Below are 56,172 nucleotides of genomic sequence, written 5' to 3' on the forward strand. Positions count from 1 at the left end.
TCGTGGAGTGGATCGCCATCGGAGCGGCCGTCGTCATCGGCGCCGCAGTCTGGTTGGTCCTGCGCGGCCGGCGACGGCGCGCAGATCGCCGCGCCGATCGCTCACCGGACGCCGTCCCGCGTGCTCGAGACCGCGCGCTCGCCGAGGCGAACGGAGGACGTCGGTTCTTCGTCGCCCAGAACCCGGTCGTCGTCATCGTGATGGGTGTGATCTTCATCGGTGTCGCGGTCGCCCCGCTGCTGCTGGGTGGGGTCTCCGCCGCTCGGATCCTGATCGCGGTCATCGTCGTCGCGAGCGGCGTCCTCTGCATCGTTCAGGGGATCGGAACGCTGCGCGTGCGCCGTCGGGAGCACGGCGGCGGCTGAGCCGCGGTCGGCGGCCCGCCCGAAGTGGGCGCATCGGCGTCGCCCGAGGGCCAATAGGCTCACGACCGTGACTGCACCGCACGCTGGGCGACGCTTCGGCGCGACCCGAGGCGAATTCGCGCTCCTGATGACGGTGACCGTCGTCCTCGGACTCGTGGTCCCGGCAGGCGGGCTGCTCGCCGCCTTCGGCTCGCTGCTGACCGGTGTCCGTGACGATCGTCGACGCGTCCGTGCCCTGTTCATCGTCGGCTTGAGCATGTTGGTGCTGCAGGTCGCGTGGGTCGTCCTCAGCATCTGGGGGCCGGTGGAGGTCTGCGGCTCGACGAACGGCGGCCCCGAGACCTGCCAGACCTACTGGCCCTGGGAAGCCTGACGCGTCGTCGACGCGACCACAGGGCGGACGGGAGGCGCGGTGTCAGCTGGCACCGTGCCTCCAGGCACGGCCGCCTCGGGTGGTCTTCCGGGCGTCAGGGAGAGGGCTCGCGGGACCAGTAGTCCGCCTGGATCACGAGGAGGTCTCCCTGGACTTCTGACGTCAGGTTGACGACACGGGGATCCCACAGGGTCCCGGGCAGCCTCGCGAACGGCTCGGTGCCCAACGTCGTCGACAGTTCGGACGGGCTCACCCCCGTCGGCGGCTGCACGGACACGACCGACCAGCATCCACCGGATGCGCACTCCTCGTCCTCGTGAACTACCCTGCTCCCGGCCGGCAGGGGGATCGACGACGACGTCGGCACGTCGCCTTCCGTCGCCCCCGCGAACAGCAGTGCGGCGCGCAGACCGATGAACAGGACGGCCGCGGCGCCCACGATCAGAACGGTCACGACGATCGCTCGTCGGGTGTTCGTCCGCTGCCTGGTCACGTTCGCAGCCTAGGCGGCGGCCCGGGCGGACCACCGGACGTCAAGCCGCCGACACCGTGACCGAGCGGCGTTCCATCAGCCGCCACGATCCTCCGAGCAGCGGCGTGAGCGTCACGACCGTGTACACGACCGCGACGACGGCGAAGGTGGCCTCGACCCCCACGCCGTCGGCAGCGAGCCCGGCGAGCAGGCCGCCGACGGGGATGCCCGCCCATGCGCCGGCACCGAGCAGACCGAACACCCGCGCGCGCATGTGCTCCGGGATCCGCTCGAGCTCGACGGCTCCGAGGATCGGGTTGATCGAACCGGCCGCGAGCCCGGAGAGCGCGGCGGACGCGAGCATCCACGGCAGGCCAAGCCCGAGGGCCGGAACGACCAGTGACGGCCCGCCGGCGAGCACGAAGCACAGGGCGAAGACCAACCGTCGCGGCACGCGGTGCGCCACGTACCCGAAGGCGACGGAGCCGAGGAACGCCGCACCCCCGAAGACGCCGGTGACGAGCCCGAGCGCCTGCGCGCCGCCGAGCTGCTGGTCGGCGTAGAGCGGCAGGAGCGTGGTCGAGCGTGCGGCGTCGAGCAGGTTCGTCACGAGCACCAGCGCGACCACGAGCCGGAACAGGGGATCGCGGACGCAGAACCGGAACCCGTCGGCGATGTCGCGCCAGTACCCCCGCGACTCCACGGGCTCGCCGGACGCGACCACCGGCGCCACCGCACCGCGGACCGTCAGCGCCATGAGCAGTGCGGCTGCCCCGAAGGCGATCGCCACGCAGGCGAGACCCGGCATCGGACCGAGGACGGCGACCAGGGTCCCGCCGAGGGGCGCACCGAGCAGCACCGACAGCCGTGACGACGCCTCGAAGTGGCCGACGGCACGTTCGAGCGGCACGCCTGCCGCGGTCGCGAGCCCCGGCAGGAGCACCCGTCGGGCGGACTCACCCGGGGTGTCGAACAGCCCGCTGACGAACACGAGTGCGAGGAGCGCCCAGAACGGCAGACCGACGGTCCAGGTGAGCACCGGCATCGCGAGCAGGGTGAGCCCGCTGACGACGTCGGACGCGACACTCGAGCGGACGAACCCGACCCGCTCCACGATGGCACCACCGAACGGGCCGCCGAGCACGATCGGCACCGTTGCCATGAACGCGGCGATGCCGACGTCGGTGGCGGAGCCGCCACGCGCGAGGACGGCGAACGGCACGGTGATGGTGGTGACGACGTTCCCGATGCGCGACACCACCTGCACCGCGAGCAGTGCGCGCAGTTGCGCGCGGGGGCTCAGGCGCGCGGCCATCGGTATGCCTGGTTCAGCACGAAGACCTGCTCAGAGCCGTCCCCGGCGTGGTGCTCGGCAGCGACACCGGCCCAGCGGTCCACGACGCCGCGGAGTTCCTCGCCCATGTCCTGGAGTTCGGCTGCCGTCAGGCGGAGCACGCGGTCCGAGCTCGAGGACGCCGACACCCACTCGCGTCCGAGCGTCGGCGCGAGGTCGACGAAGGCCTCGTAGTTCGCGGCGTACACGCGGGCGACCGCGTGGTCGAGGGCGTTCGTGGCGAGCAACCGCTCCGGGTCGTCGAGCGCGTCGGCGAGCTCCCACACGGAGGCGTCGTGTGCGGCTCGCCACCAGCGCTCACGGCGGTCCGTGCCCGCGTCGGGAGCGGGTTCGATGAAGCCCGCGGCGGCCAGTCGGGTGCAGTGGTAGCTGATCGTGCCGGGCGCCTCGTCGATCACCCCGCCGATCGTCGCGGCGGTCTGCGGGCCGTTCGCCCGCAACAGGCCGAGGATGCGCAGGCGCGTCGGGTGAGCGAGGGCGCGCATCTGGGCGGGGTCGTCGATCCGTCCTTGGGTCATGGTGCGACCCTACATGCACAAGAAGTCTTGTGGAGTTCGCCCAGTGTTCGGCGTCGTCGTGCGACCTCCGCACCTTGTGGCCCTCTCATGGCGCGAGGCGTCCCACCGACCTACCGTCTACTTGTCAGACGATCGTCTGTCGAATAGGCCCTCTGGAAGGAACCTGCTCCATGCGTCACGCTCCTCGCCTCCGCCGCACCCACGCGCTGCTGATCACCAGTGGCGTCCTGACGGCGGCAGCGCTCGCTGTCGGGGCGGCCGGGCCCGTCTCCGCGGCCAACGCCGACGGCGCGGCGCCCACCCAGTCCGTGGCCGCCGCCAGCGGTGACAACTACGTGGCCTTGGGCGACTCGTACGCCGGCGGCTTCGGCATCGCCCCCTACGGCTCGGGCCCGGCGGCCGGCTGCTTCCAGTCCACCACCGACTACCCGCACCAGGTCGCGGCTTCCCTGGGACTCCGGCTCGACGACCGAGCCTGCGCCGGTGCCACCACCGGCAACATCACCCGGGTCCCGCAGGCGACCGGCGTCGGACGCACCACCGCGCCCGTCCAGGCCGACGCACTCTCCAAGGACACGGACGTCGTCACGGTGTCGATCGGCGGAAACGACCTGGGGTTCACCGGCGTCATCAAGAACTGCATCGCGCTGGCCAAGAACGGCCCCTTGTTCGCCGACATCCGCGGGCACAGCTACGACCACTGCAAGGACTACTACGCACCGGTCGTCCGTGGCGTTGAACACGATCGTCTCGCAGCGCGCATCCGCACCACGGTTGCGCCGCGGCTCGCACAGACCTTCCGCGTGATCGCGCAGCGTGCCCCGCGGGCGAAGGTGTTCGTCGTCGGCTACCCGATGATCGCGCCGGGCTCGTCGCAGTTCCCGAAGGGGTGCTTCTCGAGCCTCCTCGGCGACTCCGGGTTCGAGCCGCCGTTCCCCCAGAACGCGTTCCCCTTCACCGGCGTCGACACCGCCTACTTCCACCGCACCCAGAACGCGCTCGACGGAGCGGTCAAGGCTGCGGCGAAGGCTCGTGGCTTCACCTACGTCTCGACGCTCCAGGCCTCCGCCGCGCACACCCCCTGTGCTGCGTCGGGCTCCGCATGGATGGCAGGACTCACCCTGACGGATCACGGCACCGCTGCGGACAGCACGCCGGTTGCCGGGACGAAGTACAGCATCCTCTTCGGCGCACTCCACCCGAACGCCGCCGGCGTCGCGTACCTGCGTGACCAGACCAAGGCTGCGATCGTCGGATCGCGCTGAGCCTGCGCCTGCTGGTCGCGTCATGGACGCGACCACGAAACGGACGGGAGGCCCGTTGCCAGCTGGCACCGGGCCTCCCGTCCGTCTCGGGTGGGCTACCGGGCGTCGGGTCGCCAGCGCTCGCATGCTGTCGGACCGTGACCCGGCGGGGCGTCTCGTTGCGCCGTGCTCGTCCTGTGCAGAAGCCCCGCGCGCGAAGCGGGCGACGTCGCTTCGCTCCGATGACCGGCTTGACATTGACACTAATGTCAATGTTGACGATGGTCAGATGACGACTTCTGCCCGCACCCACAGCAAGCCTCCGAGCACTGATCGGTTGAAGCCGGGGGACGGACTGGTCCTCGGCCTCCTGATGGCGTCCACGTTCCTCGTCCTGCTGAACGAGATGCTGCTCGGCGTGGCACTCCCGACCCTCATCCGCGACCTCGGCGTCACCCCGTCCGCCGGTCAGTGGCTGACGACCGGCTACCTCCTCACGCTCGCCGTGCTCATCCCCGCGACCGGGTTCATCATGCGTCGCTTCCACCTGCGGACGATCTTTCTCACGGCCTTGTCGACCTTCATCGTGGGGACCGCGATCTCAGCGGTCGCACCCGGGTTCGCGGTGCTCCTCGTCGGACGCGTCGTCCAGGCGGTGGGGACCGCGGTGTTCGTGCCGCTGCTCATGACGACGGCCATCCGCTTGGTGCCCGAGTCCCGCCGTGGTCGGATCATGGCGCTCGTCACCGCCGTCCCGGCGATCGCTCCGGCAGTCGGCCCTGCCATCTCCGGGCTCGTGCTGACGTTCCTGCCGTGGCGGTGGCTGTTCATCCTCGTCCTGCCCCTCGCCGTGATCGCCCTCGTCGCGGGAGCGATGAAGCTGAAGAACATCACCGCGCCGGAACGCGCAACCCTCGACCTGTTCTCGGTGGCGCTGTCCGCCGTCGGGTTCGGCGCGCTGGTGTTCGGCCTGTCCTTGATCGGCGAGTCCGCTGAGGGTCACGCCCCCGTCCCGCCCGTCATCCCGATCATCGTCGGTGTCCTCGGCGTGGCCGGGTTCGTGTTCCGTCAACTCGCGCTCCGTCGTCACGGGGACGCGTTCCTCGACATGCGCATCTTCCGGTCCAAAGCCTTCGTCGTCCCGATCCTCGTCATGCTCTTCGTGGCGCTCAACGGCTTCGGGATCCTGCTCGTCCTGCCCCTGGTGCTCACCGGATCGCTGGGGCTCAGCACCCTCTCCATCGGACTGTTCCTCGTCCCCGGTGGCATCGTCATCTCCGTCGTCTCCGCCCTCGGGGGCCGTGTCTACGACCGGTACGGCCCCCTGCCACTGGCGATCCCCGGCGCGATCATCTGGGCGGCCAGCATCTGGTTCCTCAGCGCCCTCGACAACCGCAGCAGCGTCTGGGTCTACCTGGCCGGGTACCTCGTGATGACCGCAGCGCAGGCGATGATGTGGGCCCCGATGACGACCCTCGCGCTGTCGTCCCTCCGCGCCGAGCTGTACCCGCACGGCAGTGCCGCGTTCAGCGCGGTGCAGCAGCTCGCCGGCGCTGCCGGCGGTGCAGTCCTCGTGTCTGCCTACACGATCGGCTCGAACGCCGTGAACGCAGGCGAACTCAACGTCGTGCAGACCGTCGCTGCGGGTCAGACTGCGTTCATGACCGCCGGCATCATCGCGGTGGCCGCTGTCATCGGCACCCTCGCGATCGGCCGCCGTCGAGCGACCCCTCCCGCTGCTGTCGACGTGGCCTGAACCGCTGATCAACTCCGGAGGGGGCCTCGCTTCCGCTGAGGCCCCGTCGTGATGCTCGGCACGAGTCAGATGGTTTCACGGGCGCGGGATGTCGGCGGAGAAGTTGAGTCCATCTTCCGTCTCCTTGGTCTTCCCCATGCTCAACGTTGTCACTAATGTCAATGTCAAGCCGACGACGGAGGGTAGATGAGAATCGGAGAACTGGCAGAGAAGACGGGCGTCGCACCCCGGATGCTCCGTTACTACGAGAAGCAGGGACTGATCCAGCCGACGAGGCTCCCGAACGGGTACCGCGACTACGACGACTACCTGATCGAACGCGTCGGGAAGATCCGCGGGTTGGTCGACTCCGGCATCCCGACCCGCATCATCATCGATGTCCTCCCGTGCCTGGACAAGCAGCAAGCGATCGTCGTCAGCAACGTCGAGCCAGGACTCCGCGACATGCTCGTCGAGGAACGCGACCGCATGGCGCAGAAGATCGACTTCCTGATCCAGAACCGCGACGCCCTGACCGCGTACATCGAAGCGCTCGACGCTGCCACATCGGACCGGCTCGCTACCCAACCGAGCTAGGCACTCGCGCACCGGTTGGACTTGACATTGACACTGATGTCAGTGTTGAGACTGGTGATATGACCACCGAGACCTCCCAACTGACGTCCGCCCCTCAGATGCTCCTGGCAATGCAGCTCGTCGGCGGGTTCGGCGGGGCTCCCGGTGCCTGGCGCATGCCCGGCGTCCCCCTGGACAGCTACACCGACATGGACGCACACGTCCGCCATGCCCAGGCTGCCGAGCGCGGCAAGGTCCAACTGCTCTTCTTCGCCGACACTCCCGCACTCGAGACGGATCTGAACGTGCAACCGCAGCGGCACGTCATCGACCCGGTCGTGGTCATGACGTCCATCGCCCGCGAGACGAAGCGCATCGGGCTGGTTGCCACCGCTTCGACGACGTTCAACGAGCCGTACAACATCGCCCGGCAGTTCAAGGCGATGGACGTCATCAGTCACGGACGCATCGGCTGGAACGCGGTCACGACCTCCAACCCAGAAGCGGCTGCGAACTTCGGGGTGGCGGTGCCGCCGAGACCGGAGAAGTACGGACGAGCGCACGAGGTGATCCAGGTCGTTGAGGCGCTTTGGGGCAGCTGGGGCACGGACGCGCTCATCGGCGATGTCGCAGCGGGCATCTATGCCGACGCGTCGAAGATCCAGCCGATCAATCTCGGTGGTCAGTACGTCGCTTCCCGTGGGCCGCTGCCCATCCCGCCGTCGGAGCAGGGTCAGCCCGTCATCTTCCAGGCCGGCGGGGGTCAGAACGGCCTCGAACTCGCCGGGCGTTACGCGGACGGGGTCTACGCCACTCCCTACGACATCGCCAGCGCGAAAGCGCAGCGCGATGCTCTCCGCGCAGCTGCCGTCGCCGCGGGCCGAAATGCTGACGACATCAAGATGTTCGCCGGCTTCATGCCCACCGTTGGCGCTACCAAGCGGGACGCCCTCGACCGTCGCCGCGCGCTTGACGAGTCCATCGACCTTCGCCAGCGCGTTGCCTACCTCGGGCACATGATCGGGTTGCCCCTCCGCTACGAGGACATCGACCAGTCCGTGCCCGAACAGGTCCTCGAGCGGGCGGTGGCGAACCCGTCCGACCCACGCTCGGACCATGCGCTCGCTGTTGTCCGCGAGGGATGGTCTCTCCGCGATGTCATCGCGCACGGCGTCATCGACTACCACCCCGTCGTCGCCGACACCCCCGAAAGGATTGCCGACTTCATGCAGGAGTGGTTCGAGGCCGGCGCATGCGACGGCTTCTCCCTCTCCATCGACAGTCTCCACGACGGAGTCGACGCCTTCGTCGACGAAGTCGTGCCGATCCTCCAGGAACGCGGCATCTTCCACCGCGACTACGAGGGCGCCACCCTTCGCGACAACATCCACGCAGCCCCTCGCTACGGACGAGACCCACGAGTCATCGGCGAGAGCTGATGCCACCGGGACCATCGACACCGCGACGAAGAGGATGAATGCCGCGTCGGCATCAACGGGTAACTTCGATCCACGTCAAGTTTGATGTGTATCGAAAAAGGCCGTACTGTGAGCCCATGGGCTCCGGAACACCCCGGTGCATCACCGCGACGATTGGACCGCCATGCGCGCCTGGACCCTCGCCGACTTCGGCTTCGACAATCTCCACCTCCGCGAGGTCGAGGTCCCGACCCCCGGCCCCAACGAGCTTCTCGTGGAGGTCTCGGCCGTTTCCCTGAACTACCGTGACAAGGCACTCGTCGAAGGGAACTACTCGCCCGAGAAGATGCCGAAGGGCCTCATCGTCGGCGCGGACTCCGCCGGCGTCGTCACCGCGGTCGGCTCCGACGTGACGAAGTGGGAGGTCGGCGACCGTGTCACCTCGCACTTCTACTCCACGTGGGCCGACGGTCCGTGGGACCAGGTGCACACCGACGCGATGATCGGCGGCCCGATCGATGGCGGTCTCGCCGAGTACATGCTGCTGCACGAGGACCGCGTCGTGAAGAGCCCCGACAACCTCACCGACGCGGAAGCGGCCACGCTGCCGATCGCAGCGCTGACTGCGTGGTTCTCCCTCTTCCACCACGGCAAGCTGGAGACGGGTGGCAGCGTGCTCGTGCAGGGCACCGGCGGGGTGTCCGTGTTCGCGATCCAGATCGCATCCGCATTCGGCGCACGCGTGATCGCCACGTCCTCCAGCGACGACAAACTCGCCATCGCGAAGGAACTCGGCGCGACCGACCTCATCAACTACCGCACCACCCCCGACTGGGCCGGCAAGGCGCTCGAGCTCACCGATGGGAAGGGCGTCGACGTCGTCATCGACGTCGCCGGCGGTGACGGCATCAACGACTCCGTCCGCGCAGCGAAGGCCGGTGGCGTCGTCGCAGTCATCGGCTTCCTCGCAGGGCAGACCACGAACCTCGACCTCATGACGGTGCTGTTCCGCCAGACCACCATCCAGGGCATCGCCGTCGGTACTCGGGTGGCTTTCGAGGAGCTCGTCGAGTTCCTCGATGACCACGAGATCAGCCCCGTCATCGACTCCACCTTCCGATTCGAGGACGCGAAGGCCGCCTACGACCGTCTCGCCGAAGGTCCCCTCGGCAAGGTCGTCATCGAGGTCCGCTGACCTCGACTGCTCCTCGCGTTCCGAGTCGTTCTCGTCGTCGCCGCTGGTCGTTGTGACAGATGCACGGCGGAGAAGCTCGCAGCGGCTGGCCACACCCTCTCGGTACGATCATTCCCCCGTAAGGAGGCTGCGAATGGCTCGAGCACCGATCGACGACGAACCATCCACCGAGGACCTGCACTTCCCGCGAGTCCTGGAAGTCATCGCCGACCCGATCCGGCTGAGCATCGTGACGCAGCTCGCGTCGGCCGAAGCGGACATCAGCTGCGGCAACTTCGACCTGCCCATCAAGGCTTCGACCGCGACGCACCACTTCACCGCGCTGCGGCAGGCCGGTGTGATCCACCAGTACTACGTCGGCACGTCTCGGATGAACGTACTCCGCGAAGCCGACCTGGAAGAAGCGTTCCCCGGGTTCCTCCCTTCCGTGATCGCTGGCGTCCGCAGGGGCAGGTAGCGGCTCCACAGCAATCCCATCCGCGATGACCCGCCCTCCGGCCATGAGTCCGACGCGATCGACGACGGCGCCGATGAGCGCCATCACAACCCCCGCATCCAGCGCCCCGACGCCGAAGGCGCGGCAGAACACCCGTGGCGCAAGGTGGGTCAGCATGCCTGCATCCACGTCCTCAGGACCTACCCTGGACGGATGCTCTCCCGCCGCGAAGCCGCAGTCCGGCTCGACATCCCCCTCGAGATGGCGACCCGCCACGGCATCCCGTCGCGCCTGAGTGAAGCGGAGCTCGACGCGATCGAGCAGGACCCGCCCGCCTGGCTCGTGCAGTCCCGCGCAAACCGGACCGGCACCAAGAAGGTCTGGACGCGCCTGGAGTGCGTGGTCTGCGGCTTCGACGAAGAGGCGCGTCCGAAGAAGTGGTGGCCCGAGTGGGACTACCTGATGTGCGACTACCACGCCCCGTACCAGGCGCCCGAGCCCACCGCCGGCCTGACCCGGCGTGAGGTCGAGGGCATCGGCAGCCGCTTCATCGCCCTCGTCGACGAGAAGCGCTAGCCCACAGGGTCCGCCGGGGCGCCGCGGCAGCAGACGCGACCATGGACGGACGGGAGGCCCGGTGCCAGCTGGCACCGGGCCTCCCGTCCGTCCTGGGTGGACCTGCGGACGCTACTCGGTCGTCGAGACCCAGTCGATGAGGAGGTTGCCCTCGTCGCCCCAGTTGCCGACCTGGAACATGAAGCGGTGCGGCGTCGTCGGCACGTCCTCGGTGATGGTCTGCAGGACCCTGCCGTCGACGCTGTACGTGACGGACTCGCCGGGCACCCAGTCCACCTTGTACGTGTGCCAGTCGCGCCACGAGACACCGGTGTCGACCTGGATGCGCTCGGCCTCCCGTCCCGGGGTCATCGAGTGGTGGAACACCATCGGGTTCGACTCGAAGTTGCCCTCGGGGAAGTCGATCTCGCCGTCGGACCACACGTTCGACGTCGGCCACAGCATGAACGCCGCACCGTTGCCGTCGCCGCCGGTCGCCTTCGCGCGGACGGAGAACGAGCCGCCGACGTGGTCCCAGGCGCCGTCGGAGGAGCCGAAGGTGCCGGCCGCTCCGGCACCGGTGCCGAGGGCGACGTCCATCACGCCGTCGTGCACCGAGACCGTCTTGCTCGGCGCGTAGATGCCGGAGGTGCCGTCGGGGTAGGGCTGCCACGACTGCGGGTAGAGCGACGAGACGAGGCCGGTGACAGCGTTCGTGGTGAAGTCCTCGACGAAGGAGGCATCGGGAGCGAGCGCCGCGAGGTCCTCGGGGGCCGCCTCGGGTTCGGGCTCGGGCGCTGCCTCGGGCTCGGCTTCCGCCTCGGGCTCGGGCTCGGCGACGGGCGCTGTGTCCTCGATCGGAGCGGAGTCCTGCGTGGGCTCCGGTTCCGGGGCCCACTCGTCGGTCGGGGCCGGCGGCTCCGTCTCGTCCGGGGCCGGCGTCGGGGTGGGGTTCACCGGAGCGTGGTGCCAGCGGCGCTCGCCGTCCCAGCCCCACCAGGTCCGGGCGGAGGCGGCGGTGGGGACGCCGAGGACCAGGGCGCCGGCGGTCGCGGCCGCCAGGACTGCGCGGTGGCGGATCATCGGGTGCGTCCTTCGACGGGCGTGGACGTGTTTCCTGGGGTCGTGCCGCGCAGAGGCGTGCACGTGCTTCGGGTCGAGATGTCGGGCTCCTCGTGGTGCTTCGGGCGCAGGATGCGGGGAGGGACGGACGCGTCGACCGGCCGGTTGCCGAGGGGTTCGTTGACACGTCCACGGACATCTTGCATCATTTGTGACCCGTTCGGGGGGCGTCACGGAAATCGATCGACGAACGCCCGGTGTCCTGCGGCCGAACGTGCACGATGCAACGCGCGGCGAGCTGACGGGTCAGACCCGGGGGATCGGCTGCAACCGCTGCAGCTGCGTCACGTGTCCCGGCTCGAGCTCGTCGAGCGAGGCCACCCCGAGCAGCCGCATGGTCCGCTCGATCTGCTCGGACAGGATCTGGATCATCCGGTCCACCCCGGCCTCGCCGCCGGCCATCAGCCCGTACAGGTAGGCGCGACCGACCATCGTGAACTTCGCGCCGAGGGCGACCGCGGCCACGATGTCGGCGCCGGACATGATGCCCGTGTCGAGGTGCACCTCGGTGTCCCCGCCGACCTCCTTGACCACGGAGGGCAGCAGGTGGAAGGGGACGGGTGCGCGGTCGAGCTGTCGGCCGCCGTGGTTCGACAGCGTGATGCCGTCGACCCCCAGGTCCGCCAGGCGCTTGGCGTCGGCCAGCGACTGCACGCCCTTCACGACGACCTTGCCCTGCCACTGGTCGCGGATCCAGGCGAGGTCCTCGTAGGTGACGGTCGGGTCGAACATGTGGTCGAGCAGCTCCCCGACGGTGCCGGACCAGCGGTCGAGCGACGCGAACGCCAGCGGCTCGGTGGTCAGGAAGTCGAACCACCACCACGGCCGCGGGATCGCGTTCACCACGGTCCGGGCGCTCAGCTGCGGCGGGATCGAGAACCCGTTCCGCTTGTCCCGCAGCCGCGCACCCGCGACGGGGACGTCCACGGTGACGAGCAGGGTGTCGAACCCGGCCTGCTGCGCGCGGGAGACCAGCGCCATCGACTTCTCGCGGTCCTTCCACATGTACAGCTGGAACCAGTTGCGCCCGTGCGGGTTGGCGTCCCGGACGTCCTCGATCGCGGTGGTGCCCATCGTGGAGAGCGAGAACGGGATGCCGGCACGTCCGGCTGCCCGGGCGCCGGCCCGCTCGCCCTCGGTCTGCATCATCCGCGTGAATCCCGTCGGCGCGATGCCGAACGGGTACGACACCGGCGCCCCGAGCACCTCGCGCGAGGTGTCCACCCTCGACACGTCCCGCAGGATCGCCGGGGTGAACTCGATGTCCTCGAACGCCTGCCGGGCACGGGCCAGGGAGATCTCCGCCTCGGCCGCGCCCTCGGTGTAGTCGAAGGCGGCCTTCGGGGTGCGCCGGGCGGCGATGTCGCGGAGGTCCCAGATCGTCAAGGCCTGCTCGAGGCGCTGACGCCGCCCCGGCAGCGAAGGCTTCCTGAACTGCATGAGCGGCGCGAGGTCCCGCACCGTCGGCAGCTGCCGCTTGACCGGCGTGCGAGCGGCGGACGCGGACCCGGTCGCGGGCGCCGGTGCGCCGGTTGCGGGGTCGATCCGGTGCTGGTCGTCGGTCGTGGTCATGCGTGGCTCCTGACGGGGGATCGATCGGGATCGGCGCGCGACGACGCCGAGGGGGTGTACCGCACGGGCTCGACGCTCCGTGCGACGATGCTGCGGAGTGCCTCCAGTGAAGCCCCTCCGAGGCCAGCGAGTCCAGCGGCGCGCGCCTGCACCAGCACGTTGCCGAGTGCGGTGGCCTCGACCGGGCCGGCCACGACCGGCAGGCCGGTGCGGTCCGCGGTCAGCTGGCAGAGCAGCCGGTTCTGCGAGCCGCCGCCCACGACGTGCACGACCCGGATGGTCTTGCCGGTCACGCCGGCGATGGTGCGCAGGGTCCCGGCGTACGCCGTCGCGAGCGACTCGAGGATGCTCCGGACGAACTCCGCGCGCGACGCGGGGGCGCTCAGCCCGTGCGCCGCGCACCACGCGGCGATCCGTGCCGGCATGTCGCCGGGCGCCGTGAACGACTCGTCCGCGGGGTCGAAGACGGGAACCGGGGCGGTGACGGCCGCGGCGGAGGCGAGCAGGGCCTCCAGGTCGACGTGGTCGCCACCGCGCTCCCAGGTGCGGACGCTCTCCGACAGCAACCACAGTCCGGACACGTTCTTCAGGAACCGGACGCGGCCGTCGACACCGCCCTCGTTCGTGCAGTTCGCGCGTCGCGCCGCGTCCGACAGGACGGGCGCGTCGAGCTCGACGCCGACGAGCGACCACGTGCCCGACGAGATGTAGGCGAAGTCCGGCTCCGTCGCGGGGACCGCGACGACGGCGCTCGCCGTGTCGTGCGAGCCGACCAGCGTCACGTCGGCCTTCCCGCCGACGAGTTCGGCGACGGACGGCAACAGGGGGCCGAGTCGGTCGCCCGGGTCGCGCAGCGTGGGCAGCAGCCCGGCCGGGAGGCCCGCAGCAGCCCGCACCGCCGGGTCCCACCCACGGGTGGTCGCGTTCAGGGCCCCGGTCGTCGAGGCGTTCGTGCGCTCGGCCGCCTCGACCCCCGTCAGCCAGTACCCGAGCAGGTCGGGCACGAGCAGCGCACGCTGCGCGAGCTGCAGTGACGGGTCGGCAGCCCACTGGAACAGGGTGTTGAACGGCAGGTGCTGCAGGCCGTTCCGGGCGTACAGCTCGGTGGCGGCCATCCGGGCGTGCACGGGGCCGACACCGCCCTGGTGCCGGTCGTCGCGGTAGTGCGAGGGCAGCCCGAGCAGTCGGCCGTCGCGGAGCAGGCCGTAGTCGACCGCCCACGAGTCGATGCCGATGCTGGCGATCGCGGGGTGCTCGGCGAACGCACGCCGGAGCCCCTCGGTCACCTGCCGGTACAGCTCGACGACGTCCCAGTGCAGGGCCTCGCGACCGGTGTCGGCGTCGCCCTCGTGCAGGGTGACGGGGCCGTTCGGGAACCGCGCGACGTGGTCCATCCGGACCCCGTCGGGGTCGACGTGGCCGACGATCACCCGGCCGCTGGTGGCCCCGAGGTCGACCGCGGCGACGCTGCCGCTGGCGTGCATGCTCTGCTCCTGCTCGGTGTTCGTCGCTACCGCAGGAAGGCCGCGGCGACGCCAGCGTCGACGGGCACGTGCAGGCCGGTGGTGTGCGAGAAGTCGTCGGTGCAGATGGCGTAGACGGCGTTCGCGACGTTCTCGGGCACGACCTCGCGCTTCAGGATCGTGCGCTGCGCGTAGAACTTGCCGAGGTCCTGCTCCTCGATGCCGTACGTCTTGGCGCGGTTGGCGCCCCAGCCGCTCGCGAAGATGCCGGAGCCGCGCACGACGCCGTCGGGGTTGATGCCGTTGACGCGGACGCCGTGCGCACCGAGCTCGGCCGCGAGCAAGCGCACCTGGTGGGCCTGGTCGGCCTTCGTGGCGGAGTACGCGATGTTGTTCGGCCCGGCGAACACCGAGTTCTTCGACGAGATGTACACGATGTCGCCGCCGAGCCCCTGCTCGATGAGCACCTTCGCCGCGGCCTTCGACACCAGGAACGAGCCCTTCGCCATCACGTCGTGCTGCAGGTCCCAGTCCTGCTCGGTGGTCTCGAGCAGGCTCTTGGACAGCGACAGCCCCGCGTTGTTCACGACGAGGTCGAGGCCGCCGAAGTGCAGCAGGGTCTGCTGGATCGCCTGCTCGATCGCGGCGGCGTCTGTCACGTTCGCGGCGACGCCGATGGCGTGGTCGAGGCCGCCGATCTCGGCCGCCGCAGCGGTGGCCTTCTCGAGGTCGAGGTCGGCGATGACGACGGCGGCACCCTCGGCCGCCAGGCGCTTCGCGATCGCCTTGCCGATGCCCGATGCGGCCCCGGTGACCAGGGCGATGCGCGTCGCGAGCTTCTTGGGCGCGGGCATCCGCTGCAGCTTCGCCTCTTCGAGGGCCCAGTACTCGATCCGGAACTTCTCGGCCTCGTCGATCGGGGCGTAGGTGCTGACGGACTCGGCGCCGCGCATGACGTTGATCGCGTTGAGGTAGAACTCCCCGGCGACCCGGGCGGTCTGGGCGTCCTTGCCGTACGAGAACATCCCGACGCCGGGGACCAGCACGATGAGCGGGTCGGCGCCGCGGATCGCGGGACTCGTCTCGTCTGCGTAGCGGTCGTAGTACGCCTGGTAGTCGGCGCGGTACTGCTCGTGCAGTTCGTGCAGGCGGGCGGTCTGCTCGTCGACGCTCGCCGAGGCCGGCAGGTCGAGGATGAGCGGCTTGACCTTGGTGCGCAGGAAGTGGTCCGGGCAGCTGGTGCCGAGGGCCGCGAGTTCCTCGGCGCGTTCGCTCGCGAGGAAGTCGAGCACGACGGCGCTGTCGGTGAAGTGCCCGACGACCGGCTTGTCGTGCCCGGCGATGCCGCGGATCGTCGGGGCGAGGGCGGCGGCGCGTGCGCGACGTTCGTCGGTCGGCAGTGCTTCGAACCCCGCTCGGACGCCGCCGAACGGGTCCGCCTTGCCGTGCTCCGCGAGGTACTGCTCGGCGGTGTCGATGATCCAGCGGGAGTTGCCTTGCGCCTCGTCGCTCGTGTCCCCCCACGCGGTGATGCCGTGGCCGCCGAGGATCGTGCCGATCGCCTGAGGGTGGTCACGCTTGACGCCTGCGATGTCGAGCCCGAGCTGGAATCCGGGTCGGCGCCACGGCACCCAGACGACCCGGTCGCCGAAGATCCGCTCGGTCAGGGCCGGACCGTCTGCCGCCGTGGCGATCGCGATGCCGGCGTCGGGGTGCAGGTGATCGACGTGGGCGGCGTCGACGAGGGCGTGCATCGCGGTGTCGATCGACGGCGCGGCACCGCCCTTGCCGTGCAGCGTGTAGTCGAAGGCGGCGACCATCTCGTCCTCGCGCTCGACGCCCGGATAGACTTTTCGCAGGGCTCGTACCCGGTCGACGCGCAGGACCGCGAGGCCCGCCGGGGTGAGGGTGCCGAGGTCGCCCCCGGAGCCCTTCACCCAGAGCAGCTCGACCGGTTCGCCCGTGACGGGGTCGGTGTCTGTTCCCTTGGCGGAGGTGTTCCCGCCCGCGTAGTTCGTGATCCGCGGATCCGAGCCGAGCGCGTTCGAGCGCGCGATGAGCGCACTGATCGTCTCGTCTGCATCCGTGAGCTGCGTTGCGGGGTCCACCCGTGCCTCCACTGTGTTCGTCATGTTCCTACGCGCCCCAGCCGGCCTGGACGCCGCCGACGCGGTCCTCGGCGATCGACTGCTGGTACCCGGACTCCAGGTACGCGCGCATCGGGTTCGCCGGCAGCCCGCGGGACTCGCGCCACTCGGCCAGGTCCTTCCGGACGTCGGTCTGGTACGCGTCCATGAAGACCTCGTTCGCGCCCAGGACGTCGTGCGCCTCTTGTGCGGCGGTCAGTGCGACGCGGTCGAGCAGGAGCGCGCGGGCCGTCATCTCCTGCACGTTGAGCACCGAGCGGATCTGGCCGGGGATCTTGTCCTCGACGTTGTGGCACTGGTCGAGCATGAACGCCACGTCGGGGTTGTCGTAGCCGCCGCCGCGGATGACCTCGACCAGGATCCGGAACAGCTGGAACGGGTCCGCGGCGCCAACGATCAGGTCGTCGTCGGCGTAGAAGCGCGAGTTGAAGTCGAAGGATCCGAGCTTGCCGAGGCGCAGGAGCTGCATCACGATGAACTCGATGTTCGTGCCGGGGGCGTGGTGGCCGGTGTCGAGGCAGACCATCGCCTTCGGGCCGAGTGCCGCCGTCTGCACGTAGCTGGTGCCCCAGTCGGGGACGTCCGTGTGGTAGAACGACGGCTCGAAGAACTTGTACTCGAGCACGAGCCGCTGGTCAGCACCGAGGCGGTCGTAGATCGTGCTGAGCGACTCGTGCAGGCGGTCCTGGCGGGAGCGCATGTCCTCTTGTCCGGGGTAGTTCGACCCCTCGGCGAGCCAGATCTTCAGGTCGCGGCTGCCGGTGGCGTCCATCACGTCGATGCAGCGCAGGTGGTGGTCGATCGCCTTCTGCCGGATCGTCTCGTCGACGTGGGTCAGGGCGCCGAACTTGAAGTCGTCGTCCTGGAACGTGTTCGAGTTGACGGTGCCGAGCGACACCCCGTGCTCCTCGGCGTGGCGCTTGAGGTCGGCGAAGTCGTCCACCAGGTCCCACGGGATGTGCAGCGCGACGGTGGGGGCCAGGCCGGTGTACTCGTGCACCTGGGCGGCGTCGGCGATCTTCTCGTACGGGTCGCGCGGGGTGCCCGGCGTGCTGAACACCTTGAAGCGGGTGCCGGAGTTGCCGAAGGCCCAGCTGGGCAGCTCGATCTGCTGTCGTGCCAGCTGGTCGGCGATGCCGGCGAAGCTCGGGGTCGATGTCATCGTGTCACTTCCTCGTGTGCGATTGAATCGTTTCATACAGTACGGCGCGCGGCGGTCTGCCGCAACCGTGGTGGTGTGGTGCCGTTGGTGCCGCAAACACCGGTGTTCACGTGTTGAACACGCGCGTTCGGGGGTTCGACGCGCGAACACCGGTGTTTTGCGAGCCAGGGGCCTACGCGGCGGGGACCGCGGCGGGGGCGCGGAGGTCGTGCGTTCCGCCGCCGACCCGCTGCTCGGGGACACCCGGCAGGCGCACCACGGCCGAGACGCCCTCGGGCACGGTCGCCCGGACGCGCAACTCCCCGTCGACGAGCTCCCACCGCACGGCGACGTGCCCGTGCACGGTGTCGAGCGAGGTCTCCGCCCACGTCAGTCCACCGCCCGGCTGCGGGGCGATGAGCACGGACTCGTACCCCGGCGACAGCGGCGACAGGCCACCCACCACCCGGTGCATCCAGTCCGCCACGGCACCGAGTGCGTAGTGGTTGAACGAGGTCATCTCACCCGGGTTGATCGTGCCGTCCGGCAGCATCGAGTCCCACCGCTCCCACACCGTCGTCGCGCCCATCGTCACCGGGTACAGCCACGACGGGCACTCCGTCTGCAGCAGCAGCCGGTAGGCGTCCTCCAGGTGGCCCGTCTGCGTCAGCGCGTCGGTGATGAACGGGGTCCCGGCGAAGCCCGTCGAGATCCGGTACCCGGACGCCTCGACCAACTCGGCGAGACGGTCGCCGGCCACGGCCTGCTCCTGCTCGGACAGGATCCCGAACACGATCGCCAGCGTGCACACCGTGGTCGCGTCCGACAGGATCCGCCCGTCGTCCTGCAGGTAGTGGGTGCGGAACCCGGCCTGGAGGCGCGTGGCGAGTTCCCGGAACTCCGCTGCTTCCGCCTCGTGACCGCCCAACAGCTCCGCCGCGTCCGCCACGATCGTCGCGGACCGGTAGGCGCAGATCGTCGCGACGACGCCCTTGTCGGCCTTCGCGTCGGCCGGGGCCTCGGGCGGGGCGTCCGGGTCGAGCCAGTCGCCGAACTGGAACACGGTGTCCCACAGGTCTTCCGGGGACAGGTGGTCACGGACCCGGCGCAGGTGTGCGGCCATCGAGTCGAACTGCTCCTCGAGCACCGCGGTGTCGCCGTACGCCTGGTACAGGGTCCACGGCACCCAGACGCCGGCGTCCGACCAGACGGCGGTCGCGTCGGGCTTGCCGAAGTCCTCGGCGGGGGAGTACTTCAGCACGTCCGGCACCACGAACGGGATGACCCCGTCGGCGTGCTGCTGCTCGAGCCAGACGTCGCGCAGCCAGTCGGCCAGGAACGTCCGCGTGTCGAACAGGTACGAGGCCGTCGGGGCGAACGCGGCGATGTCGCCCGTCCAGCCGAGTCGCTCGTCGCGCTGCGGGCAGTCCGTCGGCACGCTCAGGAAGTTGCCCTGCATGCCCCGGACGACGTTGTCGTGGAAGGTGTTCAGCAGCTCGTGGCTCGACGCGAACGTGCCCGTGCGGGTGAGGTCCGACCCGACCTGCACGGCGGTGACCGCGGCGCGGAGCTCGTCGTGGCTGCCCGGCCAGCCGTCGACCTGCGCGTAGCGGAACCCGTGGAACGTGAAGCGGGGCTCGAACGTCTCGGGCTCGTCGTCACCGCGCAGGGTGAAGTGGTCCGTCGCCTTCGCGGTGCGCAAGGGGCGGGTGCCGAGCTCGTCGTGCTCGAGCACCTCGGCGTGCTGCAGGGTGAGCACGGTGCCGGCTTGACCGGTCGCGGTGACCCGGAGCCACCCGACCAGGTTCACGCCGAAGTCGAGCAGGGTGGCTCCCGACGGGCTCGTCCAGATCGCCACCGGGGCGATCTCGGCGAGCGGGCGCACCGGCGGCACCGTGTCGGCGACGAGTTCGCGCTCGCCGATGTCGACCGTGTGCACCGTGCTCGTCCGACCCCGGTGGCCGTCGACGCTGGGCACGGTGACCTCGCCGGGCGTCAGGAACGAGCCGTCGCGGAGTCGGGCGTCGATGTCCTGCCCGTCGTAGAGCTGGTCCGCGGTGATCGCGCTCGACAGGGCCTGCCAGTCGGTGTCGGTCGTGACGTGCTGCTCGTGCCCGTCGGCGAAGGTGATCCGGAGCTCGGCGAAGCCGGCGCGCTCGTCGGTGTACCAGCCGCCACCGCCGCCCCAGGCCAGGCGTCCGGCGGCCCAGCCGTTGCCGACGACGAGCGCGAGCACGGCCGGCTGGCCGGGGAGCGTGTCGGACAGGTGCTCGGTGACGTCGTGCGAGACGACGCGGATGCGCCACTCGTAGCTCGTCCACCCCGGTTCGAGCAGGTGGTCGGAGACGCGCTGCCCGCCGAGCCAGGCCTCGACGACGCCGAGGGCGCTGACGTCGAGGGTGGCGGCGGTGACGGCGCCGTGGCCGTCGTCGAGGGGGAACTCCCGACGCAGGATCGGGGCGCTGCCGAGGTCGGTGTCGGCCGCGATGAACGGTGCGGTCCAGGTGGTCATGTGGTGGTCCTTTCACGCGACCGGTCGTCGTCGACCGGTGCGGGGGTCGTGGCCCCGGCCGTCCGCCCGGGTGGGCGGTGTGGCGGAGGCGGGTCGCGCCTCCAGGCCGGGGTGGGCGGTCAGCCCTTGACGGCGCCGCTGGTCATGCCGGCGACGATCTGACGGTTGAAGAAGACGTAGAGGATCAGCGGCGGGATCGTGATGAGCAGCACGTCGGTGAACAGCAGGTTCAGCTGGCTGACCGACTGGCTCTGGAACGCGTAGAGCGTCTGCTGCACCGTCGCGTTCTCGGACCCCGGCAGGAAGTACAGCGGGTTCGTGAAGTCGTTGAACACCGTCACCGACTGCACGAGCACGACCGTGATGATCACCGGCTTGAGCAGTGGCAGCACCACCCCGAAGAACAGGCGGATCGGGCCGGCGCCGTCGAGCACGGCGGCCTCGTCGAGTTCCTTCGGGATCGTCGCGACGAACGCCCGGAACAGCAGGATGCAGAACGACAGGCCGAAGGTCGCCTCGATGAGGATCATCCCGCCCATGGTCTTGAACAGGTTGAGCCCCTGCAGCACCCAGATGGTCGGCACGATCGCCGGCGGCACGATGAGCCCCGCCAGCACGAAGAAGTTGATCAGGCCGTTCCACCGGCTCGGCCGCCGCTGCAGGACGTACCCGACCATCGCGGAGAACACGACCATGACGGTGACGCTGCCGACGGTGAGCAGGGCGCTGTTCCAGAACGCGCGGAGGATCCCGCCGTCGCCGCTCTGGAACACCGCCTGCAGGTTCTGCCACAGCTGCCAGTCGGTCGGCAGGCTGAAGCCGAGCTGGTTCGCCTCGGCGGGGTTCTTCGCCGCCTGGAGCAGGACGAAGACGAACGGCACCAGGAACACGACGAAGCTGACGACGATGGCGATCGAGCCGATGATCCACCGGCGGGCGCGCCCGGGGTGGCGGGACCGGCTCGCCGGTGTCGGGCGGCGGCTGTCGGACGCCGGCGCGTGGCCGGTCCCGGGGGTGGTGACGGCGGTCACAGGTCCGCCTCCTTGCGGTTGAGGAGCCACGAGATGGGCACCATGATCGCCGTGACGACGACGAACAGGACCACGTTGCCGGCGGTGGACAGGCCGTAGAACCCGGCCTGGTACTGCTTGTAGATCACGCTCGCGATCACGTCGCTCGTGAACCCCGGCCCGCCGCCGGTCATCGCCCAGATCAGGTCGAACGACCGCAGGCCGCCGATGAGCGACAGGATGATGACGGTGCCCATCGCGGGGCGGGACAGCGGCAACGTGATGTTCCGGAAGGTCGACCACGCGCTCGCGCCGTCGACCCGTGCCGCCTCGAAGTACTCCTGCGGGATCGCCACGATGCCGGCGATGAAGATGAGCGTCGCGATGCCGACGCCCTTCCAGACGTCCACCGCGGCGACGCTCCACAGGGCGAGCGCCGGGTCGGTCAGCCACCCGGGGGTGGGCAGGCCGACCGAACCCAGCACACCGTTGATGATCCCGTGGAACGGGTCCATCAGCGCCTTGAACGTGATGCCGATGCCGATGGTCGACACGAGCACCGGGAAGAACACGACCGCCCGCAGGTAGCCGCGCCCCAGCACGGGCGACGTGAGGAGCAGGGCGAGGGCGAGTCCGAGGACCACCTTCGCCGCGCTCGTCACGAAGCCGTACTGGAAGGTGTGCACGAACCCGGAGACGAGCTGCGGGTCCTGGAAGAACCGGACGAAGTTGTCGAAGCCGATGAAGGTCTGGTCGAACAGCGTCCAGCGGGTGAGCGAGAAGTAGAACCCGGCGAAGGTCGGGACCGCGAAGAACACGACGTACAGCGCGATCGCGGGGATGAAGAACCACGCGGGGTAGAACGAGCGCATCCGCTTGCGCGCTGGCCCGGGGCGGCCGGCCTTGCGTGTCTGCGGCGGGGCCACCGCCGTCGTGAGGGTCGCGGTCACACCGATCACCAGCCCTTGATGCCGAGCTGCTGTGCCTGCTGGACGACGTCGTCGTCGTACTGGTCGGCGCCCTTGCTCGCGGAGGTGATGCCCGAGCCGACCTGCACGCAGATCTTCTCGAGGTTCGGGCCCTTGATCGGGGACAGGAACTCGAGCGCGGGGCTCGCCTTGCCGTCGTCCAGGTACTTCTGCAGGTCGTCGATCATCGGGGGCACGTCGTCCGGCAGCGAGCAGGTCGAGATGACGTACGGGCCGGCGGGGGTACCGGTGTCGTTCTGCACCTGGCAGCCCTCGGTGGAGTTCGCGAAGGCGACGAACTTCTTCGCCGCCGCCAGCTTGTCGCCCGTGGTCGTCTTCGGGATGTACAGGCCGTTCGGCTCCCAGATCGTCAGGTTCGTGTCCGCGGCGTCCTCGGCGGGCAGGGCGAACGCTCCGATGTCGTCGACGGCGTCGGGGGAGTCCTGCTGGATCGCGGAGATCGCGTTCGTGAGCATTGGGTACTGCGCGCCGGTGCCGTCGGCCAGCATCTTCAGACCGTTCGCCTGCGTGGCCGAGGCGTAGTCCTCGTTGTAGAGGTCCTTGTCCTTGCCCTCGGCGAGGTGCTCGAACCCGGCGAGTGCGGGTTCGTCGGCGTAGGACTCCTTGTTGGCGGTGTAGTCGTCCGCCCACTTCTCGTCCTGTGCGGTGATGTTCGCGAAGTCGCCGAGGACGAACAGCTGGCTGGTCCAGGTGTCGCCGTAGGTCTGGATGATCGGGGCGACGTCGCCGGCGTCCTTGATCTTCTCGCTGTTGCTGATGAACTCGTCCCACGTGGTCGGGACCTCGAGGCCGAGGTCGTCGTAGACCTTCGTGTTGTAGAGCACCGCACCGCCGAAGCTCGTGCCGAACGGGGCGCCGTACATGCCCTTGTCGGTGCTGACGACCTTGGTGAACTGCGGGTCGACGTCGCCCGCCCACTTCTCGTCGGACAGGTCCACCAGGGTGTTGTCCGGGTTGAGGGCCTGCATGAGCGAGCCGGAGTTGTAGTTGAAGACGTCGGCGGCCTCGCCGGTCGACAGCCGGGTCTTGATCAGGTTGTCGCCGTCGGTGCCCTGGGGCCGGGTGTCGAACTTGACGGTGATGTCGGTGTTGGCCTTCTCGAAGGCCTCGATGAGCGGCTTCGCGGTGGCCGCGGTGGCCGGGGCGTTGTCGGCCTGGTAGGTGATCTCGACCTTGCCGCCGCCTTCGTCGGCGGAGCCGCCGGACGAGCACGCTGCGAGCCCGCCGATCAGGACCGTCGCGCCGCCGATGGCGATCGCGCGCTTGGTCATGGAACGAACTGACATTCCTTACCTCCTCGTAAGGCCCGGGGCTGGGGTACCCCGGGTGAAACGGACCCGGATCCCGCGCCGTCGCGGAGTCCGGTTACTGCGTTTTAGAACGTTTCAATCAGGATGGAACCATGCGGATTGAAGCGTGTCAATCGCTGTGCCGATTTCGTTACGCGATCCCGCGGAGCGGGGTGCGGGGTGGTGCGGGGCGGGCGCTCGCTTGCCCGCTCGCTCGCTCGCTCGTCCATCCGTCCGGTGCGAGGTTCCACACTCCGTGACGGGCGCGCGGGCTCGCACGGAGTGCGGAACCTCGCACCGAGCCGACGCGCGGTGCTGCACCGTGCGGTGGTCGCGCCGCCCGCCGGCCGGGAGGCCCGTGTCGGCCCCGTCCCGCGCCTCCCGTCCGGTGCCCGGTCGCGTCCGCGGGGCGAGTCTCGGCTCCGCGGGCAGGATGCGGCCGTCCGGGGGCGAGGGCGAGGGCGAGGGCGAGTCTCGGCTCCGCGGGCAGGATGCGGCCGTCCGGGGGCGAGTCCTGTCCGCCGGGCCGAGTCTCGGCTGGCGCGGTCAGGCCTCGGTGCGCCTCGGGTCGCTCGACGTGATCGTGCCCGCGACGGCGGCCGCGGCGGCTGCTGCGGCCGCGCCCTCGCGACCGAGCGTGCTCTCGCGCGGCACCAGCTCGCTGCCGAGCACGACGGTCCGGTGCACGTGCATCGGGTCGGTGAGTTCCTCGAGCAGCAGTTCCACCGCGGCCGCACCCATCTCCGAGCCGTGCATCGTCACCGAGGTCAGCGGCACCGCACCACCCCACGCCACGGAGTTGTGGTCGCAGCCCGACACGGGGATGTCCTCGGGGACGCGGATCCCGGCGGCTCGGAGCTCGGAGACGACGGCCATCGCGAGCAGGTCGGTCACACCCAGTACCCCGTCGGGGCGTTCGTCCTCGGGCATCCGGGCGATGCGGAGCCCGGCGTCGGTGCCACCCGGCGGGTCGATGTCCCCGGCGTCGACGTCGAGGAGCTCGACCCCCGGGTGCGCCGCGACGGCCCGCAGCACACCGGCCCGTCGGCGGTCGACGGGCTGCAGGTCCGGACGGGCGCTCACGAACCCGATGCGTCGGCACCCGCGGTCGATCAGGTGCTCGGTCGCCAGGAACCCGGCCTGCTCGTTGTCCACGACCACCGCGCAGGCGTCGAGTTCGTTCGGTTCGTAGTTGACGTACACGACGGGTCGGCCGTGGCGCCGCGCGACCTCGACCTGGTCGCGGGACTCCGTCATCGAGGCGAGCAGGATCCCCGACACCCGGGCGCTCTCGAGGTAGGCGAGGTGTTCGCCCTGCGCCTGCAGGTCGTCCTCGCTGCTGGCGATCAGCAGGGTGAAGCCGCGTTGCCGCGCGGCAAGCTGTGCGCCGTTGACCATGTCGCTGAACAGGGAGTTCCGCAGCGACATCACCACCAGACCGATCGCGCGCGTGCTGCCGGACACCAGCGCCCGGGCGTTGCGGTTCGGCGTGTACCCGAGTGCGTCGATCGCGTCCCGCACGCGTGCGGCGGTCGCGTCGGCGACCCGCTCGGGGTGGTTCAGGACGTTCGAAACCGTGGCGAGCGAGACCCCGGCCCGGGCTGCGACGTGGTGCACGCTCGGCGGGCCGACGCGCCGGGGGACATGCACCATGCTCCGATCGTAGGCGGCGGGAGAGCGGTGTCCGGACCGCGCCCTAGGCGTCGGCGACGGAGGACTGCCGCACCACGAGCTCCGGTGTGAACTCCACGTGCTCGAGGTCGATGTCCTGCCCCTGCTCGACCTGCTTCGTCAGGAGTTCGATCGCGCGGCGACCGAGGTCCTGCGCGGGCTGCCGTACGGACGTCAGTGGGACCACGGCGGACTCGGCGAACGCGATGTCGTCGTAGCCGACGATGGCGATCTGCTCGGGGACCGCGATGGTGCCGCGCATGATGAAGGCCTGTTCGAGCCCGACGGCGAGCAGGTCGTTGGCGGCGAAGACGGCGTCCGGGCGTTCGGCGGCCGGCCGGGCCTGGATCGCTTCGCCGATGCGGCGCCCTTCGAGCACGGACAGCGAGGTGGTCGGCAGGGCTTCGAGCCGGATGCCCGCGGCCTGGGCGGCGGCGAGTGCCCCGGCGTGCCGGTCGGCGACCTGGCGGATGCCGAACGGCCCGCCGACGAAGGCGATGTGGGTGCGGCCGATCGCCGCGAGGTGCTCGACCGCGATGCGACCACCGGCGATGTCGTCGACCGAGACCGAGGCGAAGTGCTCGTCGTCGGCGCGACGGTCCACCAGCACCACGGCGGTGCCCTGGTCACGCAGCCGTGCGAGGCGGGACAGGTCGTCGCCGGCGGGGGAGATCAGGAGTCCGGCGACACGGCGTTCCTCGAACAGGTCGACGTAGGTGCGTTCGCGGTCGGTCGACTCGTCGGAGTTGCCGATCAACACCGCGAGGCCGTTGTCCATCGCGGCGTCCTCGGCGCCCCGGGCGACGTCGGTGAAGAACGGGTTGCCGCCGTCGAGCACGATGAGGCCGACGGTGGAGCTGCGCCCGGCCCGGAGCTGCCGTGCGGAGTCGTTGCGGACGAACCCGAGCGTCGCGATCGCCGACTGCACGCGTTCCACCGTGCCGGGAGCGACCTTGTCGGGGCGGTTCAACACGTTCGACACCGTGCCGAGGGACACGCCCGCGAGCGCTGCCACCTCTCGCACACTGACCGCCATGTGGCCATCCTGGCATCGGCGCGGTCCGCGCGGTCGGCCCGCGCCGTGATCTGTGGAAAACGCGGACGGGAGGCGCGGGGCGGGCCGGTGCCGGGCCTCCCGTCCGTGGGGTGGTCGCGTCGACTGCCCGCGCACGGTGCGAGGTACGCGGCGTGTGCGATGCGCGCGGCCGGTGCGATGCGCGCGGATGGTGCGAGGTTCTGCACTCGGTGCGGGGCGGGAGAGGTCGCACGGAGTGCGCAACCTCGCACGGGGCGGGCGCCCCTCGCACGGTGCGGGCGCAACCTCGCACCGGGCGAGCGACCCCTCGCACGGTGCGAGGGGGCGTCCGGCGAAGCCGCTCTTGCCAGCGCGCACACCGGAGCGCTATCGTCCTCGTCGTCCCGTTGAAACGATTCACCGACGAACACGCGAACGGAGGACCAATGGCGGTCCGCATCGGAGCCCGGAACACCACGGGCTGGAAGGCCACCGTCTCGGTGGCCATGTCGAACTACATCGAGTCGGGGTCGATCATCGCGATCGCCACGAGCCTCAGCCTCTGGCAGGCCGAGTTCCGCATCGGCGACCTCGAGGTCGGCCTGCTCGCGAGCCTGTCCGCGAACGCCTTCGGTGCCGCCGTCGGCGCGATCGTCGGCGGACCGCTGTGCGACCGGTACGGACGGAAGTTCATCTACACGTACGACCTGCTCCTCTACATGCTCGGCATCCTGCTCGCGGTGTTCGCCGGCAGCTACGGCATGCTCCTGGTCGGCTTCATCCTGACCGGCATCGCCGTCGGGGCGGGCGTGCCGGCGAGCTGGACCTACATCGCCGAGCAGGCCCCCGCGGACAAGCGTGCGGCCCACGTCGGCACGGCACAGCTCGCGTGGTCGATCGGGCCGATGGTCGGGTTCGCCCTGGCGATCGCCGCGGCACCGCTCGGCCTGCTCGGCAGCCGCCTCATCTTCGCCCACCTGTTCGTCGTCGCCGCGATCGTGTGGTGGCTCCGCCGCGGGCTGCCCGAGTCGGCGATCTGGAAGGACGAGCGCGCGGCCACCGGCACGGCGAACTTCTTCCACGGGATCACGCAGCTGTTCAGCCGCCGGAAGAACCTGACCGCGATGCTGTTGCTGTTCGGCGTCTACGCGCTCTGGAACACTGTCGCCGGGCAGGCCGGCATCTTCCAGCCCCGGGTGTACGCGGCGACCGGGGTCACGAGCGTCACCGAGCAGTACGGGTTGCAGATCCTGGTCTGGGGCTGCACCGTGGCCGCGACGTACTTCGGCTTCATGCGGTACGCCGACCGGGTCAGCCGCCGCACGCTCTACGCCGCCGGGGCCGTGCTGGCGATCATCGCATGGGCCGTGCTCATCTACGCGCCCGCCAACCTCGGCACCCTGCTGTTCTTCGCCGTGGCGTGGGGCATCTCGTCTGGCATCGGCGCACAGGCGTTCTACGGCCTGTGGACGAGCGAGCTCTTCGCCACCCGGTACCGCGCCAGCGCCCAGGGCGTGCTGTTCCTGGCCGCCCGGGTCATGGTCGGCCTGCTGAGCATCTGGTTCCCGCTGCTGCTGTCGGACATCGGGCTGCGAGCCCTCGGCGGCCTGATCCTCGGGCTCCTCGCGCTGTCGTTCCTGGTCGGCACGATCTGGGCACCGCGCACCCAGGGCAAGACCCTCGAGGCGATCGAGGCCGAGCGCTACGGCACCGTCACCACGGTCACCGGGACGGTCCGCACCGCCGACGAGCGCACCGTCCACGACGCCGAGCAGCGTCGCCGCGAACAGGCCGGCCGGTGACCCGCGTCTGCTTCCGGCTGCAGGTGCAGGTCGAGCTGCTCGACGCCTACCGCGAGCGGCACGCCGCCGTGTGGCCGGCGATGCTCCGGGCGATCGCGGTGGCGGGGCGGCGGAACTACTCGCTGTTCCTCGACGACGACGGGCTGCTCATCGGGTACTACGAGACGGACTCGGTGGCCGATGCGGACGCGGCGCTCGCCGCGTCCGCGGTGGCTGCGGCGTGGGAGGCGCACATGCAGGACCTCTTCGCCGGGTCCACCGGGCGCGCCGACCAGACGGCGCGGGTGCTGCCCGAGGTCTTCAACCTCGAGGACCAGTTGGCGGCCGCGCCGGACTGACAGTCGGACGCGGACTTCGTGAGCAGGAATGGTCGGGTCCGCCGGCGCGACCCGACCATTCCTGCTCACCAAGCGCCCGCCGCACCCGACTGACGGGGGCCGTCGCTACCGTGGGCGCATGCAGCCGCCAGCAGCCGGGACCCTCCGCATCCTCCACCTCTCCGACACCCACCTGACCGGCGACGGCGCCCTGCACCAGGGCACGGTCGACACCACGGCCGCGCTCGAACGGCTGCTCGCCCACGTCGACGACGTGCCCGGCATCGGACTCGTGGTGGTGTCCGGAGACGTCTCCGAGGACGGCAGCCCCGAGTCCTACGCGACGGTGCGGGACCGCGTCGGCGGCTGGGCGGAGCGGCACGGAGCGGCCTTCGTCGCGGTGCCCGGCAACCACGACCAGCGCGAGGGGTTCCGCCGGGTCCTGGCGAACGGGCACGTCCTGGGCCAGGGCGGCACGGCGCTCATGCACACGATGGAGTACCTGCCGCCGACGGTCCCGGTCTCCGGGCAGTCGGTCGTCGCCGGGCGTCGGATCGTGACCGTCGACACGAGCGTCCCGGGTGCCGGGTACGGCGAGCTCAGCGACACGGCGCTCGAGCGCCTGCGCACAGCCATCGCCGAAGGCGAAGACGACGCCCCGCACGGCACCGTCGTCGTCCTGCACCACCCGCCGCTCCCCGCCCCGACCGAGCTGCACGAGGCCCTCCGCCTGCAGAACCCCGAGGCGCTCGCCGACGTCATCCGCGGTTCCGACCTGCGGGTCGTCCTCGCCGGCCACTACCACCACCACTTCGCCGGGTCGCTCGCCGGCGTCCCGGTCCTCGTCGCCCCCGGCGTCGCGAACGACACCGACGTCGTCGGCCCCTACGACGAAGAATCCGCGGTCGTCGACAGCGGCGCGCTCGTCGTCGACGTCGCCACGGACGGCTCCGTCTGGTCCACACCGGTCCGCGTTCCGCGGGGCGACGCCGACCCGCGGGCCTTCCACCTCGACGCCGGGACCGTCCGGTCCGTCATCGCGGCCGCCGGCAAGCACTGAGCACCCACCGGGTGCGGTGGACGCGCATGACGGCGGACGGGAGGCCCGTGGCCGGGCCGCCACGGGCCTCCCGTCCGTCGTCTGGTCGCGTCCACAGCCCGGGTACCCCACGTCTTCGGGTTGCGTGCGGGAACACCGAGTAGCACGGACGCACACCTGGAGCGAAGGAGCACCCATGCGAGTCGGCAGTGCAGTGCAGTACGACCGGTACGGCGACTTCGACGTCGTCGAACTCGTCCCCCAGGACAAGCCGTCCGCCGGCCCGGGCGAGATCGTCGTCGAGATCGTGGCCGCCGGACTGAACCACATCGAGCGGTTCCTCCGCGAGGGGAAGCTCCGCGACCACGTCGACCTGGAGTTCCCCGCCCACCAGGGCGTGGACTTCGCCGGCATCGTCCGCGCGCGGGGCGACGGCGTGAAGGACCTCCGCATCGGCGACGAGGTGATGGGGCACGCGCCGACCGGCGGGGCGCACGCCACCTGGATCGCGGTGCCCCGCGGCGCCGTGATCAAGAAGCCGGAGCACGTCGGCTGGGAGGTCGCCGGCGGCCTGTACCTGGCGGGCTGCACCGCGGTGTCCGTGGTCCGGTCGCTGCGGCTCGGACCGAAGGACACCGTCGTGATCACCGCGGCGGCGGGCGGCGTCGGGCACATCGAGTGCCAGCTGGCGCACGACGCCGGCGCGACCGTGATCGCCCTCGGCAGCGCGCGCAACCACGACTACCTGCGGCAGATCGGCACGCTGCCCGTCGTCTACGGCGAGGGGGAAGAGGAGCGCATCCGCGCCATCGCCGACGGCCGACCGATCACCGCGTTCATCGACAACCACGGTGAGAGCAACGCCGAGCTGCTGGCCGAGCGACTCGGTGTCGGCCAGGAACGGTTCGTGTCGTCCGAGGAACGCCGGGACATCGAGGTCCGGTTCCTCCGGGCCCCCGCCGAGGACGAGGAGACCCGCGAGCTCCTGACCCTGCTGGCGAAGGCGGTGCAGGACCGCCGGGTGCAGGTGCTCATCTCGGGCTTCTACCCGTTCGAGTACATCGTCGAGGCGTACGAGGACCTGGCCGAGATGAAGTCCCGCGGCAAGGTGGTCATCGGCATGCAGACCGTCGAGACCGGTGCCCGGCTGGACTGGTACCGGTCCGAGAAGGCCCGCGATCTGCGCGACCGGTACGCCGACGCGCGGGGGACCGACACGGAGACGATGGCCGGCGGGTCGGCGTCACCGGCGAGCTGAGCCGACCGGCGCGGCGCGGGGCCGGCACGCTCGTGCCGGCCCCGCGGTTGCGCACCGGTGCGGCGCGCGCCGCGTCAGCTCAGGATGTCCTTCGAGGCGAACCGGCTGTACGCCAGGGCCCCGAACACCACGACGTACCCGAGCTGCAGCACCGCGTTCGACCCGAACGAGTCGAACGAGATCGGGTCGCGCAGCAGGTCGCCGAACCCGAGCCACTGGTGCGAGAACAGGTACGGGTGCAGCCAGTCGAGCTGGGGGAGCTGGTCGAGCACCTGCGAGGCCCCCGCGAGGACGACCGTCGCGGCCATCGCCCCGACCGGCACGTTCGTCAGCGTCGACGCGAACATCCCGATCGCCACGAGCCCGAGCATCGACAGCGCGACGTACAGCGCGAGCAGGAGCGCACGACCGGCGTACGACCAGCCGCCGACCTGCGTGCCGGACAACAGCGTGACCGGTCCGATCGGGAACAGCACCGCACCGATCGCCGCCCCGACCAGCACGACGAGCAGTGTGGCGGCCAGGCAGAACGCGACGGCACCGGCGAACTTCACCAGGATGAACCGCACGCGGCCCGTCGGTGCGACGAGCAGGTAGCGGATCGTGCCGTGGCTCGCCTCGCCCGCGACGGTGTCACCGGCCACCACCCCGACCGTCAGCGGCAGGAACAGCGGGATCGACACCGTCAGCGCCGTGAAGGCGACGAACAGGCCGTTGTTGGTGATGTCACCGAGGAACGCCGGCCCGCCGTCGTCACCGTCGGTGGTCAGCTTCACGGCGACCGCGATGAGGATCGGCACGAGTGCGAGCGCCCCGAGCATCGCCCAGGTCCGGCGACGGCGGAACACCAGCGCGAGTTCGGAACCGAGCAGGGCGAACGGGCGCTGCCGGCGGCGGACGGCCACGTCGCGCACGGCCAGGTCAGGCTGCGACATCGAATCCCTCTCCGGTGAGTGCGACGAACAGGTCCTCGAGGGTGCCGCCGCCCACGGTCAGGCCGCGCACCCGGACGTCCGCGCGGACGAGCTCGGCGGTGATCGTCTCGGGCAGGAGCTCGTTCGGCAGGTCTGCGACGAGCACGTCCGCGCCGCCGTCGTGCCGCGGGACGAGCCCGAGCCGGGTGAGGACGGTGGCGGCGTGCCCGACGTCGGGCGTGCGGACGGTCACGGTTCGGGCACCGGCTGCACGGAGCTCGTCGAGCGGTCCCTGCGCGACGATCTTGCCCGTCCGCATGACCGCGGCGTGCGTGCAGACCTGTTCGATCTCGGCCAGCAGGTGACTCGACACGAACACCGTGGTGCCGTCGTCGGCCAGGGAGCGGATGAGGTTGCGGACCTCGCGCGTTCCCTGCGGGTCGAGGCCGTTCGTCGGTTCGTCGAGCACCAGCAGGTCGCGGGGTGACAGCAGGGCGTTCGCGAGGCCGAGCCGCTGCTTCATGCCGAGGGAGTACGCGTGCGCCTTCTTGTCGGCCGCGTGGGTCAACCCGACGCGGTCGAGGGCGCCGGCGACACGGGCCTTCCGGGTGCGGGGGTCCGACGTGGGGTCGGCGGCGTCGAAGCGCTGCAGGTTGGCCCGGCCGGACAGGTACGGGTAGAAGGCCGGCCCCTCGACGAGCGCGCCGACGCGGGGCAGGACGTCGTGCAGGGCCTTCGGCATCGGCTCACCCAGGACCTCGATCGTGCCGCCCGTCGCGCTCGACAGCCCGAGCAGCATCCGGATCGTGGTGGTCTTGCCCGAACCGTTCGGCCCGAGGAACCCGAAGACCGCGCCGCGCGGCACCGCCAGGTCGATGCCGTCGACCGCGCGCTGCTTGCGGAACACCTTCTGGAGGCCCGTGGTGCGGATCGCGAGGTCGGCCCCCGGAGCCGGGGCGGTGGCGTCCACGGCGTCGGGTGCGGTCGTGCTCACGTCGGGGTCGGCCGCGCTCACTTCGCCGCGGCGACCAGCGAGGCCACCGGCACGGCGCCCGCGAACACCCGGCCGTCGTCGGTCAGGTAGACCGACACGAGCGACGTCTGCACGGCGCGGCCGCCGTCGACGGGCTTCGTCAGCTGGTCGAGCAGACCGGAGGCCTCGCCCTCGAGCCCGGACTGGTCGACCGTGCCGGCGGGGAGCTCGGCGATGGTGCTCCAGCCCGTGCCCGTGAGGGTCGGTTCGTCACCGCTCGGGGTGCCGTGGCGGTCGCCGTGCTCGCCCTTCGCGTGGGATCCGGCGTCGGAGAGGTCCTTCTCGGTCACCTTCGCGTTGGACGGCGGGGTGAAGTCGAAGAGCCGGGCGGCGGGGGCCCCGTAGTCGAGGCTCGTGAAGCCGACCTGCACCGCCGGGTCCTCCCTGCCTGCGGCCTCCACGGTCGCGCGGAGCGGGAGCCCGGTCTGCTGGTCTACGGCCAGCCGGACGGCGCCGACGAGGGTGTCCGACGACTTCGGCGTCAGGGTGATCTGCCAGGCGTCGTGCCCGGCGACGCTGACCTCGGTCGGCTTCGACACCAAGGTGGTCGGGGTGATCGCGTCGATGGCCTGCCGGGCGATGTCGGCCGGGGTGGTCGTGCCGTCCCGCAGGTCCTTCGCGGTGTCGCTCGGCAGGGTCACGTGCGTGGCCGTGCGATCCTTCGAGTCCCAGGTCCAGACGTCCGAGCCGTTCCGGACGACGTCCTGTTCGGCGAGCTGCTGCGTCAGCTGGACGCGCTGCTTGTCCGGGCCGTCGACGTAGACGCGGGCGGTGTGGGACGAGGTCAGCAGGCCGAGGACGTCGGAGGCGTCGCCCTCGAGCGAGGAGCCGCCGGAGCCGGTCGGCAGCTCCGGCAGGCCGAGGGCGCTCGTCTGCGAGAGCTTGCCCGAGTACTGGGCGTCCGAGGACTTCGCGATGCTGGCGATGACGTCCGCCGCGCTCGGGTTCGTCCCCGCGATCGGGTCGTTCGCGGCGTTCGCGATCATCGGGGCGGCAACGGCGCCGGCGACGACGACCGGTGCGATGACGGCTGGCAGCCATGCTGACTTCTTCATCGGGTTCCCCTCGTGGAGCGTTCGAGTCGTGGGTACCGTACGTCCGGCCCCCGACAGGCAGCTGGGCGTCGCTCGTAGACTCGTGGGGCGACCGGCGTCGGTCGTGTGGCGGCGAAGGAGGCGGCATGCGGGCGGTGCTCGGTCTGGACATCGGGACGTCGAGCACGAAGGCGTTGCTGGCCCGGTTCGACGGCACCGTGCTCGCCGAGGTGAGCCGCCGGCACGACGTCGACCGTCCCGAGCAGGGCCTGGTCGAGATGGACTCCGCTGTCTGGTGGGAGGAGTTCACCGCCCTCACCCGCGCCCTGCTCGACCGTGTGCCCGGCGTCGAGGTGCAGGCCGTCGGCGTGAGCGGCATCGGGCCGTGTGCGCTGCTGACCGACGCCGACGGTGCGCCACTCCATCCGGCGATCCTGTACGGCATCGACACCCGCACCGCGGCGCTGCTCGACGACGTCACGGCGGAGCTCGGCGGTGAGGACGCGGTCCGGGCTCGCTGCGGCTCCGCCCTCAGCACGCAGGCGGCCGGGGTGAAGCTCGCGTGGCTCGCCCGGCACGAACCCGAGGCCTGGGCGCGGGCCGCCCGGTTCACGATGCCGTCGTCCCGCGTGGTCGAGCGGCTCACGGGTGCGTACGTCCTCGACCACCACTCAGCCAGCCAGACGACACCCCTCTACGACGTGCACGCGAACCGGTGGATCCCCGAGTGGTGCGACCGACTGGCACCCGGTCTCGCGATGCCGCGCCTGCTGTGGTCCGGCGACCAGGCGGGCGTCGTGACGCCAGAGGCGGCCGCGGCCACGGGCCTCCCGGCCGGCATCCCCGTGACGGCCGGGACCATCGATGCCTGGGCCGAGGGCGTGAGCGTCGGTGAGTCCGTGCCGGGCCGGATGTTCCTGCAGTACGGAACCACGATGTTCATGATCGTGCCGACGGCCGAGCCCACGGCGGTGCCGGGGATGTGGACGACCGTCGGCACGCACCCGGGCCAGCCGAGCGTGTCCGGGGGGATGGCGACCTCCGGGGCGATCACGGACTGGCTGCGACGGCTGGTCGACGGCGAGTGGTCGACCATGCTCGAAGAAGCGCGGTGCTCAGGGATCGGGGCGAACGGCCTGCTGATGCTGCCGTACTTCGCGGGGGAGCGGACGCCGATCGCGGACCCCGACGCCCGCGGGGTGCTGGCAGGGCTGACGGTCCGGCACACGCGCGGGGACATCTACCGCGCGACGCTCGAGGCGACGGCGTACGCGGTGCGGCACCACCTCGAGGCCCTGCGCGAGGCCGGGGTCGAGGTCCGCGAACTCGTCGGAGCCGGTGGTGGGCTGCTCGGACGGCTGTGGCCCACGATCGTGTCGGACGTCACCGGACTGCGGCAGACGGTGCCGAGCGTGACGATCGGTGCGTGCTACGGCTCGGCGTTCCTCGCGGCGCAACTCGTCGCGGGGCCGGGTGACACGGTGGACATCGGTGCGTGGAACCCGCCGGCGACGGTGATCGAGCCGGACCCTGCGGCGACCGCGGCGTACGAGGCCGGCTACCGGGACTACCGCGAGCTGTACGAGGCGACGAAGTCCGTCGTGCACCGCCTGGCCGCCCGGAGCTGAGCGGCGCGGGACGGCTCGCAAGACACCGGTGTCCGCGTGCCGAACACCCGAACGGGCGTGTTCAGTGCGCGAACACCGGTGTCGTGCGCAACCCGCGACCTACGCCTGCGCGTCGACGCCGGCGGGAGCGCTGCCGTCGTACTCGCAGATCGCGTTGACCTTCTCGGCGCTGGCACTGGAACGGTCGAACTCGTAGCCGAGCCACTCCTTGGCCAGACGACGGGCGAGCTCGATGCCGACGACGCGCTGCCCCATGCAGAGGACCTGGGCGTCGTTCGACAGGATCGAGCGCTCCACGCTGTACGAGTCGTGCGCCGTCACGGCACGGATGCCCGGCACCTTGTTCGCGCTGATCGCCACACCGAGCCCGGTGCCGCAGATCAGGATCGCGCGGTCGGCCTCGCCGTTCGCCACCAGGCGCGCAGCGTCGACGGCGACGTGCGGGTAGGCGGTGTGGCCGTCCGCGTCGACACCGACGTCGGTGACGTCCGACACCCGGTCGTCGGCGAGCAGGTCGGCCTTGATGATCTCCTTGTAGTCGAACCCGGCGTCGTCGGACCCGATCACGAGACGGTACGTCATGCGTGTGTTCCTTCCTTGTCAGCACGGGCGGCGAGGACCTCGCCGACCCGCGTGAGGATCATCCCCATCGAGGTGGCACCCGCGTCGGGTGTCCCCAGGCTCTTCTCGGCCAGCGGCCTGGCCCGTCCGACCTTCGGCGTGAGGTCGGCGGTGGCCTCGGCCTGCTCGACCGCGACCCGCGCCGCGGTCTCCCACGCTGCCACGAGCGGTGCGCCGGTGTCGACGGCCCCGCGCAGTTCGTCCACGAACGGCAGCAGGGCGTCGAGCAGTGTCTTGTCCCCGCGGGACGCCCCGCCCAGGTGGACGATCGAGTCGGCGAAGGCCTGCGCCGCGTCGACGACGTCGGGTGTCTGGTACGACTCGCGGTCGTCGCCGAGGGAACGGCCGAACGCCTCGAGTGCGGCACCCCACAGGACACCGGAGGTGCCGCCCGCGAACGCGGCCCATGCGTCACCGGCGCGCCCGAGGACGAAGGCGACCCCGGCCTCCGGGCCGAGCCCGTCGACCGCCCTGCGCGCCGCACCGATCCCCTTGACCATGCCGCGGCCGTGGTCGCCGTCCCCGGCGACCGCGTCGATCCGGCCGAGCGTCTCCTCGTGCTCGCGGAGGAGCGCGTCCATCGCCTCGACGGCGGCTCGCGCCGTCTGCGCTGCCTGCCGGGAGGCGTCGGTCGCCTCCGGCACGACCGTCGCCTCGTCCTCGGCGGCGTCCACCGCGTCGGCCGGCACGAGCGCCGCGACCGGCGCCGCCACCTTGCGGTAGGCGGGCGTGTAGGCGTCGGCGCGCCAGAGTCGTTCGAGTTCGTCGTCGAGCCACTGCAGCGTCAGCGAGCAGCCGCCCATGTCGAGGCTCGTGACGAGTTCGCCGACCTCGGGTTCGACGACCTCGAGCCCGGCGTCCTGCAGCAGGGGCGTGACCCGGCCCCAGAGCAGGAAGAGCTCCTCGTACTTGGTGTCACCGAGGCCGTTGAGGATCGGGGCGACCCGGGAGCCGGCGGTCACGGGTCGGTCGGCGAGCAACCGTTCGGCGAGCAGGGACGCCAGTTCCGTCGCGCGCAGCAGCGGGACGTCCTGGATGCCCGGTTCGCCGTGGATTCCGAGCCCCAGGCCGAGGTGGCCCTCGGGGACGGTGAACAGGGGTTCGGTCGCGCCCGGCATGGTGCAGCCGGAGAACGCGACACCGATGGTGCGGGTGGCGGCGTTCGACGCGTGGCCGATCCGTTCGACCTCGTCGAGGTCGGCTCCTTCGGCAGCGGCGGCACCCATCGCCTTGAAGACCGAGAAGTCACCGGCGATGCCGCGGCGCTTCGACTCCTCGTCGGCGCTGGCGATGTCATCGGTGACCACGACGATCCGGGTGTCGATGCCCTCCGCACGGAGCCGTTCGGCCGCGAGCCCGAAGTTCATGGTGTCGCCGGCGTAGTTGCCGAACGACAGCACGACACCGCGGCCCTGGTCGGCGGCCTTGGCGACCGAGTAGACCTGCGCGGTCGAGGGCGAGGTGAAGACGTTGCCGACGACGGCGCCGGTGGCGAAGCCCGGGCCGACGACGCCGCAGAACGCGGGGTAGTGGCCGGAGCCGCCCCCGACGACGACGGCGACCTGCGGTGCGGCCCCCTCGGTGGGCAGGGTGACGACGCCGCCGTGGACGCCGCGGACCCGGTCGGCGTAGAGCGCGAGCCAGCCGCTCAGTTGGTCTTCGGCGAACTCGTCCGGGTCGTCGTGGATCGTGGTCATGGTGCGGGTCCTCCGGGTGGTGGTGGGTGGTGCACCGGGCGACGACGGGACGGCCGTCGTCGCCCGGAACTCAGTGTCCTCGGTCGCCCTGCGGGACCTTGAGGAAGTGGATCATCACGAACGCGCAGGCGTAGAGGCCGACGAACGTCCACGTCGCTGCCTCGCCACCGCCGCCGAGGGCGAAGACCGCCGCGACGACACCGGTGCCGAGGAACGCCGCGCCGCCGGCGGCCGTGGTGTACATCGCCATCGCGGCGCCCTTGTGCTCGGGGGCGAGCGCCGGCATGATCGCGCCCATCGGCACGAACCCGGCGAGCAGGCAGCCGAACACGCAGCCGGCGACGACGGAGAGCACGTAGCCCCAGTCCGAACCGGCGGGGACGAGCTGCGGCACGTACCACCAGGCGATGAGCCCGAGGGCGGAGCCGACGATGCCGAACCACTTGACGGTGCGCTGCCAGCCGATCTTGTCGCCGACCCAGCCGAACAGGGCGTTGACGAGGATGTTCGTGGCGTAGACGCAGACCGTCATGAGCAGCCAGCGGCTCTGGCCCCAGCCGCGCTCGTTCGCGATGACCGCGGGCAGCACGACGAACATGCCGAACTCGGGCGCGGTGTTGATCAGGCGGACGAGGAAGCCCATCAGGATCTTCGGCCGCGTGACCGTCAGCCGGATGCCGCTCGTCAGCACCTGCCAGGCGCTCTCACCGGCGGGGGCGATGCGCGTGAACCCGTTCGGCAGCCGGACGCCGAACAGCATGATGAGGAACCCGATCACGACGAGGCCGATCGAGGCGACCATCGCCCCGGTCTCGCCGACCGTACCGCCGCCGAACACCGGGATGGCGCCGATCGCGAAGAGCGAGCCGAGGGTCGGCAGACCACCCGTGAAGGCGACGTAGAACCAGCCGACCGCCGAGCCGTTGCGCTCGACCGGGGTGGTGATGTTCACCCAGACCAGGAACGCGAAGGCGAACAGCGGGTAGCCGAACCCGCGCAGCGCGTACGCGACGGCGGCGAACGGGACACTGCCGGCGCCGAGTGCGAGCAGGAACAGGACCTCGAACACGACCCAGACGGCGAAGCCGAGGATCATCACCCGGCGAGGCCCGACCAGGTCCGACAGGGCGCCCGAGATGTAGCTGCCGATCAGTGCGGCCAGGCTGTAGAACGTGACGATCGTCGCCACGGTGGCCTCGGGGCTGCCGAGGACCGCCACCATGTGCGGCGTGATGAAGTTCGACTCGACGCCGTTCCCGGTCATGAAGACCAGGACGGCGACGAACCCGAGGGCGAGCGGACGGGGGATGCCCATCCGGTCCAGGCGGCCCTCGGTACGGGGTGCGGTGGTCGTGCGGGCGCCGGTGGCGCGTGCTGTCGTCGCTGACATGCTCGTTCTCTCCCTGCTGGCGGAGTCGGTCAGGCCTGTGCGGCCTGCGCGGCCGTGGTCGGCGCGGTCAGGGACGGGATGATCGACACCTTGACGCTGGCGCCGGCGGAGTCGCCGACCAGGTCGAGGGCCTCCTGGAACTGCTCGAGCGGGAACTGGTGCGTGCAGATCTCCGACATCGGCAGGGTCTCGGCCTCGAGCAGCTTGATCGCCGCCGGCCAGGTGTGCGGGCCGAGGTGGGCGCCGCGGACGTCGAGCTCCTTGTCGTCCGAGATGATCGACCAGTCCACGGACACGTCGTCCTTGAACACCGAGTACTCGACGAAGGTCCCGAGCTTGCGGAGCAGGTTCAGTCCCTGCGGCACCGCGGACGGGTGCCCGGTCGCCTCGATGTAGACGTCGGCACCGTAGCCGTCGGTGAGCTCCTTGACCCGGGCGACCGCGTCGTCCTGCGCGATGTTGATCGTGATGTCCGCGCCGACCTTGCGGGCCAGTTCGAGTTTCGCGTCGACCACGTCGAGGGCGACGATCCGGAGCGGGTTCTTCTGCCGCGCACCGGCGATGGCGGAGAGGCCGATCGGGCCGGCGCCGGCGATCACCACGGTGTCGCCGAACTTGATGTCACCGCGCTCGACGGCGTGGAAGGCGCAGGACAGCGGCTCGGAGAACGCGGCGACCTGGCCGGGCAGGGCCTTCGACACCGGGTGGGTCAGCGCCTTCGCCGGGACGAGCACGTACTCGGCCATCGCGCCGTCGTAGCCCTTGAAGCCGAACATGTCGTGCACGTTGCACATCCAGTACGCGCCCTCGAGGCAGTAGCGGCACTCCCAGCACGGCACGATCTGCTCGCAGGCGATCCGGTCGCCCAGGTCCACGCCGCGCTTGGTCAGGGCGGCGTCGTCACCGGCGACGATCGTGCCGACGAACTCGTGTCCGGGGATGCGGTCGCGCTCCGCCCAGGCTGCACGGTTCTCGTCGCCCCAGAACTTCGCGGCGCCGTGGTAGCACTTCAGGTCGCTCGCGCAGATACCGACGGCGTCGGTGCGGAGCAGGAGTTCCCCGGGGCCGGGCGTCGGGACGGGACGCTCCTCGAGCCGGCAGTCACCGGGGCCGTGGACGACGACGGCGCGCATCGTCGTGGGGATGGTGGTGGGGGCGGTCGTGGCCGCGTTCTCGGTCGTCGTCGACATGAGCTGTTCCTCCGTTGGGTGGCTTCGGCGATGACTGTACACCTTCGAGAACGTTTGTCCAGAACACAATTTCTGGTAGGTTCGGCACCGAACGCAAGGGAGCGAACATGACGACGGACTTCGCCGCGGCCCTCCGACCGGGCCCCGACACGATCGACCTGACCAACGACTTCAGCGGCCGCACGGCGGTGGTGACCGGCGGGGCGTCCGGCATCGGCAACGCCATCGCGCGGGCACTGGCTGCGCGGGGCGCCCGCGTCGCCGTTGTCGACGTCCGTGCCGACGGTGCCAGGTCGGCGGCGGCAGACCTGCCCTCGTCCGCCCTGCCAGGGTCCGCCGCGCCCGTGACGACCGGAACGGACACCCAGGCCGACGGGGCGGACGCGCCCACGGGCCTCCATGCCGGCTTCGCCTGCGACGTGACCGACGCCGACTCCGTGACCCGCACCGTGGCGGACGTCGTCCGGCACTTCGGCGGCGTCGACGTCCTGGTGAACTGCGCCGGCATCGCCGCCCTCGCCCCGGCGGAGGACCTGGCCGCCGAGACCTGGGCGGCGACCATCGACGTCAACCTCACCGGCACGTTCCGGGTGGCGCAGGCCGTCGGCCGGCACATGCTCGACGCCGGGTACGGGCGGATCGTGAACATCGCGTCGCAGGCGGCCCACGTGGGCATCGACGGCCACGCCGCCTACTGTGCCTCGAAGGCCGGCGTCATCGGCCTGACGACCGTGCTCGCACTCGAGTGGGGTGGCCGCGGCGTCACCGTGAACACCGTGTCGCCGACCGTCGTCCTGACCGACCTCGGCCGTGCGGCCTGGGCGAACGAGAACGGCATCCGGCACCAGGACGAGATCCCGACCGGCCGCTTCGCCACCCCCGACGAGATCGCCGCAGCCGTGCTGTTCCTGGCGGGGGAGTCGAGCGCCATGGTGAACGGTGCAGACCTCCGTGTGGACGGCGGGTTCACGATCCGCTGAGCCCTGCTCGGACTACGATCGCGGTGTCCGATCGAGTCGAAGGGTCCCGCTCCATGTCGTCCGAGAGCACCGCTGGCCCTGGCCCTGGCCCTGGCCCCGACGCGTCGCGGACCCGGTTCCCGCTGGACACCGTCTACCAGGCGGCGCGGATGTACTACCTCGAGGACGCCACGCAGGTCGAGATCGCCTCGCGCCTCGGTGTCTCGCGCCCGACCGTCTCGCGGCTCGTGGCTGAGGCCCGCAAGGCCGGACTCGTCCGCATCGAGGTCGTCGACCCGTTCCAGGACGAGACCGTGGCGCTCGCCGAACGCCTGCAGGTCGTGCTCGGACTCCGCGCCGTGCACCTCGCCGCGGTCACCCACGCGGCCACGCTCGGCGCCGACCTCGCCGCGCCCCTGGCGGCTGCGGTCGAGGGCATGGGACTCGTCCCCGGCGACGCCGTCCTGATGTCGTCCGGTCGCACCGTCTACGACGTCGCACGGTCCGGCATGCCGACCATGCCCGGCGTGCAGCTCGTACCCACCGTGGGCGGGCAGGCCGACCCGATGCCGTGGTTCCAGACGAACGAGATCACCCGGACGGCCGCGGAGCACTCCGGGGCGATCCCGGCGTTCCTGTTCGCCCAGGCGCTGCCGTCCCCGGCGATGCGGTCCACCCTCGACGAGGACCCGGCGTTCCAGCACGTCGTCGGACTGTGGAGCCGGGCGAAGGGCGCGATCCTCGGCATCGGCGCGCCGACCCACACGCGGGACGCCCTGGCCCGGGGCATCCCGGTCGAGGACGCCGCGTTCGACCGGGCCGCCGGTGACGTCTGCCTGAACTTCTACGCCGCGGACGGCTCGCCGATCGAGTTCCCCGGCAGCGAGCGGATGGTGCGGACCTCGCGCGAGGTCCTGTCGACCGTGCCGCACGCCGTCGGGGTCGCCGTCGGCAGCGCCAAGGTCACGAGCATCGTGGCCGCGGTGCGGGGCGGGCTGGTCAACGAGTTGGTGACGGACGCCGCGACGGCGCGTGCCGTGCTCGACGCGCTCGCCTGAGCGCTCCGGCTCGGCGCCCGTTCCTTCCCATCACGCGTGCGATGGAGGGTGGATCCGGGCGTACCTGGTCGTTTCTTCGTGGCAGGTACGCCCGGTTCCGGTAGGTACGCCCGGTTCCGGTAGGTACGCCCGGTTCCGGTCGGTACGCCCGGTTCGGGTAGGTATGCCCGGATCCGGTAGGTACGCCCGGATCCGGCAGGTACGCCCCGTTCTGGAGGTGACCGCCTGCGGCCGGGAGGCACGGGGCGGGGCCGCACCGCGCCTCCAGGCCGGCGGTCCCCACGTCTAGGGCGTGCGCCGCACGTCCCACAGGTGGTGCACCGGGTCGTGCGCGTAGTAGGTGGCGAGGGTCGCGACGGTGAAGGCGCTGCCGTCGGACCGGAGGCCGGTGCGCTCGAGCACCTCGTCGGGCACCGCGGCGAAGGCCCGGGCCGCGCGGTCGGCCGACTCCCGCAGCTCCTCGGCGACGACCGCGGGGTCCTGCTCGCCGTAGCGGTCCTCGACGGCGGTGGCATCCTGGTCCCAGTTCGCGAAGGTCGGGGCCTCCTCGGTGAGCATCAGCTCGAGGCGCTCGGCCATCTTCCGGTGCACGTCCCGCACGTGGGCGCCGTACTCGAGCGGTGACCAGGTGTGGTCGTCCGGACGGTCGCGCACATCGTCGCGCCCGAGCGCCTCGTGCCACCCGGCGGTGTTCTCGTCGATGATGCCCGGCACGTCGCGGATCGTCACGGTGCTGCCGTCGTAGCCGCACTCGGGACATGCGGACTCGATGACCCATGTCCAGTTCTTCGTCTCGGGTTCGATCGCCATGGGCCCGATGTTACGGCCTCGTTACTCAGCTCCGCGGTTCCGCGAGCTGGTGCGGATCGACCGTGACCCCCGATCGGGTGACACGCCGTTCCCTGAGAATCACCGGCCAATGACATTTCGGTCGCTCGGTAACGTCGTCGGCTGTTCTGGGCCGGTACCCGACGGCCCACCGATCTTCTCGAGGAGCGATGCATGGGTTCCGACCCCAGCAGTACCCACACCCGACCGCACCGACGACTGCGCGAGAGCGACGTCACCGTGGTCGACAAGAGCATGATGCGCCGAGCAGTCAGCGGCATGGTCGTCGGCAACACCATGGAGTGGTACGACGTCGGCGTGTACGGCTACCTGGCCGTGACGATGGGGAAGGTCTTCCTGCCGACGGCCGAACCCGCGGTGCAGATCCTGTTCAGCCTCGGGGTGTTCGCGGCGACGTACATCGCGCGGCCGCTCGGTGGCATCGTGTTCGGACGCCTCGGCGACAAGATCGGCCGGCAGAAGGTGCTCGCGACGACGCTGATCATGATGGCGGCGTCGACGTTCCTGATCGGGGCACTGCCCTCGTACGCGACCATCGGGGTGTTCGGTCCGATCCTGCTCGTCGTGCTGAAGCTCGCGCAGGGATTCTCGACCGGTGGTGAGTACGCCGGGGCGACGACCTTCGTGACCGAGTACGCCCCGGACCGCCGCCGCGGGTTCTTCGCGAGCATCCTGGACTTCGGCAGCTACCTGGGCTTCGCGCTCGGCGCCACGGTCGTCTCGGTCCTGCAGATCACCCTCGGCGAGGAGGTGATGACCGCCTACGGCTGGCGGTTCCCGTTCCTCGCCGCCGGCGTGATCGGTGTCGTCGCGATCTACTTCCGCCTGCGCATCGAGGAGTCGCCGGTGTTCCAGGCGACCCAGGCCGCGCAGGAGGCCGCGACCGAGTCCCGCGCGTCCTTCGACGGTGAGCGCCCGGCCAACGTCGTCGCGATGGTCCGCCAGCACTGGCGTCCGATCGTCATCGCGATCATGCTCGTCGCCGCGTCGAACACCGTGGGCTACGCGCTGACCTCGTACATGCCGACGTACCTGACCGACTCGCTCGGGTACTCCGCCATCGACGGCACCCTGCTGACGATCCCGGTGCTCCTCCTGCTCGCGGTCATGCTGCCGCTGACCGGCAAGCTGTCCGACCGCCTCGGCCGCCGCGTCGTGATGTGGATCGGTGCCGCCACCACCGTCGTGCTCGTCGTGCCGGCGTTCATGCTGATCGGGCACGGGGCGCAGTGGTCGACCCTCGCCGGCCTCGGGTTGCTCGCACTGATGACGGCGCTGTGGGTGTCGAACCAGGCTGCCTCGCTGCCGGCGCTGTTCCCGACCTCGACGCGGTACGGCGGCATGGGCTTCGCCTACAACATCGCGATCGCGGTGTTCGGTGGGACCACCCCTCTCATCGTGCAGGCGCTGCTCACCGCGACGGGTGACGAGCTCGCCCCGGCGTACTTCCTGATGGCGATGAGCGTCGTCGGTGCGATCGGTGTCTTCTGCATGAAGGAGTCCTCGCAGCGCCCGCTGCCCGGGTCGATGCCGGCGGTGGAGACCGAGGACCAGGCGAAGGAGCTCGTGCTCACGCAGGACACGAACCCGCACCTGGACCTCGGGGACCTGCCGTTCGCGGCGCAGGACGCGGCGGCTGCTGCTGCTGCGCGGGAGGCTGCTGCGCGGGAGGCTGCTGCGCGGGAGGCGTCGCCGGTGCGCTGACTCGTGTGGGGGATCGGGCGGCGGGGTGTGTCCGGCCGAGGTGGAACGACGGGGTCGTTGTCGTACGACAGCGACTCCGTCGTTCTTTGCGGGCGCGGGCTGTTGCACGGTTCGGGGAACGTCGATGTCGCTGTCGTACGACATCGACAGTGTCGTTCGGCGTCCGCACCGGCCCACCGCACCCACCGCACCCGCCGCACCCGCCGCACCCGCCTCACTCGTGCCGATGCTCCGACGCCGGGTCCACCACCGGCCACACGGGGAACGGGTCCGGCCAGCCGCGCCACACGTCCGGCCCGGCGAGCAGCTCCGACGGCGTGAGCAGCGCCCCGTCGAGCGCCCGCTCGATCGCCCGGACGTCGAGCTGCTCGCCGACGAACCACAGCGCCTGCCCGATCGGGGCGTCGGCGTCCCACGACGGGTTCGCGGTGGGGTCGAGTGCGAGCATCGACCCGAAGCTCGACCACGACCCGACGTGGTCCGGCCGGGACGCCAGGCGGAAGAACCCCCGCGACCGCAGCACGCGGCCGTTCACCCCGGCGGACAGGTCCTCGGCGATGACGGTGGACAGTCGTCCGGGGTGGAACGGCAGCGGCTCCCGGTAGCGCATCGCGACCAGGGCGTCGCGGGCCTCGCGCCCGGTGTCCGCCCCGCTCGACAGGGCACGCATCCAGCCGGCGCCGGTCGCGAGCACCCGCGCGGCTCCGCCGTTCGAAGCTGGCAGGTCGGCGGCGCTGCGGATCGCGGGCAGGGCGACGATCACAGCCTGGGGCGCCATCCGGTGCAGCAGTGACACGAGCGCCCGACGCCGACGGCCGGACAGCGGTTCGATGCGGTCGAGGGCGATCACCGTCGCGTACTCGACGAGCGCGGCCATCCGGTCCGCGGCCACGAAGGCGTCGTCGACGTCCGACCACAGCAGGTGCGCGACGTCGTCGGCCCGCAGCACCCCGACGACGTGCCGGAGCACCCGGTCGTCGCCGGTCTCGGACCGTGCCGCGTTGGCGAGCAGCATGCCGACGGCGCGGGCATCGGCACCGGGGTGCAGGGTGACGACGAGCCCGTGGTCCGCCTCGGGGCCGCACACGCGGTCGAGCTGATCGGCGCGGTCGGCGACGGCACGGGCCGACGCGAACGCGCTCCCGGCGACGTGCATCCGGTGCCCGGTGGTGATCCGGGCGGCGACGCGGTCGGCGTCGCCCTCGTGGAGGGCGGTGACGAGGGTGATGGCAGCAGCACGCATGTGCGCTACTGTAACTGAAAACCGTTCTCAACAAGGAGGCTCGTCGTGAAGGTCCGCAACTCCCTCAAGGCGCTCAAGAAGATCCCCGGCTCGCAGGTGGTCCGACGCCGGGGCCGCGTCTACGTCATCAACAAGAAGAACCCCCGCTGGAACACCCGGCAGGGCTGACGTCGGCGGCGGTCCGTAGGGTGGCGGCATGCGACTGCTGCTCATCCGCCACGGCCAGACCCCCGCGAACGTGAACGGCGTCCTCGACGCCGTGGTGCCCGGACCGGGGCTGACCGAGCTCGGACAGCAGCAGGCCGACGCCCTGCCCGCAGCGCTCGCCGACCGCGGGATCGAGCGACTGTTCGTGTCGTCGATGGTCCGGACGCAGATCACGGCGGCTCCCCTCGCGACCTCGCTCGGCCTCGAGCCCGTGGTGCTGCCCGGCCTGCGCGAGATCGAGGCGGGCGACACCCAGGGCAAGAACGACAAGGTCTCGGTGCAGACCTACATCTCGACCGTGCACGGCTGGTCCGGCGGCGACCGCACGACCCGGATGCCCGGTGCCGAGAGCGGCCTCGAGTTCTTCGCGCGCTACGACGACGCCGTCCGGCAGATCGAGGCCACCGGGGTCGCGGTCGCCGCTGCCGTCAGCCACGGTGCCGCGATCCGCACGTGGGCGAGTGCCGCGGCGCAGAACACCCCCGACCACTTCGGCACGAAGCGCCACCTGGAGAACACCGGCATCGTCGAGCTCGAGGGCTCGTCCGCCGACGGCTGGCGCCTGGTCGACTGGGAAGGCGAGCCGGTCGGCGGCGACCAGCTCATCGACCGCACGGCGCTCGACCCCACCGGCGAGCGGTTCTGACGCGACCAGCGGACGGACGGGAGGCCCGGTACCAGCTGGTACCGGGCCTCCCGTCCGTCGTCAGTCGCGTCGACTACGCGAGCTGCGACGCCGACGCCGCCGTCAGCGGCACGATCACGCCGTGCGACTCACGCAGAACGTCGAGCGTGCGCTGGACCTCGTCCGCACGCTCCTCGGTCGTCCAGCCGAGCGCCTCGGCGAGCACGTCGGCCAGCTCGTCGAGCAGGTCGATCGTGACCCCGCCGACGAACGCCAGGTTCGTGCGGCGCAGGACGACGTCGACCAGGTGGACGGCCTGCTCGTGGCGGGCGAAGTACGCGACCTCGGCGCGGGTGAGCGACGGGTCGGACTCGAGCGGCTCGACCGGGCCGTCGGTCAGGACGTCCACGACCTCGGCGGCACGGGTGCCGTAGCGCTCGAGCAGCCCCTCGACCAGTGACTCGTCCAGGCCGTCACGGTGCGACTTGATCCACAGGGCACGCTGCGCGTCGGTGGTCGGGAACTCCTTGCCACCGCCGATCGGCATGCCGGTGGTGTCGACCTTGCGGCTCATGCCGAGCTTGGTCGTCGCCTCGGTGGACAGGTGTGCAGCGAGGGCGCGGAACGTCGTCCACTTGCCACCGACGAGCGACAGCACGGTCGACTTCGGCAGCCCGGCGATCTGGGTGTCCACGATCCGGTAGTCGCGGGACACGAAGCCGGGGGCGGTGTCCTCGTGGCGGGGGAGCGGACGGATGCCCGAGTAGCTGTAGACGATGTGGTCGCGGGTGACCTCGATCTGCGGGAACACGTGCTTCACGAGCCCGAAGAAGTAGTCGATCTCCTCGTCGGTCGTCGTGACCGGCTTCGACGGGTCGGCGTCGATGTCGGTCGTGCCGATGAGCACCCGGCCCTTGAGCGGGTAGATGAGGACGATGCGGCCGTCGTCGTTCTCGAAGAACAGCTCGCGGCCCTTGGTGGCCTCGAGCAGCTCGTCGTTGTGGACGACGATGTGCGAGCCCTTCGTGCCGCCCATGAACTTCGTCTCGCCGCCGAACGCCTCGTTCGTCAGGTCGGTCCAGGGGCCGGAGGCGTTGATCACGACGTCGGCCGTGAACACGAACTCGTCGCCGGTCTCACGGTCGCGGAGCAGGACGCCGCCGTCGCGCGTGCCCGCGGCCTCGACGTAGTTGACGGCGCGTGCCTTGTCGGCTCCCGCGGCCAGGCCGTCCTTCAGGACGTCGAGGGCCAGGCGCTCGGGCTCGTGCACGCTCGCGTCGTAGTAGGTGCCCGTGTACTTCAGGTCCTTGTTGAGGGCCGGCATGTCCTCGAGCGCGGCCTTCTTGGTGCGGAAGACGTGCTTCGGGACGGAGCCGCCGTCGCGCGAGAAGGAGTCGTAGATCGTCATGCCGATCTTGATGAGCATCGCGCCGCGCTCCTTGGTGGAGCGCTGCTTGTGCGTCAGCATGCGCAGCGGGGCGTTCATGATGCCCGAGAACGTCGAGAAGATCGGCATGGTCGTCTGCAGCGGCTTGACGTAGTGCGGGGCGATGCGGATCAGGCCGTTGCGCTCCTGCACGCTCTCGCGCACCAGGCGGAACTCGCCGTTCTCCAGGTAGCGGATGCCGCCGTGGATCATGTGGCTCGAGGCCGCGGAGGCGCCGGAGGCGTAGTCGCCGCGCTCGACCAGGGCGACGTCGACGCCCTGGAGCGCGAGGTCGCGGAACGTGGCGATGCCGTTGATGCCGCCGCCGACGACGAGGACCTGCGCGTTCGGGCGCTCGGTGAGGGCGGTCACCGTGTTCCGGGGCTGTGTCTTCTTCGACATGGTTCGTCGCTTCCTTCGTCTGTTCGTGGGGTCAGGATCGATCGTGCGCTCGTTCGACAGGGCGGGCAACTCGCGTGCACGAACGTGCAGCACACGTGTCGTCCAGCCCCGACACGGCGGTCGGGAGGCGCGGCAGGGGTTGCAGAGGCCCTGCACGTCCGTGCATGGTTGCGTTCGACAGATCGGAGCACCATGAGCGATGCGGCTCAGCCCATGCGCACGCAGCAGGCGCTGCGCGCCGCCCACCTGTACTACCTGCAGGACCTGACGATGGACGCGATCGCCGACGAACTCGGCACCTCGCGCTCGTCGGTGTCGCGGCTGCTGAAGTACGCCAGGGACACCGGGCTCGTCGACATCCAGATCCGGTCGCCGCTCGACCAGGCAGCCGCGCTGAGCCGGAGCATCCGCTCGCGCTTCGGGGTGCACGCCCACGTCGTCCCGGTGCCGGACCACACGAGCGACGTCGACCGGCTCGAGCGGGTCGCCCTGTCCGCCGCCCGGATCCTGACGCAGTACGTCGAGTCCAACATGGTGATCGGGATCTCGTGGGGCTCGACCGTGAGCGCGGTCAGCCGGTACCTGGTGCCGAAGACCACGCACGGCTCGACGGTCGTGCAGATCAACGGTGCCGCCAACACCCGGACCACCGGCATCGTCTACGCGTCCGAGATCCTCCGCCGGTTCGGCGAGGCGTACGGCGCGTTCGTGCAGCAGTTCCCGGTGCCGGCGTTCTTCGACGACCCCGCGACGAAGGAGGCCCTGTTCCGGGAGCGCTCGATCCGCCGTGTGCTCGACCTGCACGAGCGGATGGACCTCGTCGTGTTCGGTGTCGGTGCCCCGCAGGCCCCGGTTCCCTCGCACGTGTACTCCGGCGGGTACCTCGACCCCGAGGACCGTGACGAGCTCACGCAGGCGGGGGTCGTGGGGGACGTCTCGACGGTGTTCTACCGGGCGGACGGGTCGTGGCGGGACATCGGGGTGAACGCCCGAGCCGGCGGACCCGACCTCGACACGATCAAGCGCGCGCCGCGTCGTGTCTGCGTCGTCGCGGGCCGCTCGAAGGCCGCGTCGCTCCGGGGTGCGCTGGCGTCCGGGCTGGTGACGGACCTGATCCTCGACGAGAGCGTGGGGCAGGCGATCCTGCAGCCCTGAGTCAGGATCCGATGCAGCTTGTCGGTGGGCTGAAGTACGTTCTGGTGCATGGTGCTTTCTCTCGAACAGCCCGGTCAGCGGTACTTCCGACGAATGGTCGGCAGCGACGTCGACCAGGCGCTCGCGTTCTTCACCGGTGACTACGACTTCCGCGCGCCCCTGGTGCGGCGGACCCACGAGAACGCCCACTGGGACTTCGCCGGCGTCGGTGACGAGCGGATGTCCCTGCGGTCGTCGCGGTTCATGGTCGACCTGCGGAGCGAGAGCCAGGTCGACGACGAGTTCCTGGTCGCATGGATGCGGAGCGGCTCAAGCCGGATCACCTCCGGTGGCGAGACGTACGAGCTCGAGGCCGGGGTGCCGGTCGTGCTGCCCTTCGCCGAGCCGTACGCCCTGCACCACCGCGACATCGCCCTGAACCTGGTGCACCTGGACCGCGACTTCGTCCGCGCCGTGGCCGGTGACGACGACTTCGCCTTCGAGCCGATGCGCCGCCCGACGGCCGACGGCATCGCGCTGTGGCGGTCGGTGGTGCGGAAGTACTCGGCCACGTGGCTCGACGTCGACCGGTCGATGAGTCCGATGGTGCAGCACGACATCGCCCATGCCTTCGCGACTGCGGCGATCCGGGCGTTCCCGCACCGCAGTCGCTGGCGGGCGACGGTGTCCGGCAGCGGCCCCGAGCACGACCGGCTGCGCCGGGCGCTCGAGTTCGTGCACGAGCACGCGCGCGAGGCGATCGGCACGCCGGAGATCGCCGCGGCCGCCGGGCTGAGCCCCCGTGGCCTGCAGCAGTCGCTCCGCAGGCACCTCGACCAGACGCCGGGGGAACTCCTGCGCGGCGTCCGGCTCGACGGCGCGCGGACCGACCTGGTCGGCAGTGGCCTCGACGAGACGACCGTGGCCGAGGTCGCGCGGACATGGGGGTTCGGGCACCTGGGGCGCTTCTCGGCGACCTACCGCGGCCGCTTCGGCGAGCTGCCGAGCGAGTCGCTGCGCGGGCGCTGACCGACCGGCGCCGGGAGCCGTTCCACCGAATTCCGTGACACGGATCGCGCTGCCACTGTCCGGATGTTCGGCTCTGCGCTGCTGTGGGCGAATCTGGTGCTCAATGGACGGGACGAACGCACCGCCCACGAAGGAGTCCGCATGCGCATCGGCGTCCCCACCGAGATCAAGAACAACGAGTACCGCGTCGCGGCCACGCCCGCCGGTGTCGCCGAGCTCGGGTCGCACGGCCACCAGGTCCTGGTGCAGTCCGGTGCCGGAGCCGGCTCGGCCTTCACCAACGACGAGTACCGCACCGCCGGGGCCACGATCGTCGACACCGCGGCCGAGGTCTGGGAGCGCGCCGAGCTGATCCTCAAGGTGAAGGAGCCGGTCGCGTCGGAGTACCCGATGATCCGGCCGGGCCAGGTGCTCTTCACCTACCTGCACCTCGCCGCCGACCGACCGCTGACCGACGCGCTGATCGACTCGGGCGCGACGGCGATCGCCTACGAGACCGTGCAGCTGCCGGACCGCTCGCTGCCCCTGCTGTCGCCGATGTCCGAGGTCGCCGGACGGCTGTCCGCCCAGGTCGGCGCGTTCCACCTGATGCGGACGAACGGCGGGCGCGGCCTGCTGCTCGGCGGGGTCCCCGGCACGCCGAAGGGCCGCGTGGTCGTCATCGGCGGCGGCGTCGCAGGGGAGCACGCCGCCACGATGGCGCTCGGCATGGGTGCCGACGTCACCGTGTTCGACATCAGCCTGCCGCGGCTCCGGGCACTGGACGCCCGGTTCGACGGTCGCGTCACGACTCTGCGCTCGTCGGCGCACGCCATCGCCGAGTCCCTGCGCGACGCCGACCTGGTCATCGGGTCGGTGCTGATCCCCGGGGCATCGGCCCCCAAGCTCGTCACCGACGCGATGGTGGCCGACATGCGGCCCGGCTCGGTGCTCGTCGACATCGCGATCGACCAGGGCGGCTGCTTCGAGGGCTCCCACCCGACCACCCATGACGACCCGACCTTCGCCGTGCACGACACCGTCTACTACTGCGTGGCGAACATGCCCGGTGCCGTCCCGCGCACGAGCACGATCTCGCTGACGAACGCCACGCTGCCCTACGCCGTCGCGATCGCCGACCGTGGGTGGGAAGCCGCGCTCGAGGCCGACCCCGCACTCGCCGCCGGCCTGAACGTGCACGACGGCCGGGTCACCAACGCCGCGGTCGCCGCCGCCCACGGCCTGGCGGCCTCCGAGCGCTGAGCCCGCGCGAGTCTTCGCGAGTCTTCGCGCTGGGCGACACCTCACGGGTCAGCGGCCGCGTGAGGTGTCGCTCAGCGCGAAACGAGGCGCAGGCAGCCCAGCCTCAGGCCGCCGCCGGTGCCGCCGCCCCGGCACGCCCGCCGATCCAGCCGGCGCGGGCACGCACCACCACGGTCACGACGACCACGGCCGCCGCAGCCACCACGGCCGTGACCGCCGTCGGCACGGAGACGAGCGGCCCCTCGAACCGGGCCACAGCGACCCACGCCAGGCCCCACGCGATCGAGGCCATCGGCGCGAGGCGGCCCCGACCCCACAGCGCGATGAGGACCCCGACGAGCCCGGCCACGGCGGCGACGGCCACGCCCCACGGGTCCTGCCCGAGCCCGAAGCCCCGGAAGCCCGCCGCCGTCAGCACCGCAGCGGTGTTGGCGGCGGTCGCGACGCAGACCCACCCGAGGTACAGCCCGAACGTGCCGTCGGTCAGGATCGCCTCGACGAGGCCTCGTGACCGGGACCGGGTCCGACGCAGGATCGTGAACGTCCAGACGAGCACGACGAGCAGGGCCACGATGATCGGTTCGCTCGCCCACAGGAACCCGAACTGCACCGACAGGATCCACGCGGCGTTGAGCAGCAGGGACAGCACGGCCGGCACCACCAGCCGCTCGTGCCGCTCGTCGTTCGCGGTGCGGACGAGCTGCAGGACCGCGTAGCCGATGAGCCCCGCGTAGACCACGCTCCAGATCGAGAACGCCGGGCCGTCCGGGGCGATCGCGGTCGAGGACGCCGACAGTGCGCCACCGGCGGCGTCCTGGATGGGCGTGCCACCGGCAGCACCCGAGCCCACGTACGCGCCGATGACGGCGACGACCGCGCTCACGGCCACCGCGATGCGCTTCCAGATCCTCTTCATGGCAGTCCCTTTCGTCAGCATGCTGATGACTTGCACGGTAGGCGGCCACTGCCGACGGTCGTGCAGCGCACGTTCAGGCAGACGCGGGATGCGCCGGCGGGCGCGCCACGGGCCTCCAGGACCGGGCCGGAGCCGGGCCGCAGCCGGGCCGCAGCCGGGCCGCGGCCCGCCGCACCTGCGTACGGTGGTCGCGTGAGCGTCGAACTGAACACCGTCTACATCGACCGGATCGCCCCGATCGCGAGTCCGTCCCTCGACGACACCTTCCGGATGCTCGACGAGCAGGGCGCCAGCGCGTGCATCGTCCTGCACCAGCCCGACGCCCAGGAACTCGGCGACGTCGCGGTCGCCCTCGGCCTGCACGAGCTCGCCGTCGAGGACTCCGCCGAGGGGCACCAGCGGCCGAAGCTCGAGCGCTACGGCTCGACGCTGTTCGTGGTGCTCAAGCCGGCGCTGTACAACGACCGGCAGGAGGAGGTGGCCTTCGGCGAGGTGCACGCCTTCGTCGGCGAGACCTTCTTCCTCGTGGTCGTGAAGGCCGACCCCCGCGGCAAGCAGACCGTGCCCCGGGCGCTGCAGCGGATGAGCGGCAAGCCCGGCCTGGTGACCGTCGGGCCGCAGGCGCAGCTCTGGGCGCTGATGGACTCCATCGTCGACGGCTACGTCCCGGTCATCGACGGACTCGAGGAGGACATCAACCAGATCGAGGACCAGCTGTTCTCCGGCGAGGCCGGGGTGTCCCGCCGGGTGTACGAGCTGTTCGGCGAGGTCGTCGACTTCCAGCGAGCTGCCCGACCCCTGATCCACATCATCGAGAACCTCCACCGCGGTGCCGAGAAGTACCACCTGCCGATCGAGATGCAGCGTCGGTTCCGTGACGTCCTCGACCACGCCATCCGCACGGTGGAGCGGCTCGACACCTTCCGGCAGCTGCTCCAGAACGCGCTGACCGTCGACTCGACCCTGGCTGCGCAGAAGCAGAACGACGACACGAAGCGCATCTCCGGCTGGGCGGCGATCCTGTTCGCCCCGACGCTCATCGCCGCGATCTACGGCATGAACTTCACGCACATGCCCGAGCTCGGCTGGACGTGGGGCTACCCGTTGTCGATCGTCGCGATGGTCCTGTTCGCCGCGATCCTGTACGTGGTGTTCAAGGTCAAGCGCTGGTTCTGAGCAGCCCCGCCCGGCAGGCACCGCCTCGCTGGTTCTGAGCAGCCCCGCCCGGCAGGCACCGCCTCGCTGGTTCTGAGCAGCCCCGCCCGGCAGGCACCGCCTGGAGGCCCGCCCCACGTCCGCATGGTCGGTCCTCTTCGTCATCGGGCCCGTCCACCCCGTTAGGCTTCCGGTCATGCCGCACTCCGGACACGCGACCCCGGTCTGGGCCCTCAAGCTCGCCGTCGTCACCGCCCTGGTGGGCGTCTCCGGCGGCATCGCCGGCATCGCGGTCTGGCTCGCGCTCCAGCTCATCCAGTTCGTCGCCTTCGGGTACGGATACGGCGGGCACCTCGAGGCGGCCGATGCGTCGTCCGGCCTGAACCGCTTCCTCGCGCTCACGGCCGCGGGGTTGCTGACGGGCTTCGCCTGGTGGGCGCTCCGACGGTGGGGGCGCTCGATCGTCTCGGTCACCGCGGCCGTCGACGGCACGCGGATGCCGGCCCTGGCGACGCTCGCGAACGCCGGCATCCAGATCCTGGCCGTCGGGCTCGGTGCCTCCATCGGCAAGGAGGTCGCGCCGCGTGAGGTCGGGGCCTGGCTGGCCCAACTCGTCACCCGTCGTGCGGGGCTGACCGCACGCGAGACGAAGATCCTCGTCGCCTGCGGTGCGGCAGCGGGCCTCGCCGCCGTGTACGACGTGCCCCTCGGTGGTGCGCTGTTCGCGGTCGAGGTCCTGCTCGGGGAGATCAGCTTCGCGACCGCCCTGCCCGCCTTCGCCACGAGTGCCGTCGCCGCCATCACCGCCCGGCTCGTGATCCCGGACGAGGTGCTGTACCACGTGCCCGCGATGCACCTGTCGCCGTCGCTGCTCGTCTGGGCGGTCGTCGTGGGGCCGGTGCTGGGGCTCGCCGGGGTCGGGTTCGTCAAGCTGACCAACCGGCTGCAGGGCATCGCCCCGAAGGGCTGGCACCTGCTCGTCGTGCTGCCCGTGGTCTTCGCGATGGTCGGGCTGATCGCGATCCCGTTCCCGGAGATCCTCGGCAACGGTCGGGCGCTCGGCCTCGTCGCGATGAACAGCTCGCTCGACGACGCCTCGTTCGCCGGCCTCTCGCCGATCGTCTTCCTGCTGCTGCTCGGTGTGCTGCGGACCGTCACCACCTCGGCCACCATCGGCGCGGGTGCGGTCGGCGGCACGTTGACTCCGTCCATCGCGATCGGATCGGCGATCGGCGGCGGTCTGGGTGGGGCGTGGCTGCTGTTGTGGCCCGCCGACGGCCCGAGCCTGGCGGCCTTCGCGTTCGTCGGTGCGGCGGCGTTCCTCGCCACCACCATGCGTGCCCCGTTCACCGCCCTCGTGCTCGTCGTGGAGTTCACGCAACAGGGCACCGACATCCTCGTGCCCTCGTTGCTCGCGGTGTCCGGCGCGGTCGCCGTCGGGTACGTGCTCGCCCGTCGCCGCAGTGCCCAGATGGTGTGAAGACCCCGAACGTTCCGGTACGGCCGGGGGTCGGGCAGCCTACTGTCGGCGCCAGGACGGAGCGACGGGCTCCGCACCGAGACGAGGAGCAGCCGATGGCGGGGTTCGACGACATCACGAAGAAGGCCCAGGAGTTCCTGAAGGACGGCAAGGTCCAGGACGCCCTGCAGAGCGAGAAGGCCGAGGGCGTCAGCGACAAGGTGCTCGGCGGTGTGGCCGACGCGGTCAAGAAGGCCACCGGCGGCAAGTACGACGAGAAGATCGACGGCGCGCGTGACGCCGCCGACAAGAAGCTCGGCAACGAGTAGCGAAGCACCGTGCGACGGCCCGGGACCCGGCGTGGTCCCGGGCCGTCGACGTGCCGACTGGACGCGGTCGGGAACAACGGACACCATGGACGGGTTGCTCCGGACAGCAGCACCAGGAGGACGAGTCGTGACAGTCGTGGCGCCGAACCAGCCGCTCACCGAGACCGAGGTCGAGGCGATCAAGCAGGACTTCCCGATCCTCGCGCAGGACGTGAACGGGCAGCCGCTGGCGTACCTGGACTCCGGGGCGACGGCGGAACGCCCCCGTCAGGTCCTCGACGCCGAGCGCCGGTTCCTCGAACACGACAACGCCGCCGTCCACCGCGGTGCCCACACGCTC

At 70.9% G+C, this 56,172-nt stretch carries 51 protein-coding genes (2 of these 51 cut by a window edge); 26 read left to right on the forward strand and 25 right to left on the reverse strand.

Annotation, left to right across the window (positions count from 1 at the left end; genetic code table 11):
- Both KK087_RS01595 and KK087_RS01600 read left to right on the forward strand, forming a co-directional pair.
- On the forward strand, positions 1–365 hold the 3' portion of the coding sequence (locus KK087_RS01595) for a hypothetical protein (RefSeq protein WP_214563977.1). Its footprint begins 169 nt before the window's first position; only the last 365 of its 534 coding nucleotides appear in the window; its start codon lies off the left edge, out of view; its stop codon occupies positions 363–365.
- Between the two features lie 67 nt (positions 366–432).
- Positions 433–738: a hypothetical protein gene (locus tag KK087_RS01600; protein WP_146247822.1), complete on the forward strand. Its 306-nt coding sequence runs from the start codon at positions 433–435 to the stop codon at positions 736–738.
- A 94-nt stretch (positions 739–832) separates the two neighbouring features.
- On the opposite strand, the gene KK087_RS01605 is transcribed toward KK087_RS01600, so the two are convergent.
- Genes KK087_RS01605 through KK087_RS01615 form a run of 3 tightly spaced genes read right to left on the reverse strand, consistent with a single transcriptional unit; the run spans position 833 to position 3,082 of the window.
- Positions 833–1,231 (reverse strand): hypothetical protein, encoded by a 399-nt coding sequence (locus tag KK087_RS01605; RefSeq protein WP_214563978.1) that lies wholly within the window; start codon positions 1,229–1,231, stop codon positions 833–835.
- A 40-nt stretch (positions 1,232–1,271) separates the two neighbouring features.
- Positions 1,272–2,525, reverse strand: coding sequence for an MFS transporter (locus KK087_RS01610; RefSeq protein WP_214563979.1), 1,254 nt, complete (start codon positions 2,523–2,525; stop codon positions 1,272–1,274).
- Entirely contained in the window at positions 2,510–3,082 is a 573-nt protein-coding gene (locus KK087_RS01615) for an ArsR/SmtB family transcription factor (RefSeq protein WP_214563980.1), read from the reverse strand. Before KK087_RS01615 ends, KK087_RS01610 begins: the two co-directional genes overlap by 16 nt.
- Before the next feature lie 170 nt (positions 3,083–3,252).
- Between KK087_RS01615 and KK087_RS01620 the strand changes: the two genes are divergently transcribed.
- The 7 genes from KK087_RS01620 to KK087_RS01650 all read left to right on the forward strand — a co-directional run bounded on the left by KK087_RS01620 (position 3,253) and on the right by KK087_RS01650 (position 10,262).
- Positions 3,253–4,347: an SGNH/GDSL hydrolase family protein gene (locus KK087_RS01620; RefSeq protein ID WP_214563981.1), complete on the forward strand. Its 1,095-nt coding sequence runs from the start codon at positions 3,253–3,255 to the stop codon at positions 4,345–4,347.
- 268 nt (positions 4,348–4,615) lie between these two features.
- Complete coding sequence (locus KK087_RS01625; RefSeq protein ID WP_214563982.1) at positions 4,616–6,082, forward strand: DHA2 family efflux MFS transporter permease subunit; 1,467 nt, start codon at positions 4,616–4,618, stop codon at positions 6,080–6,082.
- A gap of 186 nt (positions 6,083–6,268) precedes the next feature.
- The gene (locus KK087_RS01630) at positions 6,269–6,658 is read left to right on the forward strand and encodes a MerR family transcriptional regulator (RefSeq protein WP_214530967.1); all 390 of its coding nucleotides are present in this window, start codon (positions 6,269–6,271) and stop codon (positions 6,656–6,658) included.
- Between the two features lie 59 nt (positions 6,659–6,717).
- Positions 6,718–8,076: an NtaA/DmoA family FMN-dependent monooxygenase gene (locus tag KK087_RS01635; protein ID WP_214563983.1), complete on the forward strand. Its 1,359-nt coding sequence runs from the start codon at positions 6,718–6,720 to the stop codon at positions 8,074–8,076.
- A 163-nt stretch (positions 8,077–8,239) separates the two neighbouring features.
- Complete coding sequence (locus KK087_RS01640) at positions 8,240–9,250, forward strand: zinc-dependent alcohol dehydrogenase family protein (protein ID WP_214530971.1); 1,011 nt, start codon at positions 8,240–8,242, stop codon at positions 9,248–9,250.
- A gap of 133 nt (positions 9,251–9,383) precedes the next feature.
- A complete protein-coding gene (locus tag KK087_RS01645; protein ID WP_214530973.1) occupies positions 9,384–9,707 on the forward strand; it encodes an ArsR/SmtB family transcription factor in 324 nt (107 codons plus the stop codon).
- A gap of 192 nt (positions 9,708–9,899) precedes the next feature.
- Positions 9,900–10,262 carry a hypothetical protein gene (locus KK087_RS01650; RefSeq protein WP_111091258.1) on the forward strand — a complete coding sequence of 121 codons (363 nt, stop codon included), beginning with the start codon at positions 9,900–9,902 and terminating at the stop codon, positions 10,260–10,262.
- Positions 10,263–10,373: 111 nt separating this feature from the next.
- Here KK087_RS01650 and KK087_RS17160 read toward each other — a convergent pair whose 3' ends face one another.
- The 11 genes from KK087_RS17160 to KK087_RS01705 all read right to left on the reverse strand — a co-directional run bounded on the left by KK087_RS17160 (position 10,374) and on the right by KK087_RS01705 (position 26,193).
- Positions 10,374–11,324 (reverse strand): glycoside hydrolase family 16 protein, encoded by a 951-nt coding sequence (locus tag KK087_RS17160; protein ID WP_250893332.1) that lies wholly within the window; start codon positions 11,322–11,324, stop codon positions 10,374–10,376.
- 285 nt (positions 11,325–11,609) lie between these two features.
- Entirely contained in the window at positions 11,610–12,935 is a 1,326-nt protein-coding gene (locus tag KK087_RS01660; protein ID WP_214563984.1) for an alpha-hydroxy acid oxidase, read from the reverse strand.
- Entirely contained in the window at positions 12,932–14,419 is a 1,488-nt protein-coding gene (locus KK087_RS01665; RefSeq protein ID WP_214563985.1) for a rhamnulokinase, read from the reverse strand. The genes KK087_RS01660 and KK087_RS01665 overlap by 4 nt, the downstream gene beginning before the upstream one ends.
- Positions 14,420–14,445: 26 nt before the next feature.
- Positions 14,446–16,530: a bifunctional aldolase/short-chain dehydrogenase gene (locus KK087_RS01670; RefSeq protein WP_214563986.1), complete on the reverse strand. Its 2,085-nt coding sequence runs from the start codon at positions 16,528–16,530 to the stop codon at positions 14,446–14,448.
- A 4-nt stretch (positions 16,531–16,534) separates the two neighbouring features.
- Positions 16,535–17,707 carry an L-rhamnose isomerase gene (rhaI, locus tag KK087_RS01675; protein ID WP_214563987.1) on the reverse strand — a complete coding sequence of 391 codons (1,173 nt, stop codon included), beginning with the start codon at positions 17,705–17,707 and terminating at the stop codon, positions 16,535–16,537.
- A 172-nt stretch (positions 17,708–17,879) separates the two neighbouring features.
- Positions 17,880–20,198, reverse strand: a complete 2,319-nt coding sequence (locus KK087_RS01680) for a family 78 glycoside hydrolase catalytic domain (protein ID WP_214563988.1) — start codon at positions 20,196–20,198, stop codon at positions 17,880–17,882.
- Positions 20,199–20,317: 119 nt separating this feature from the next.
- Positions 20,318–21,124 carry a carbohydrate ABC transporter permease gene (locus tag KK087_RS01685; protein WP_258366682.1) on the reverse strand — a complete coding sequence of 269 codons (807 nt, stop codon included), beginning with the start codon at positions 21,122–21,124 and terminating at the stop codon, positions 20,318–20,320.
- A 101-nt stretch (positions 21,125–21,225) separates the two neighbouring features.
- The gene (locus KK087_RS01690) at positions 21,226–22,158 is read right to left on the reverse strand and encodes a carbohydrate ABC transporter permease (RefSeq protein WP_307859921.1); all 933 of its coding nucleotides are present in this window, start codon (positions 22,156–22,158) and stop codon (positions 21,226–21,228) included.
- A gap of 5 nt (positions 22,159–22,163) precedes the next feature.
- Positions 22,164–23,483 carry an ABC transporter substrate-binding protein gene (locus tag KK087_RS01695; RefSeq protein WP_214563990.1) on the reverse strand — a complete coding sequence of 440 codons (1,320 nt, stop codon included), beginning with the start codon at positions 23,481–23,483 and terminating at the stop codon, positions 22,164–22,166.
- A gap of 549 nt (positions 23,484–24,032) precedes the next feature.
- On the reverse strand, positions 24,033–25,139 hold the full coding sequence (locus tag KK087_RS01700) for a LacI family DNA-binding transcriptional regulator (RefSeq protein WP_214563991.1): 1,107 nt from the start codon (positions 25,137–25,139) through the stop codon (positions 24,033–24,035).
- A gap of 43 nt (positions 25,140–25,182) precedes the next feature.
- Positions 25,183–26,193 carry a LacI family DNA-binding transcriptional regulator gene (locus KK087_RS01705; protein WP_071247721.1) on the reverse strand — a complete coding sequence of 337 codons (1,011 nt, stop codon included), beginning with the start codon at positions 26,191–26,193 and terminating at the stop codon, positions 25,183–25,185.
- A gap of 425 nt (positions 26,194–26,618) precedes the next feature.
- Here KK087_RS01705 and KK087_RS01710 point away from each other — a divergent pair, with 425 nt between their 5' ends.
- From KK087_RS01710 to KK087_RS01725, 4 genes are all read left to right on the forward strand, one after another.
- Complete coding sequence (locus tag KK087_RS01710) at positions 26,619–27,974, forward strand: MFS transporter (protein ID WP_214563992.1); 1,356 nt, start codon at positions 26,619–26,621, stop codon at positions 27,972–27,974.
- A complete protein-coding gene (locus tag KK087_RS01715; RefSeq protein ID WP_214563993.1) occupies positions 27,971–28,312 on the forward strand; it encodes an L-rhamnose mutarotase in 342 nt (113 codons plus the stop codon). Before KK087_RS01710 ends, KK087_RS01715 begins: the two co-directional genes overlap by 4 nt.
- A 118-nt stretch (positions 28,313–28,430) precedes the next feature.
- The gene (locus KK087_RS01720) at positions 28,431–29,351 is read left to right on the forward strand and encodes a metallophosphoesterase (protein WP_214563994.1); all 921 of its coding nucleotides are present in this window, start codon (positions 28,431–28,433) and stop codon (positions 29,349–29,351) included.
- A 175-nt stretch (positions 29,352–29,526) separates the two neighbouring features.
- Entirely contained in the window at positions 29,527–30,588 is a 1,062-nt protein-coding gene (locus KK087_RS01725; protein WP_214543955.1) for an NADP-dependent oxidoreductase, read from the forward strand.
- A gap of 74 nt (positions 30,589–30,662) precedes the next feature.
- Here the strand turns inward: KK087_RS01725 and KK087_RS01730 are convergent, their stop codons facing one another.
- The 3 genes from KK087_RS01730 to KK087_RS01740 are packed head-to-tail and all read right to left on the reverse strand — an operon-like array spanning position 30,663 to position 33,590.
- Positions 30,663–31,523 (reverse strand): ABC transporter permease, encoded by an 861-nt coding sequence (locus tag KK087_RS01730; protein ID WP_214543954.1) that lies wholly within the window; start codon positions 31,521–31,523, stop codon positions 30,663–30,665.
- Positions 31,510–32,496, reverse strand: coding sequence for an ABC transporter ATP-binding protein (locus KK087_RS01735; RefSeq protein WP_307859922.1), 987 nt, complete (start codon positions 32,494–32,496; stop codon positions 31,510–31,512). The genes KK087_RS01730 and KK087_RS01735 overlap by 14 nt, the downstream gene beginning before the upstream one ends.
- 17 nt (positions 32,497–32,513) lie before the next feature.
- The gene (locus KK087_RS01740) at positions 32,514–33,590 is read right to left on the reverse strand and encodes a LolA family protein (protein WP_214563995.1); all 1,077 of its coding nucleotides are present in this window, start codon (positions 33,588–33,590) and stop codon (positions 32,514–32,516) included.
- A gap of 125 nt (positions 33,591–33,715) precedes the next feature.
- Here KK087_RS01740 and KK087_RS01745 point away from each other — a divergent pair, with 125 nt between their 5' ends.
- Positions 33,716–35,197, forward strand: a complete 1,482-nt coding sequence (locus KK087_RS01745; RefSeq protein ID WP_214563996.1) for an FGGY-family carbohydrate kinase — start codon at positions 33,716–33,718, stop codon at positions 35,195–35,197.
- Between the two features lie 99 nt (positions 35,198–35,296).
- Here the strand turns inward: KK087_RS01745 and KK087_RS01750 are convergent, their stop codons facing one another.
- The 4 genes from KK087_RS01750 to KK087_RS01765 all read right to left on the reverse strand — a co-directional run bounded on the left by KK087_RS01750 (position 35,297) and on the right by KK087_RS01765 (position 40,095).
- Positions 35,297–35,779, reverse strand: a complete 483-nt coding sequence (locus tag KK087_RS01750) for a ribose-5-phosphate isomerase (RefSeq protein ID WP_111032100.1) — start codon at positions 35,777–35,779, stop codon at positions 35,297–35,299.
- Positions 35,776–37,515: a dihydroxyacetone kinase family protein gene (locus tag KK087_RS01755; protein ID WP_214563997.1), complete on the reverse strand. Its 1,740-nt coding sequence runs from the start codon at positions 37,513–37,515 to the stop codon at positions 35,776–35,778. Before KK087_RS01755 ends, KK087_RS01750 begins: the two co-directional genes overlap by 4 nt.
- Positions 37,516–37,585: 70 nt before the next feature.
- Positions 37,586–38,905, reverse strand: a complete 1,320-nt coding sequence (locus KK087_RS01760) for an MFS transporter (RefSeq protein WP_214530986.1) — start codon at positions 38,903–38,905, stop codon at positions 37,586–37,588.
- 29 nt (positions 38,906–38,934) lie between these two features.
- Positions 38,935–40,095: a zinc-binding dehydrogenase gene (locus tag KK087_RS01765; protein WP_214563998.1), complete on the reverse strand. Its 1,161-nt coding sequence runs from the start codon at positions 40,093–40,095 to the stop codon at positions 38,935–38,937.
- A gap of 107 nt (positions 40,096–40,202) precedes the next feature.
- On the opposite strand from KK087_RS01765, the gene KK087_RS01770 reads away from it, so the two are divergent.
- Both KK087_RS01770 and KK087_RS01775 read left to right on the forward strand, forming a co-directional pair.
- Positions 40,203–41,075 carry a GolD/DthD family dehydrogenase gene (locus KK087_RS01770; RefSeq protein WP_250900693.1) on the forward strand — a complete coding sequence of 291 codons (873 nt, stop codon included), beginning with the start codon at positions 40,203–40,205 and terminating at the stop codon, positions 41,073–41,075.
- A 53-nt stretch (positions 41,076–41,128) separates the two neighbouring features.
- Positions 41,129–42,112, forward strand: coding sequence for a sugar-binding transcriptional regulator (locus KK087_RS01775; protein WP_214543949.1), 984 nt, complete (start codon positions 41,129–41,131; stop codon positions 42,110–42,112).
- 285 nt (positions 42,113–42,397) lie between these two features.
- Here KK087_RS01775 and KK087_RS01780 read toward each other — a convergent pair whose 3' ends face one another.
- Entirely contained in the window at positions 42,398–42,922 is a 525-nt protein-coding gene (locus KK087_RS01780; RefSeq protein ID WP_214563999.1) for a DinB family protein, read from the reverse strand.
- Between the two features lie 192 nt (positions 42,923–43,114).
- Here KK087_RS01780 and KK087_RS01785 point away from each other — a divergent pair, with 192 nt between their 5' ends.
- Positions 43,115–44,665 (forward strand): MFS transporter, encoded by a 1,551-nt coding sequence (locus KK087_RS01785; RefSeq protein WP_214564000.1) that lies wholly within the window; start codon positions 43,115–43,117, stop codon positions 44,663–44,665.
- Positions 44,666–44,879: 214 nt separating this feature from the next.
- On the opposite strand, the gene KK087_RS01790 is transcribed toward KK087_RS01785, so the two are convergent.
- Positions 44,880–45,908, reverse strand: coding sequence for a GTP-binding protein (locus KK087_RS01790; protein WP_214564001.1), 1,029 nt, complete (start codon positions 45,906–45,908; stop codon positions 44,880–44,882).
- A gap of 45 nt (positions 45,909–45,953) precedes the next feature.
- Here KK087_RS01790 and ykgO point away from each other — a divergent pair, with 45 nt between their 5' ends.
- The gene (gene ykgO, locus KK087_RS01795; protein WP_017888460.1) at positions 45,954–46,076 is read left to right on the forward strand and encodes a type B 50S ribosomal protein L36; all 123 of its coding nucleotides are present in this window, start codon (positions 45,954–45,956) and stop codon (positions 46,074–46,076) included.
- A gap of 28 nt (positions 46,077–46,104) precedes the next feature.
- Positions 46,105–46,761, forward strand: coding sequence for a histidine phosphatase family protein (locus KK087_RS01800; protein WP_214564002.1), 657 nt, complete (start codon positions 46,105–46,107; stop codon positions 46,759–46,761).
- Positions 46,762–46,834: 73 nt separating this feature from the next.
- Here the strand turns inward: KK087_RS01800 and KK087_RS01805 are convergent, their stop codons facing one another.
- Positions 46,835–48,568: a glycerol-3-phosphate dehydrogenase/oxidase gene (locus KK087_RS01805; RefSeq protein WP_214531556.1), complete on the reverse strand. Its 1,734-nt coding sequence runs from the start codon at positions 48,566–48,568 to the stop codon at positions 46,835–46,837.
- Between the two features lie 192 nt (positions 48,569–48,760).
- Here KK087_RS01805 and KK087_RS01810 point away from each other — a divergent pair, with 192 nt between their 5' ends.
- From KK087_RS01810 to ald, 3 genes are all read left to right on the forward strand, one after another.
- Entirely contained in the window at positions 48,761–49,723 is a 963-nt protein-coding gene (locus KK087_RS01810) for a sugar-binding transcriptional regulator (protein WP_250896470.1), read from the forward strand.
- A gap of 48 nt (positions 49,724–49,771) precedes the next feature.
- Complete coding sequence (locus tag KK087_RS01815; protein WP_214564003.1) at positions 49,772–50,731, forward strand: AraC family transcriptional regulator; 960 nt, start codon at positions 49,772–49,774, stop codon at positions 50,729–50,731.
- 141 nt (positions 50,732–50,872) lie between these two features.
- The gene (ald, locus tag KK087_RS01820; protein ID WP_214564004.1) at positions 50,873–51,973 is read left to right on the forward strand and encodes an alanine dehydrogenase; all 1,101 of its coding nucleotides are present in this window, start codon (positions 50,873–50,875) and stop codon (positions 51,971–51,973) included.
- Between the two features lie 103 nt (positions 51,974–52,076).
- Here the strand turns inward: ald and KK087_RS01825 are convergent, their stop codons facing one another.
- Positions 52,077–52,889: a TspO/MBR family protein gene (locus tag KK087_RS01825; protein ID WP_214564005.1), complete on the reverse strand. Its 813-nt coding sequence runs from the start codon at positions 52,887–52,889 to the stop codon at positions 52,077–52,079.
- A 192-nt stretch (positions 52,890–53,081) separates the two neighbouring features.
- Between KK087_RS01825 and KK087_RS01830 the strand changes: the two genes are divergently transcribed.
- The 4 genes from KK087_RS01830 to KK087_RS01845 form a co-directional block, all read left to right on the forward strand.
- Positions 53,082–54,065 (forward strand): magnesium and cobalt transport protein CorA, encoded by a 984-nt coding sequence (locus KK087_RS01830; protein WP_214564006.1) that lies wholly within the window; start codon positions 53,082–53,084, stop codon positions 54,063–54,065.
- A gap of 175 nt (positions 54,066–54,240) precedes the next feature.
- Positions 54,241–55,524, forward strand: a complete 1,284-nt coding sequence (locus tag KK087_RS01835) for a chloride channel protein (protein ID WP_214564007.1) — start codon at positions 54,241–54,243, stop codon at positions 55,522–55,524.
- 95 nt (positions 55,525–55,619) lie between these two features.
- Positions 55,620–55,832 carry an Rv0909 family putative TA system antitoxin gene (locus KK087_RS01840; RefSeq protein ID WP_214531562.1) on the forward strand — a complete coding sequence of 71 codons (213 nt, stop codon included), beginning with the start codon at positions 55,620–55,622 and terminating at the stop codon, positions 55,830–55,832.
- Positions 55,833–55,968: 136 nt separating this feature from the next.
- Positions 55,969–56,172, forward strand: the start of a protein-coding gene (locus tag KK087_RS01845) for an aminotransferase class V-fold PLP-dependent enzyme (protein WP_214564036.1). 1,089 nt of this gene lie beyond the right edge of the window; only the first 204 of its 1,293 coding nucleotides appear in the window; the start codon lies at positions 55,969–55,971; its stop codon lies beyond the right edge, outside the window.

The organism is Curtobacterium aurantiacum, assembly GCF_018598555.1.
In the GTDB taxonomy this organism is placed as follows: Bacteria; Actinomycetota; Actinomycetes; order Actinomycetales; family Microbacteriaceae; genus Curtobacterium; species Curtobacterium aurantiacum.

What these genes read in the sequence shown, in the direction of transcription:
- ald (WP_214564004.1), top strand. Translation starts at nt 50,873, where the DNA reads ATGCGCATCGGCGTCCCCACCGAGATCAAGAACAACGAGTACCGCGTC.
- KK087_RS01720 (WP_214563994.1), top strand. Translation starts at nt 28,431, where the DNA reads ATGCAGCCGCCAGCAGCCGGGACCCTCCGCATCCTCCACCTCTCCGAC.
- KK087_RS01670 (WP_214563986.1), bottom strand. Translation starts at nt 16,530, where the DNA reads ATGACGAACACAGTGGAGGCACGGGTGGACCCCGCAACGCAGCTCACG.
- KK087_RS01695 (WP_214563990.1), bottom strand. Translation starts at nt 23,483, where the DNA reads ATGTCAGTTCGTTCCATGACCAAGCGCGCGATCGCCATCGGCGGCGCG.
- KK087_RS01610 (WP_214563979.1), bottom strand. Translation starts at nt 2,525, where the DNA reads ATGGCCGCGCGCCTGAGCCCCCGCGCGCAACTGCGCGCACTGCTCGCG.
- KK087_RS01770 (WP_250900693.1), top strand. Translation starts at nt 40,203, where the DNA reads ATGACGACGGACTTCGCCGCGGCCCTCCGACCGGGCCCCGACACGATC.
- KK087_RS01765 (WP_214563998.1), bottom strand. Translation starts at nt 40,095, where the DNA reads ATGTCGACGACGACCGAGAACGCGGCCACGACCGCCCCCACCACCATC.
- KK087_RS01680 (WP_214563988.1), bottom strand. Translation starts at nt 20,198, where the DNA reads ATGACCACCTGGACCGCACCGTTCATCGCGGCCGACACCGACCTCGGC.
- KK087_RS01665 (WP_214563985.1), bottom strand. Translation starts at nt 14,419, where the DNA reads ATGCACGCCAGCGGCAGCGTCGCCGCGGTCGACCTCGGGGCCACCAGC.
- KK087_RS01645 (WP_214530973.1), top strand. Translation starts at nt 9,384, where the DNA reads ATGGCTCGAGCACCGATCGACGACGAACCATCCACCGAGGACCTGCAC.
- rhaI (WP_214563987.1), bottom strand. Translation starts at nt 17,707, where the DNA reads ATGACATCGACCCCGAGCTTCGCCGGCATCGCCGACCAGCTGGCACGA.
- KK087_RS01730 (WP_214543954.1), bottom strand. Translation starts at nt 31,523, where the DNA reads ATGTCGCAGCCTGACCTGGCCGTGCGCGACGTGGCCGTCCGCCGCCGG.
- KK087_RS01710 (WP_214563992.1), top strand. Translation starts at nt 26,619, where the DNA reads ATGGCGGTCCGCATCGGAGCCCGGAACACCACGGGCTGGAAGGCCACC.
- KK087_RS01725 (WP_214543955.1), top strand. Translation starts at nt 29,527, where the DNA reads ATGCGAGTCGGCAGTGCAGTGCAGTACGACCGGTACGGCGACTTCGAC.
- KK087_RS01815 (WP_214564003.1), top strand. Translation starts at nt 49,772, where the DNA reads ATGGTGCTTTCTCTCGAACAGCCCGGTCAGCGGTACTTCCGACGAATG.
- KK087_RS01835 (WP_214564007.1), top strand. Translation starts at nt 54,241, where the DNA reads ATGCCGCACTCCGGACACGCGACCCCGGTCTGGGCCCTCAAGCTCGCC.
- KK087_RS01760 (WP_214530986.1), bottom strand. Translation starts at nt 38,905, where the DNA reads ATGTCAGCGACGACAGCACGCGCCACCGGCGCCCGCACGACCACCGCA.
- KK087_RS01800 (WP_214564002.1), top strand. Translation starts at nt 46,105, where the DNA reads ATGCGACTGCTGCTCATCCGCCACGGCCAGACCCCCGCGAACGTGAAC.
- KK087_RS01640 (WP_214530971.1), top strand. Translation starts at nt 8,240, where the DNA reads ATGCGCGCCTGGACCCTCGCCGACTTCGGCTTCGACAATCTCCACCTC.
- KK087_RS01660 (WP_214563984.1), bottom strand. Translation starts at nt 12,935, where the DNA reads ATGACCACGACCGACGACCAGCACCGGATCGACCCCGCAACCGGCGCA.
- KK087_RS01650 (WP_111091258.1), top strand. Translation starts at nt 9,900, where the DNA reads ATGCTCTCCCGCCGCGAAGCCGCAGTCCGGCTCGACATCCCCCTCGAG.
- KK087_RS01805 (WP_214531556.1), bottom strand. Translation starts at nt 48,568, where the DNA reads ATGTCGAAGAAGACACAGCCCCGGAACACGGTGACCGCCCTCACCGAG.
- KK087_RS01750 (WP_111032100.1), bottom strand. Translation starts at nt 35,779, where the DNA reads ATGACGTACCGTCTCGTGATCGGGTCCGACGACGCCGGGTTCGACTAC.
- KK087_RS01635 (WP_214563983.1), top strand. Translation starts at nt 6,718, where the DNA reads ATGACCACCGAGACCTCCCAACTGACGTCCGCCCCTCAGATGCTCCTG.
- KK087_RS01625 (WP_214563982.1), top strand. Translation starts at nt 4,616, where the DNA reads ATGACGACTTCTGCCCGCACCCACAGCAAGCCTCCGAGCACTGATCGG.
- KK087_RS01755 (WP_214563997.1), bottom strand. Translation starts at nt 37,515, where the DNA reads ATGACCACGATCCACGACGACCCGGACGAGTTCGCCGAAGACCAACTG.
- KK087_RS01775 (WP_214543949.1), top strand. Translation starts at nt 41,129, where the DNA reads ATGTCGTCCGAGAGCACCGCTGGCCCTGGCCCTGGCCCTGGCCCCGAC.
- KK087_RS01740 (WP_214563995.1), bottom strand. Translation starts at nt 33,590, where the DNA reads ATGAAGAAGTCAGCATGGCTGCCAGCCGTCATCGCACCGGTCGTCGTC.
- KK087_RS01700 (WP_214563991.1), bottom strand. Translation starts at nt 25,139, where the DNA reads ATGGTGCATGTCCCCCGGCGCGTCGGCCCGCCGAGCGTGCACCACGTC.
- KK087_RS01825 (WP_214564005.1), bottom strand. Translation starts at nt 52,889, where the DNA reads ATGAAGAGGATCTGGAAGCGCATCGCGGTGGCCGTGAGCGCGGTCGTC.
- KK087_RS01810 (WP_250896470.1), top strand. Translation starts at nt 48,761, where the DNA reads ATGAGCGATGCGGCTCAGCCCATGCGCACGCAGCAGGCGCTGCGCGCC.
- KK087_RS01790 (WP_214564001.1), bottom strand. Translation starts at nt 45,908, where the DNA reads ATGCGTGCTGCTGCCATCACCCTCGTCACCGCCCTCCACGAGGGCGAC.
- KK087_RS01705 (WP_071247721.1), bottom strand. Translation starts at nt 26,193, where the DNA reads ATGGCGGTCAGTGTGCGAGAGGTGGCAGCGCTCGCGGGCGTGTCCCTC.
- KK087_RS01745 (WP_214563996.1), top strand. Translation starts at nt 33,716, where the DNA reads ATGCGGGCGGTGCTCGGTCTGGACATCGGGACGTCGAGCACGAAGGCG.
- KK087_RS01620 (WP_214563981.1), top strand. Translation starts at nt 3,253, where the DNA reads ATGCGTCACGCTCCTCGCCTCCGCCGCACCCACGCGCTGCTGATCACC.
- KK087_RS01615 (WP_214563980.1), bottom strand. Translation starts at nt 3,082, where the DNA reads ATGACCCAAGGACGGATCGACGACCCCGCCCAGATGCGCGCCCTCGCT.
- KK087_RS01780 (WP_214563999.1), bottom strand. Translation starts at nt 42,922, where the DNA reads ATGGCGATCGAACCCGAGACGAAGAACTGGACATGGGTCATCGAGTCC.
- KK087_RS01785 (WP_214564000.1), top strand. Translation starts at nt 43,115, where the DNA reads ATGGGTTCCGACCCCAGCAGTACCCACACCCGACCGCACCGACGACTG.
- KK087_RS01840 (WP_214531562.1), top strand. Translation starts at nt 55,620, where the DNA reads ATGGCGGGGTTCGACGACATCACGAAGAAGGCCCAGGAGTTCCTGAAG.
- KK087_RS01630 (WP_214530967.1), top strand. Translation starts at nt 6,269, where the DNA reads ATGAGAATCGGAGAACTGGCAGAGAAGACGGGCGTCGCACCCCGGATG.
- KK087_RS17160 (WP_250893332.1), bottom strand. Translation starts at nt 11,324, where the DNA reads ATGATCCGCCACCGCGCAGTCCTGGCGGCCGCGACCGCCGGCGCCCTG.